Origin of the sequence: Leclercia sp. Marseille-Q4284, from assembly GCF_916618945.1 — a bacterium.
In the GTDB taxonomy this organism is placed as follows: Bacteria; Pseudomonadota; Gammaproteobacteria; order Enterobacterales; family Enterobacteriaceae; genus Enterobacter; species Enterobacter tamurae.
In genome coordinates this window covers 745976-802046 of sequence record NZ_CAKAKG010000002.1, presented here as the reverse complement: position 1 = coordinate 802046, position 56071 = coordinate 745976, and the positions used below count along the sequence as shown (strand labels likewise).

The 56071-nt window shown below is 57.1% G+C and carries 55 protein-coding genes and 1 tRNA gene (2 of these 56 cut by a window edge); 21 read left to right on the top strand and 35 right to left on the bottom strand.

All coding sequences use genetic code 11. From position 1 onward, the window contains the following. The 4 genes from LG383_RS18520 to LG383_RS18505 form a co-directional block, all read right to left on the bottom strand. Window positions 1-461: the 5' end (the start) of an AAA family ATPase gene (locus LG383_RS18520; protein WP_106995612.1), read on the bottom strand. The gene continues 628 nt to the left of window position 1, outside the view; only the first 461 of its 1089 coding nucleotides appear in the window; it begins with the start codon at window positions 459-461; its stop codon lies beyond the left edge, outside the window. 144 nt (window positions 462-605) lie between these two features. After that, on the bottom strand, window positions 606-1565 hold the full coding sequence (locus LG383_RS18515) for a DUF523 and DUF1722 domain-containing protein (protein ID WP_225759883.1): 960 nt from the start codon (window positions 1563-1565) through the stop codon (window positions 606-608). Window positions 1566-1667: 102 nt separating this feature from the next. After that, complete coding sequence (gene uraH, locus LG383_RS18510; protein WP_106995614.1) at window positions 1668-2081, bottom strand: hydroxyisourate hydrolase; 414 nt, start codon at window positions 2079-2081, stop codon at window positions 1668-1670. Window positions 2082-2180: 99 nt separating this feature from the next. Continuing rightward, entirely contained in the window at window positions 2181-2906 is a 726-nt protein-coding gene (locus LG383_RS18505; protein WP_225759882.1) for a MerR family transcriptional regulator, read from the bottom strand. 115 nt (window positions 2907-3021) lie between these two features. Between LG383_RS18505 and LG383_RS18500 the strand changes: the two genes are divergently transcribed. The 3 genes from LG383_RS18500 (at window position 3022) to LG383_RS18490 (ending at window position 5130) form a co-directional block, all read left to right on the top strand. Beyond that, entirely contained in the window at window positions 3022-3546 is a 525-nt protein-coding gene (locus tag LG383_RS18500; protein ID WP_225759881.1) for a lipocalin family protein, read from the top strand. A gap of 75 nt (window positions 3547-3621) precedes the next feature. Next, window positions 3622-4620, top strand: coding sequence for a class I SAM-dependent methyltransferase (locus LG383_RS18495; protein WP_225759880.1), 999 nt, complete (start codon window positions 3622-3624; stop codon window positions 4618-4620). Between the two features lie 72 nt (window positions 4621-4692). Continuing rightward, window positions 4693-5130 carry an acetyltransferase gene (locus LG383_RS18490; protein WP_225759879.1) on the top strand — a complete coding sequence of 146 codons (438 nt, stop codon included), beginning with the start codon at window positions 4693-4695 and terminating at the stop codon, window positions 5128-5130. A 119-nt stretch (window positions 5131-5249) separates the two neighbouring features. Here the strand turns inward: LG383_RS18490 and LG383_RS18485 are convergent, their stop codons facing one another. Then, window positions 5250-5537 carry a SymE family type I addiction module toxin gene (locus tag LG383_RS18485; RefSeq protein ID WP_225759878.1) on the bottom strand — a complete coding sequence of 96 codons (288 nt, stop codon included), beginning with the start codon at window positions 5535-5537 and terminating at the stop codon, window positions 5250-5252. Between the two features lie 125 nt (window positions 5538-5662). Between LG383_RS18485 and LG383_RS18480 the strand changes: the two genes are divergently transcribed. After that, entirely contained in the window at window positions 5663-5854 is a 192-nt protein-coding gene (locus LG383_RS18480) for a toxin-antitoxin system HicB family antitoxin (RefSeq protein ID WP_225759877.1), read from the top strand. A 4-nt stretch (window positions 5855-5858) separates the two neighbouring features. Here the strand turns inward: LG383_RS18480 and LG383_RS18475 are convergent, their stop codons facing one another. Beyond that, window positions 5859-6599 (bottom strand): hypothetical protein, encoded by a 741-nt coding sequence (locus LG383_RS18475; protein WP_225759876.1) that lies wholly within the window; start codon window positions 6597-6599, stop codon window positions 5859-5861. Window positions 6600-6762: 163 nt separating this feature from the next. After that, a tRNA-Sec gene (locus tag LG383_RS18470) sits at window positions 6763-6857 on the bottom strand. A gap of 283 nt (window positions 6858-7140) precedes the next feature. Here LG383_RS18470 and LG383_RS18465 point away from each other — a divergent pair. Both LG383_RS18465 and yicI read left to right on the top strand, forming a co-directional pair. Next, window positions 7141-8535 (top strand): glycoside-pentoside-hexuronide family transporter, encoded by a 1395-nt coding sequence (locus tag LG383_RS18465; protein ID WP_225759875.1) that lies wholly within the window; start codon window positions 7141-7143, stop codon window positions 8533-8535. A gap of 12 nt (window positions 8536-8547) precedes the next feature. Next, complete coding sequence (gene yicI / locus LG383_RS18460) at window positions 8548-10866, top strand: alpha-xylosidase (RefSeq protein WP_225759874.1); 2319 nt, start codon at window positions 8548-8550, stop codon at window positions 10864-10866. Window positions 10867-10958: 92 nt separating this feature from the next. On the opposite strand, the gene LG383_RS18455 is transcribed toward yicI, so the two are convergent. Then, window positions 10959-12671 carry an AsmA family protein gene (locus LG383_RS18455; protein WP_225759873.1) on the bottom strand — a complete coding sequence of 571 codons (1713 nt, stop codon included), beginning with the start codon at window positions 12669-12671 and terminating at the stop codon, window positions 10959-10961. A 118-nt stretch (window positions 12672-12789) separates the two neighbouring features. Then, the gene (locus LG383_RS18450) at window positions 12790-14181 is read right to left on the bottom strand and encodes an NCS2 family protein (RefSeq protein WP_106995426.1); all 1392 of its coding nucleotides are present in this window, start codon (window positions 14179-14181) and stop codon (window positions 12790-12792) included. A 222-nt stretch (window positions 14182-14403) separates the two neighbouring features. On the opposite strand from LG383_RS18450, the gene gltS reads away from it, so the two are divergent. Continuing rightward, window positions 14404-15606 carry a sodium/glutamate symporter gene (gltS, locus tag LG383_RS18445; RefSeq protein WP_106995427.1) on the top strand — a complete coding sequence of 401 codons (1203 nt, stop codon included), beginning with the start codon at window positions 14404-14406 and terminating at the stop codon, window positions 15604-15606. Here the strand turns inward: gltS and recG are convergent, their stop codons facing one another. Genes recG through gmk form a run of 5 tightly spaced genes read right to left on the bottom strand, consistent with a single transcriptional unit; the run spans window position 15607 to window position 21469 of the window. Further along, window positions 15607-17685 (bottom strand): ATP-dependent DNA helicase RecG, encoded by a 2079-nt coding sequence (gene recG, locus LG383_RS18440; protein WP_225759872.1) that lies wholly within the window; start codon window positions 17683-17685, stop codon window positions 15607-15609. A 2-nt stretch (window positions 17686-17687) separates the two neighbouring features. Next, window positions 17688-18377: a tRNA (guanosine(18)-2'-O)-methyltransferase TrmH gene (gene trmH, locus LG383_RS18435; RefSeq protein ID WP_225759871.1), complete on the bottom strand. Its 690-nt coding sequence runs from the start codon at window positions 18375-18377 to the stop codon at window positions 17688-17690. A 4-nt stretch (window positions 18378-18381) separates the two neighbouring features. Continuing rightward, window positions 18382-20496, bottom strand: coding sequence for a bifunctional GTP diphosphokinase/guanosine-3',5'-bis pyrophosphate 3'-pyrophosphohydrolase (spoT, locus tag LG383_RS18430; protein ID WP_106995430.1), 2115 nt, complete (start codon window positions 20494-20496; stop codon window positions 18382-18384). Window positions 20497-20515: 19 nt separating this feature from the next. Further along, entirely contained in the window at window positions 20516-20791 is a 276-nt protein-coding gene (gene rpoZ, locus LG383_RS18425) for a DNA-directed RNA polymerase subunit omega (protein ID WP_032615688.1), read from the bottom strand. A 54-nt stretch (window positions 20792-20845) separates the two neighbouring features. Next, window positions 20846-21469 carry a guanylate kinase gene (gmk, locus tag LG383_RS18420; protein WP_166181116.1) on the bottom strand — a complete coding sequence of 208 codons (624 nt, stop codon included), beginning with the start codon at window positions 21467-21469 and terminating at the stop codon, window positions 20846-20848. Between the two features lie 251 nt (window positions 21470-21720). On the opposite strand from gmk, the gene ligB reads away from it, so the two are divergent. Then, window positions 21721-23391, top strand: coding sequence for an NAD-dependent DNA ligase LigB (gene ligB / locus LG383_RS18415; RefSeq protein ID WP_225759870.1), 1671 nt, complete (start codon window positions 21721-21723; stop codon window positions 23389-23391). Here the strand turns inward: ligB and LG383_RS18410 are convergent. The 3 genes from LG383_RS18410 to LG383_RS18400 all read right to left on the bottom strand — a co-directional run bounded on the left by LG383_RS18410 (window position 23388) and on the right by LG383_RS18400 (window position 27146). Beyond that, entirely contained in the window at window positions 23388-24005 is a 618-nt protein-coding gene (locus LG383_RS18410) for a trimeric intracellular cation channel family protein (protein ID WP_106995520.1), read from the bottom strand. The genes ligB and LG383_RS18410 overlap by 4 nt on opposite strands. 165 nt (window positions 24006-24170) lie before the next feature. Beyond that, on the bottom strand, window positions 24171-26108 hold the full coding sequence (locus LG383_RS18405) for an acyltransferase family protein (protein ID WP_225759869.1): 1938 nt from the start codon (window positions 26106-26108) through the stop codon (window positions 24171-24173). Between the two features lie 174 nt (window positions 26109-26282). Continuing rightward, window positions 26283-27146 (bottom strand): YicC/YloC family endoribonuclease, encoded by an 864-nt coding sequence (locus tag LG383_RS18400; protein ID WP_106995434.1) that lies wholly within the window; start codon window positions 27144-27146, stop codon window positions 26283-26285. A gap of 124 nt (window positions 27147-27270) precedes the next feature. Here LG383_RS18400 and rph point away from each other — a divergent pair, with 124 nt between their 5' ends. Both rph and pyrE read left to right on the top strand, forming a co-directional pair. Continuing rightward, window positions 27271-27987: a ribonuclease PH gene (gene rph, locus LG383_RS18395; protein ID WP_106995435.1), complete on the top strand. Its 717-nt coding sequence runs from the start codon at window positions 27271-27273 to the stop codon at window positions 27985-27987. 70 nt (window positions 27988-28057) lie between these two features. Further along, window positions 28058-28699, top strand: a complete 642-nt coding sequence (gene pyrE / locus LG383_RS18390) for an orotate phosphoribosyltransferase (RefSeq protein ID WP_166181122.1) — start codon at window positions 28058-28060, stop codon at window positions 28697-28699. A 49-nt stretch (window positions 28700-28748) separates the two neighbouring features. On the opposite strand, the gene slmA is transcribed toward pyrE, so the two are convergent. The 3 genes from slmA to coaBC form a co-directional block, all read right to left on the bottom strand. After that, window positions 28749-29345, bottom strand: coding sequence for a nucleoid occlusion factor SlmA (gene slmA / locus LG383_RS18385; RefSeq protein WP_106995437.1), 597 nt, complete (start codon window positions 29343-29345; stop codon window positions 28749-28751). A 117-nt stretch (window positions 29346-29462) separates the two neighbouring features. Next, window positions 29463-29921, bottom strand: coding sequence for a dUTP diphosphatase (gene dut, locus LG383_RS18380; RefSeq protein ID WP_032615705.1), 459 nt, complete (start codon window positions 29919-29921; stop codon window positions 29463-29465). Then, window positions 29899-31110 carry a bifunctional phosphopantothenoylcysteine decarboxylase/phosphopantothenate--cysteine ligase CoaBC gene (coaBC, locus tag LG383_RS18375; protein WP_225760161.1) on the bottom strand — a complete coding sequence of 404 codons (1212 nt, stop codon included), beginning with the start codon at window positions 31108-31110 and terminating at the stop codon, window positions 29899-29901. The genes dut and coaBC overlap by 23 nt, the downstream gene beginning before the upstream one ends. Window positions 31111-31284: 174 nt before the next feature. On the opposite strand from coaBC, the gene radC reads away from it, so the two are divergent. The 4 genes from radC to mutM all read left to right on the top strand — a co-directional run bounded on the left by radC (window position 31285) and on the right by mutM (window position 33475). After that, on the top strand, window positions 31285-31950 hold the full coding sequence (radC, locus tag LG383_RS18370; RefSeq protein ID WP_166181125.1) for a DNA repair protein RadC: 666 nt from the start codon (window positions 31285-31287) through the stop codon (window positions 31948-31950). Window positions 31951-32166: 216 nt separating this feature from the next. Continuing rightward, complete coding sequence (gene rpmB, locus LG383_RS18365; RefSeq protein ID WP_002436699.1) at window positions 32167-32403, top strand: 50S ribosomal protein L28; 237 nt, start codon at window positions 32167-32169, stop codon at window positions 32401-32403. A 22-nt stretch (window positions 32404-32425) separates the two neighbouring features. After that, entirely contained in the window at window positions 32426-32593 is a 168-nt protein-coding gene (gene rpmG / locus LG383_RS18360) for a 50S ribosomal protein L33 (RefSeq protein ID WP_003024094.1), read from the top strand. Between the two features lie 72 nt (window positions 32594-32665). Then, window positions 32666-33475 (top strand): bifunctional DNA-formamidopyrimidine glycosylase/DNA-(apurinic or apyrimidinic site) lyase, encoded by an 810-nt coding sequence (gene mutM / locus LG383_RS18355; RefSeq protein WP_225759868.1) that lies wholly within the window; start codon window positions 32666-32668, stop codon window positions 33473-33475. A gap of 46 nt (window positions 33476-33521) precedes the next feature. Here the strand turns inward: mutM and coaD are convergent, their stop codons facing one another. From coaD to LG383_RS18320, 7 genes are all read right to left on the bottom strand, one after another. Next, window positions 33522-34001, bottom strand: coding sequence for a pantetheine-phosphate adenylyltransferase (coaD, locus tag LG383_RS18350; protein ID WP_106995440.1), 480 nt, complete (start codon window positions 33999-34001; stop codon window positions 33522-33524). A gap of 3 nt (window positions 34002-34004) precedes the next feature. Then, window positions 34005-34775 carry a glycosyltransferase family 2 protein gene (locus LG383_RS18345; protein WP_225759867.1) on the bottom strand — a complete coding sequence of 257 codons (771 nt, stop codon included), beginning with the start codon at window positions 34773-34775 and terminating at the stop codon, window positions 34005-34007. Further along, complete coding sequence (gene waaA, locus LG383_RS18340; protein WP_166181131.1) at window positions 34775-36049, bottom strand: lipid IV(A) 3-deoxy-D-manno-octulosonic acid transferase; 1275 nt, start codon at window positions 36047-36049, stop codon at window positions 34775-34777. The genes LG383_RS18345 and waaA overlap by 1 nt, the downstream gene beginning before the upstream one ends. Before the next feature lie 153 nt (window positions 36050-36202). Beyond that, window positions 36203-37837: a sulfatase-like hydrolase/transferase gene (locus LG383_RS18335; RefSeq protein ID WP_225759866.1), complete on the bottom strand. Its 1635-nt coding sequence runs from the start codon at window positions 37835-37837 to the stop codon at window positions 36203-36205. Window positions 37838-37855: 18 nt separating this feature from the next. Then, window positions 37856-38827: a glycosyltransferase gene (locus LG383_RS18330; RefSeq protein WP_225759865.1), complete on the bottom strand. Its 972-nt coding sequence runs from the start codon at window positions 38825-38827 to the stop codon at window positions 37856-37858. Window positions 38828-38835: 8 nt separating this feature from the next. After that, window positions 38836-39819, bottom strand: coding sequence for a glycosyltransferase (locus LG383_RS18325; protein WP_225759864.1), 984 nt, complete (start codon window positions 39817-39819; stop codon window positions 38836-38838). Window positions 39820-39943: 124 nt separating this feature from the next. Continuing rightward, complete coding sequence (locus LG383_RS18320) at window positions 39944-41314, bottom strand: O-antigen ligase (protein ID WP_225759863.1); 1371 nt, start codon at window positions 41312-41314, stop codon at window positions 39944-39946. A 257-nt stretch (window positions 41315-41571) separates the two neighbouring features. Between LG383_RS18320 and LG383_RS18315 the strand changes: the two genes are divergently transcribed. Beyond that, a complete protein-coding gene (locus LG383_RS18315) occupies window positions 41572-42675 on the top strand; it encodes a glycosyltransferase family 4 protein (RefSeq protein ID WP_225759862.1) in 1104 nt (367 codons plus the stop codon). Here the strand turns inward: LG383_RS18315 and LG383_RS18310 are convergent. From LG383_RS18310 to rfaD, 5 genes are read right to left on the bottom strand one after another with little or no spacing between them, the layout of a single operon-like run. Further along, window positions 42654-43763, bottom strand: coding sequence for a glycosyltransferase family 4 protein (locus LG383_RS18310; protein WP_225759861.1), 1110 nt, complete (start codon window positions 43761-43763; stop codon window positions 42654-42656). The genes LG383_RS18315 and LG383_RS18310 overlap by 22 nt on opposite strands. Beyond that, entirely contained in the window at window positions 43760-44863 is a 1104-nt protein-coding gene (gene rfaQ, locus LG383_RS18305) for a putative lipopolysaccharide heptosyltransferase III (protein WP_225759860.1), read from the bottom strand. The genes LG383_RS18310 and rfaQ overlap by 4 nt, the downstream gene beginning before the upstream one ends. Continuing rightward, window positions 44856-45842 (bottom strand): lipopolysaccharide heptosyltransferase RfaC, encoded by a 987-nt coding sequence (gene rfaC, locus LG383_RS18300; protein WP_225759859.1) that lies wholly within the window; start codon window positions 45840-45842, stop codon window positions 44856-44858. Before rfaC ends, rfaQ begins: the two co-directional genes overlap by 8 nt. Window positions 45843-45845: 3 nt before the next feature. Then, window positions 45846-46892 (bottom strand): ADP-heptose--LPS heptosyltransferase RfaF, encoded by a 1047-nt coding sequence (rfaF, locus tag LG383_RS18295; RefSeq protein WP_225759858.1) that lies wholly within the window; start codon window positions 46890-46892, stop codon window positions 45846-45848. Between the two features lie 2 nt (window positions 46893-46894). Then, complete coding sequence (gene rfaD / locus LG383_RS18290) at window positions 46895-47827, bottom strand: ADP-glyceromanno-heptose 6-epimerase (protein ID WP_225759857.1); 933 nt, start codon at window positions 47825-47827, stop codon at window positions 46895-46897. A gap of 215 nt (window positions 47828-48042) precedes the next feature. Between rfaD and kbl the strand changes: the two genes are divergently transcribed. The 3 genes from kbl (at window position 48043) to LG383_RS18275 (ending at window position 51215) form a co-directional block, all read left to right on the top strand. Next, on the top strand, window positions 48043-49239 hold the full coding sequence (gene kbl / locus LG383_RS18285) for a glycine C-acetyltransferase (protein ID WP_106995453.1): 1197 nt from the start codon (window positions 48043-48045) through the stop codon (window positions 49237-49239). A 9-nt stretch (window positions 49240-49248) separates the two neighbouring features. Then, window positions 49249-50274 (top strand): L-threonine 3-dehydrogenase, encoded by a 1026-nt coding sequence (gene tdh, locus LG383_RS18280; RefSeq protein WP_225759856.1) that lies wholly within the window; start codon window positions 49249-49251, stop codon window positions 50272-50274. 140 nt (window positions 50275-50414) lie between these two features. Beyond that, entirely contained in the window at window positions 50415-51215 is an 801-nt protein-coding gene (locus tag LG383_RS18275; RefSeq protein ID WP_166181154.1) for a glycosyltransferase family 2 protein, read from the top strand. A 9-nt stretch (window positions 51216-51224) separates the two neighbouring features. On the opposite strand, the gene LG383_RS18270 is transcribed toward LG383_RS18275, so the two are convergent. Genes LG383_RS18270 through gpmM form a run of 3 tightly spaced genes read right to left on the bottom strand, consistent with a single transcriptional unit; the run spans window position 51225 to window position 55013 of the window. Next, window positions 51225-52169, bottom strand: coding sequence for a divergent polysaccharide deacetylase family protein (locus LG383_RS18270; protein ID WP_106995456.1), 945 nt, complete (start codon window positions 52167-52169; stop codon window positions 51225-51227). Between the two features lie 3 nt (window positions 52170-52172). Then, a complete protein-coding gene (envC, locus tag LG383_RS18265; protein WP_255639587.1) occupies window positions 52173-53432 on the bottom strand; it encodes a murein hydrolase activator EnvC in 1260 nt (419 codons plus the stop codon). A 33-nt stretch (window positions 53433-53465) separates the two neighbouring features. Next, window positions 53466-55013 carry a 2,3-bisphosphoglycerate-independent phosphoglycerate mutase gene (gpmM, locus tag LG383_RS18260; RefSeq protein WP_225759854.1) on the bottom strand — a complete coding sequence of 516 codons (1548 nt, stop codon included), beginning with the start codon at window positions 55011-55013 and terminating at the stop codon, window positions 53466-53468. A 248-nt stretch (window positions 55014-55261) separates the two neighbouring features. Between gpmM and LG383_RS18255 the strand changes: the two genes are divergently transcribed. The 3 genes in view from LG383_RS18255 to secB are tightly spaced (at most 32 nt apart) and all read left to right on the top strand, a layout consistent with a single transcriptional unit that may run on beyond the window. After that, a complete protein-coding gene (locus LG383_RS18255) occupies window positions 55262-55693 on the top strand; it encodes a rhodanese-like domain-containing protein (protein ID WP_106995459.1) in 432 nt (143 codons plus the stop codon). Between the two features lie 14 nt (window positions 55694-55707). After that, window positions 55708-55959, top strand: a complete 252-nt coding sequence (gene grxC, locus LG383_RS18250) for a glutaredoxin 3 (RefSeq protein WP_032615744.1) — start codon at window positions 55708-55710, stop codon at window positions 55957-55959. 32 nt (window positions 55960-55991) lie between these two features. After that, a protein-coding gene (secB, locus tag LG383_RS18245) for a protein-export chaperone SecB (protein WP_106995460.1) crosses the window boundary here: on the top strand, window positions 55992-56071 show its 5' portion. Its footprint extends 388 nt past the window's final position; the window shows 80 of its 468 coding nt (coding positions 1-80); its start codon is at window positions 55992-55994; the stop codon falls past the right edge of the window.

Genomic DNA, 56071 nt, shown 5'->3' with positions numbered 1-56071 from the left:
AGCGTGCCGCTGTGGGTCACCTTTTCGTGATGCACGTTATTGAGAAACACGGCCTGATTCTTGCGCTTCATCAGCTGTGATGACGGGCGTCGGTGCTGGCCACTCAGCCAGATAGACTCCTCTTTGATCACCGGATCGAGCTGAAACTGCGAGGGATAAGGCAGCTTCTCGACAAAGCCCACCTGCAGTTCATATTCGTAGGTCTCTGTTTCCACCGCCAGGTTCATGCGCCTGAGCTGGTCGCTGCGGGTTTTACCTGCCCAGAAGACCTTTAAAATCCCGCCCTCATTGGCCAGCGCCTGGGAAAACTGCCCCTGTGCCGCGCTGTGCATCAGGTGGATCGCCTTGTAGATATTGGATTTTCCGGTGCCGTTCGGGCCGAAAACGATATTGAGCTGCTGCAGATCCAGCGACAGGTCGCGAATCGAGCGATAGTTTTGAATGTGTAGGGTGTTGATCATCGGCGTACCCACTTTTGCGGACTAAACCTGTACAGAGTTACAGTGTTTCAGGCAAAGTGCAAAAAAAAAGACGACAGTGAGGTGTCGTCTAAACGGGGTAGTGCTTCGGGCCTCTCAGGGTCAATGGGGCCTCGCGTTTGACATTCAGATTACGGCCAGTCGCAAACCCAGATCGTCAGGATAGGGATCAAAGTAGTTTTGCGTCATCAGATACCGGTCAGGGTATTCGGCCAGATAATGTTTCAGCAGCGTCAGCGGGGCGAGAATGGGCAGTAATCCGTCACGATAATGCAGGATCACGTCGCGCAGTTCACCGCGCTGGCGGCTGTTCAGTTGGTTACGGAAATAGCCCTGAATATGCATCAGGACGTTAGTGTGGTTTTTCCGCGAAGCCGGTTTACTGAGGATCATCATCAGTTTTTCGCGGTACGCCTCGAAGAAAGCGTCCAGGTCTTCCCACTCGTGCAGCGAGGCGACGAACGGCCCGATCTCGCGATAGCCCGCCTGATGGTGCGCCAGCAGCTGGAGTTTGTACCGGCTGTGGAAGTCCAGCAGCGCGCGGCGCGTCAGGCCCTGTGCCCGCAGCGTATTCAACTCATGGAGAGCGAAAACCCGCTCGACAAAATTCTCACGCAGCACCGCGTCGTGCAAGCGTCCATCTTCCTCTACCGGCAGCCACGGCCATTTCTCAAGCAGGGCGGCGGTGAACAGCCCGACACCCTCCTTGCGTCCCGCGTTACCCTTTTCATCGTACAGCCGCACGCGCTCCATGCCGCAGCTTGGCGATTTGGCGCAGACGATAAATCCGCAGAGATCGCCCATTTTCGGCACATAACCCGCCGCAAAATCGGCCATTTTTTGGGTAACGTCTTCATGAGGCGCTTTGCTGAAGCGCATCTGCGTCTCACCGCTGGCGGTCTTCGTCAGACGCAGAGCCGGACGAGGCGTCGGCAGGCCGATCGCCATTTCCGGACACACAGGCCGGAAGTTGACCCATTCGGCCAGCTCATCCATGACAAAGCCCATACGCTTATGCCCGCCGTCGAAGCGAACGGCGGAACCGGTCAAACATCCGCTAATACCCAGCACAGGTTTCGTTGTCATGATGCGCACCTCCAGAGTCATACTCTAAAAGTTACACAAAATGATTATTTTGTCCAAGTATTGACGAATATATTTTTTATTTTGTATAGATATCAGCAGCTTTTAGCTGCCCTTATAGGTCGAGTAACCGTACTGGCTCAGCAGCAACGGAATGTGCAGTTTTTCGTTGGTGCGGGTGACGGTAAACAGCACCGGGATCTCAGGGAAGAATGACTCCAGCTTGTTGCCGTGGAAATACTCTGCCGTTTTGAAGGTCACTTTATAGACGCCAGGCTGCATATCCTGATCCGCCGGGTAGAGCGACTTGATGCGGCCGTCCTGGTCAGTTTTGCCGCTGGCGAGCGGGGTCCATTTATCCTGCTGCTGCTTTTCCAGCGTAACGGTCACGCCAGGTGGTGGCGTGCCGGTTTGCTGGTCAAGGATATGCACGCTCAGGGTGCCGGCAGGGGCGGCGCCAAAGGCGACAGGGGCAAAGGCCATGGAGGCGAGGATCAGCAGAGGGGCAGTTTTTTTCATCGTGTTTTCCTGTGGAGTGATAAGTCACAGGAAAACGTTAGCATTTGCCGCGCAGGAAAATATTCAACTTTTCGTGAAGATTCCCGCAGGAGAAAATAATCAGAGGATAATCACCTCAAGGGCAACCTGCTGCTGCCACTGTTCCACCTGTTTTCGGCGCACGGCGGTGAGTTTACCGCTGGTGACCAGCAGCCACTGGCGGTCCGGGAAAATCTCCGGTGCCAGCGCGGCAGGGGGAATGGGCAGCAGGTTGATGCGGTGGCCCTGGCCGGTGCGGGCTAAGGCTTCGAGCCAGATTTCGCACGGGTCGTTCAGGTGCCAGCCGCTGAGCAGGAGGTTGTCGCCCGGCGCTTTTTTATCGGCTTCAAGGCAAAACGAGGTGTAGGCGATGATGATGCCATCGAGGATCTCGCGCAGGGTCATGGCGGCGGGAACGTTGGCCGAGACCAGGCTGCGCAGGGGACGTAACACGTTCACGACCAGCTCCGGGCGCGGATACTCGCGACCGGCATCGTAAATCATCTGGCGCAGGGATTCGATTTTGCCGGCCTGCAGACGTTCCAGCATGGTCTGCTGCAGCGTTTGCCAGTTGTTGGTCCGGCCCGGGGCAGGACGCTCCAGCAGCGGCTTTACCTGGCCTATCGGGACGCCTTTTTTCACCCAGTCGAGGATTTTTAACGCCTGCTGGACGTCCTCGTCGCTGTACTGGCGATGACCGCCCTCGGTGCGCAGCGGCTTGAGTAAACCGTAGCGACGCTGCCACGCCCGCAGCGTGGTAGGGGTGATCCCACTAAGTCTGGCGAATTCGCCAATGGAGTATGCCATGTCTGCGTCCGAAGAGGATTAATCTCAATATTCTACGAATATTTTCCGATGGGATGAAGCGCCAGAGCGCTGCACTACACTTTAATTCCAAACGTGCAAAATGACAGGAGTTCTCATGAAACTATGGCCCGTTGTGACCGGTGTTGCCATTGCGCTGACCCTGGTGGCCTGCAAATCCCCTACGCCGCCAAAAGGCGTGCAGCCGATTAAGAACTTTGACGCCAGCCGCTATCTGGGCAAGTGGTATGAAATCGCACGTCTGGAAAACCGCTTCGAACGCGGTATGCAGCAGGTGACTGCCACCTATGGCAAGCGCAGCGACGGCGGGATCAGCGTGCTTAACCGGGGCTATGATCCGGTGAAACGCAAGTGGAGTGAGAGCGAGGGTAAAGCCTATTACACCGGCGAGCCAACCACCGCAGCGTTGAAGGTGTCGTTCTTCGGCCCGTTCTACGGCGGTTATAACGTGATCAAGCTGGACGATGACTACCAGTACGCGCTGGTCAGTGGCCCGGATCGCGACTATCTGTGGATCCTGTCGCGTACGCCAACCATTCCGGATGCGGTGAAGCAGGATTACCTCAATACCGCGCGCAGCCTGGGCTTCCGGGTTGATGAGCTGGTATGGGTGAAACAGTAAAGATCGTGCTTTCGTCCTGGGGAAATGTGCGGGCAGGGGAATAGACTTGCGTCATGGGCACACGGGAGATGACATATGCACTGGCAACCCTTTCGCGGCACCGCGCCGACCACCATGACCCTCTACAGCGCGTCCTTTCCCGATGTCAGCGACAACTGGCCGATGAAAGACGAAGTGACGCGCGAGCTGAACGCCGTCGATCGCGCCTTAAAAGCGGACCCGCAGCTGATGCCGCCTGTTATCGAGAAGGATGCCAATGGCGAGAAGACGATAAAGTGCCAGCACCGCTGGTCTGAAGAGGCCTTTGCGACACGGCCCGCCGTCGTCGCCTGGCGTACCCGGCTGGTGCCGACGGCGCTGGCCCTGTACGCCATCCAGAATCCGCTGGATGAACATCTCCCCGACGGCACCCGGATGGACAGCCGCAGCCGCCAGTGGTTTATCCACGCCAACGATGCCATCGGCATCCGTTCCCGCGCGAAGGTGCTCTCCGTGCTGGCGGAACAGTACCTGCATAACGACATCGACAACGTCTGGGTCAGTCTCGCCAGCGGGGCGGCCGTCCCGGTGCTGGAGGCGCTGCGCGGCGCCCATCTGGACGGGCAAAAAGTGCATCTAACGCTGGTGGATTACGATCCCGTCTCCCTGCGCTGGGCAGAGAAAATGACCGCTGCCGAAGGGCTGAGAGTAGGGGAGCAGGTGACCATATTGCAGCGCGATCTGAAAGAGAGTCTGATCCACAGCGATAAACTGATACAGGAGCTGGGCGAAGGTAAGGTCGAGCTGGTGGACGCGCTGGGGATCTTCGAATACTTCAACGACACAGAAGCGGTGACTTTCCTGAAACATGTCCTGCGCCTGATTAAACCCGGCGGGGCGCTGATTATCTCGAACATGCTCACCAGCAGCCCGCAGATTGATTTCGCCCTGCGCTGTATCGGCTGGACGCCCATCTTCCCGCGCACCTTGCAGCAGCTGCAGAATATTCATCTCGCGGCAGGGATCCCGCCGGAAAACGTCACGGTGATCGTGCCGAAAGACGGGGTGTATGCGGTGATGGAGGTGCGGGTTTAGGTTTCCTCTCCCGTCGGGAAAAGGTAATCGTTAACGCTTGATTAAGATCTATTGCCCTATCATGATCGCATTATGAAAATCGAAACCGCAGTTCCCTCACAATTTGAACGTCTCGTCGCGATCTGGGAGTCCTCCGTTCGTGCCACTCACCACTTTCTGCAGGAGAGCGATATCGCGGCTTTACGCCCGTTATTACTCAACGCTTATCTGCCAAATTTAAACGTTGTTATTGCCCGGGATGAAACCGGCACCATTCACGGCTTTTTGGGCGTGGACGAAAACCGCATTGAAATGCTGTTTGTCGACGATGCGAGCCGGGGAAAAGGCGTTGGCTCGCTGTTGTTGAAGTACGCTATTGACCATCTCGGCGCTAACGAGGTGGACGTTAACGAGCAAAATCCGCAGGGCGTGGGGTTTTATCAGCATATGGGGTTTGTGCAGATCGGGCGGTCAGAGCTGGACGGGCAGGGAAATCCGTTCCCGTTGCTGCATATGCGGTACAAGAGTTAATCGTCGCACAATCTACTCCCTCGCCCCTTTGGGGAGAGGGTTGGGGTGAGGGGAACACATCGCAACGCCGGGTGGCGGCTTCGCCTTACCCGGCCTACAAAACCTGCATGGAGCGAACGTTACGCAGCGGCGAGCGCGCCTTCAATGCCTTTCAGCTTTTGCTGCGCCAGCTTTAACTCGTCTAACAGCTTCTTCTCATGTGGGCTGTGCGCCATCACCACGATGCAGCCGTCCATAACTTTTACCGTCACTTTATCTCCGGTATCAAACCCCGCCGCACGCAGCCATTTGCCAGAAAGGATCAGGTTTGGCGTACTGCGATCGAGACCTTGCGGGCGATATCCCACAATTAATGTACGCTCAGTTCCGGTTGCGGTGGTGTCTGGGGTAGAATGCGAATCAGCCATAATCAACTCCTTGATAGTTGGTGAGGTTAGACGCTCCGGTGTGTTCGAGCACACTGGGGCGTTAATAAAATCGGAGGTTTAGGTGGCCTCCTAATTTGAGTTAGAGTAGATGGATAGGTGGCCCCATGTCAATCATAGCGCGCGAAAAAAAACCAAAAGGCGGTGGGCAATCCCCGCAGTTTAAAATGCGTATTGATCCGGCATTGAAGGAGCAATTGGATGCTGTGGCTGCGGAGGAGGGGGTTAGTCTCGCCAGCTGGTTGAAGGAACTGGCGAGAGAGGCTTTGCGGACAAGGGATATCAAGCCTAAGGGATGATTTTTTACTCTGTTTTCAATATTTGCTTTCCTAAATAGAAAAGTAGATAACTAACTATCGAACCGATTAAAAAAATAAACATTAAAAGGATGGTTTTAATTATTCTTTCATGATCTTCGTAAAATGAAGCTAAATATGATGAAGTGCCAAAGTGAACATCTCCGTATTCAATTTTTGCAATTTGCAATTCATTTCCAATTCTAATTGCGTTTTTATCAAAATCATTACTTTTAGCCCAAGCCCATACTCTATAATTACCACCTTGTCTTATGGATGGTATATTTAAGCGAGTTAATGCATCAGGCTTCTCAATTTTTTCTCTTTTATCATCTATAATCATTACCAAAACTTTCTCAGGATAATCAATATATATATCTTTTGCTGAGGCGTCCCCTGAGTTATGTACACTTATAAAAATCAGCCTTTTATATTCGTCTAGACCATTCTGAAAGGGCGGATTAAAAGGAGTCAATATAGATTTGATAACTTCTTTAACAAATTTTGATTTTTCTATAAATTCAGCATCTTTCGAAATACTGTCAATGCGGTCGTAAATTTTCTCATAATCCGATTCTTTAAGGGTACGCCTCATAAGATCATCATACTGGGGTGGTGTATAAAAAATATTATCAGTCACATAAGCTGAAAGATATGGTACCGGTTTATCAATATTATATAGACCTAAGAAAGCGCTAATTAGCCCTGCCGCTATAGAAACAATATGGTTGAGACTGTTAAGCTTCATGTAACCTCTTCCGTAAGAACAAGTCAAAAATCAAATTATTTTTATATCAGATTTTTTAACGTAAGAATATCTTGGTAAGAAAATCTCGTTCTGAAAATTACTGGTAAGGATGAAGAGAAAATAAAAATCAGCAGCATTGATTAAGGATATGCATATGCAATTTTGGCGGAAGATCACAGGAGTCGAACCTGCCCAGGACCGCTGGCGGCCCCAACTGGATTTGAAGTCCAGCCACCTCACCGGAGATGACGATCTTCCGCGCCTCGATTGCTACATGGAGGCGGGGCGCATTATATCTACTTTCAATCATTTACCCCATCTTTTCCCGCACCTATTTCACCCCTTTCTTGACCTGTGTTAAGCCCTCCAGCCTAAACCTTAAGAAAATCCTCAGGTTACATTTTCCGCCGCCGCACTTTTACCGCGATCACAAAAAACAAGAAACGTAAAAACGTAACCAGAAAACGCAATACCTGCCCGTGGGTGAATGGTTTACAAAAACTGTAACCGGTCTCAGCGCCCTACGCGTGAAGGAAGCACAATGAAAAGCGAAGTCTTGTCCGTCAAAGAGAAAATTGGTTACGGCATGGGTGACGCCGCAAGTCACATCATCTTCGACAACGTCATGCTCTACATGATGTTCTTCTACACCGATATCTTCGGTATCCCCGCCGGGTTCGTCGGCACCATGTTCCTGCTGGCGCGTGCGCTTGATGCCATCTCCGACCCCTGCATGGGGCTGCTTGCCGACCGCACCCGCAGCCGCTGGGGGAAATTCCGCCCGTGGATCCTGTTCGGCGCCATCCCGTTTGGTCTGGTCTGCGTGCTGGCCTACACCACGCCGGACCTCAGCCTGAACGGCAAAATGATCTACGCCGCCGTCACCTACACCCTGCTGACCCTGCTCTATACCGTGGTCAACATCCCTTACTGTGCGTTGGGCGGTGTGATCACCAACGACCCGACGCAGCGCATCTCCCTCCAGTCCTGGCGCTTTGTGCTGGCGACGGCGGGCGGCATGCTCTCCACGGTGCTGATGATGCCGCTGGTGAATCTGATTGGCGGCGAGGATAAAGCGCTCGGCTTCCAGGGCGGCATCGCGGTGCTGTCGGTGGTGGCCTTCCTGATGCTGGCGTTCTGCTTCTTCACCACCAAAGAGCGCATCCAGGTGCCGCCGAGTACCACCTCCATGCGCGAAGATCTGCGCGACATCTGGCAGAACGACCAGTGGCGCATCGTTGGCCTGCTCACCATCCTCAACATCCTCGCCGTCTGCGTTCGCGGCGGCGCGATGATGTATTACGTCACCTGGATCCTCGGCTCGCCGGAGCTGTTCGTCGCTTTCCTCACTACCTACTGCGTCGGCAACCTGATCGGCTCCGCGCTGGCGAAACCGCTCACCGACTGGAAGTGCAAAGTCAGCGTCTTCTGGTGGACCAACGCCCTGCTGGCGGTGGCGAGCGTGGCGATGTTCTTCGTGCCGATGCAGGCCAGCATCACCATGTTTGGCTTTATCTTCGTGATTGGCGTGCTGCACCAGCTGGTAACGCCGATCCAGTGGGTAATGATGTCCGATACCGTCGATTACGGCGAGTGGACCAACGGCAAACGCCTCACCGGCATCAGCTTTGCGGGCACGCTGTTCGTGCTCAAGCTGGGCCTGGCCCTGGGCGGGGCGTTAATCGGCTGGATGCTGGCAGGCGGCGGCTACGATGCCGCAGCCAAAACCCAGAACAGCGCCACCATCAGCATCATCATCGCCCTGTTTACCCTGGTCCCGGCGGCGTGTTACCTGCTGAGCGCGGTGATCGCCAAACGCTACTACAGCCTGAAAACGCCATTCCTGATGAAAATCATGAACGACCTGGCGCAGGGCGCGCGTCGTAATCAGCAGGAGTTCAACACCCTGCCGGTCAGCAAAGAATTGCAGAACTAAGAGGACGAAAGCATGAAAATCAGTGACGGAAACTGGCTTATCCAACCGGGTCTGAACGTGACCTACCCGGTGCAGGTGTTTGATGTGGAGCAGCAGGGCAACGACCTGGTGGTCTATGTCGCCCCGCGCGACGTGCGCGAGCGCACCTGGCAGCTCGACACCCTGATGTTCACGGTGCGCCTGTTTGCGCCGCAGGAGGGGATTGTCGGGGTGCGCATCGAGCACTTCCAGGGCGCGCTGGATAACGGTCCACACTATCCGCTCAACGTCCTGAAAGAGGTCAACGTGCAGATTGAAAACAACGCGGAATTTGCCGAACTGAAAAGCGGCAACGTCAGCGTGCGCGTCACCAAAGGCGAGTTCTGGGCGCTGGATTTCCTCAGGGACGGCCAGCGCATTACCGGCAGCCAGCTGAAAAACAACGGCTACGTGCAGGACGGCAACAGCGATCGCAACTACCTGTTCGAGCGTCTGGATCTGGGCGTGGGCGAAACGGTCTACGGCCTCGGCGAGCGCTTTACCGCCCTGGTGCGCAACGGCCAGACGGTCGAAACCTGGAACCGCGACGGCGGCACCAGCACCGAGCAGTCGTACAAGAATATCCCGTTCTACCTCACCAACCGCGGCTACGGCGTGCTGGTGAATCACCCGGAAAACGTCTCCTTTGAAATCGGCTCCGAGAAGGTGTCGAAGGTGCAGTTCAGCGTCGAGGGCGAGTATCTGGAGTATTTCGTCATCGACGGCCCGACGCCGAAAGAGGTGCTCAACCGCTATACCCGGTTCACCGGGCGTCCGGCGCTGCCGCCGGCGTGGTCGTTCGGCCTGTGGCTCACCACCTCGTTTACCACCAACTACGACGAAGCGACGGTGAACAGCTTTATCGATGGCATGGCCGAGCGCGACCTGCCCCTGCACGTCTTCCACTTCGACTGCTTCTGGATGAAGGCCTTCCAGTGGTGCGATTTCGAGTGGGACCCGGTGACTTTCCCGGATCCGGAGGGGATGATCCGCCGCCTGAAGGACAAAGGGCTGAAGGTCTGCGTGTGGATCAACCCATACATCGGGCAGAAATCACCGATCTTTAAAGAGCTTAAAGAGAAGGGCTATCTGCTGAAACGCCCGGACGGCTCCCTGTGGCAGTGGGATAAATGGCAGCCGGGGCTGGCGATCTACGACTTCACCAACCCGAAAGCGTGCCAGTGGTATGCCGACAAGCTGAAAGGCCTGGTGGATATCGGCGTCGACTGCTTCAAAACCGACTTCGGCGAGCGCATCCCGACCGACGTGCAGTGGTTCGACGGCTCCGATCCGCAGAAGATGCACAACCACTACGCCTACATCTACAACGAGCTGGTGTGGAACGTGCTGAAAGAGACGGTGGGCGAGGAGGAGGCGGTGCTGTTTGCCCGTTCGGCCTCGGTGGGGGCGCAACAGTTCCCGGTGCACTGGGGCGGCGACTGCTACGCCAACTACGAGTCGATGGCCGAAAGCCTGCGCGGCGGGCTGTCGATCGGCCTCTCCGGGTTCGGATTCTGGAGTCACGATATCGGCGGGTTCGAAAACACCGCCCCGGCGCACGTCTATAAACGCTGGTGTGCGTTCGGGCTGCTCTCCAGCCACAGCCGCCTGCACGGAAGTAAATCCTACCGCGTGCCGTGGGCGTATGACGACGAGTCCTGCGACGTGGTGCGTCACTTCACGCAGCTCAAATGCCGGATGATGCCGTACCTCTATCGCCAGGCGGCGCTGGCCCGTGAGTTCGGTACGCCGATGCTGCGGGCGATGATGCTCGAGTTCCCGGACGATCCGGCGTGTGACTATCTCGACCGCCAGTACATGCTGGGTGATTCGGTGATGGTGGCCCCGGTATTCAGCGAAGCGGGCGACGTGCAGTTCTACCTGCCGGAAGGGCGCTGGACGCATCTGTGGCACAACGATGAAATTCAGGGCAGCCGCTGGCACAAACAGCAGCACGATTTCCGCAGCCTGCCGGTCTACGTGCGCGACAACACCCTGCTGGCACTGGGTAACAACGATCAGAAGCCGGACTACGCGTGGAATGAGGGCACCGCCTTCCAGCTATTTAACCTGGACGATGACGCCACGGCGGTGAGCGAAGTGCCCGCGGCCAACGGTGCTGTAGCCTTTACCCTGACCGCGACGCGCAACGGCGATACCCTGACGTTAAAAGGGAACGGCGAGGCGCGGAACTGGTCGGTCTGTTTGCGCAATGTGCAGCAGATTAGCGGCGTGAAAGGCGTGTCACATGGCGGAAGCGAGTGGGGCGTGGTGGTGAAAGCGGAGGGGGATGAGGTGGTGATTCATCTCTGAGTCCCCTCACCCTAACCCTCTCCCCATAGGGGAGAGGGAATAGTTAGTGCCCATCTTTAAGCAGGTGAGGACGGGTTTGCTCCCTCTCCCTTTTAGGGAGAGGGCAGGGGTGAGGGTTGTTGCTCAACCGTACTCACCACCCCACCGGCCATCGTCTGTGTGACCTGCTGTTTATCCATATTCACCGCGTTCACCCTGCCGTTAACCGTCGGCTTCAGCGGCGAATCTTTCTGCACGTTACCGCTGGCGGTGAGCTGAATATTGCCATCGCCCGTTACCGGCAGCGCCGGCCAGCCCCACTGCTGGATCACGTTCAACGGCACGCCGCGCCCGGTCAGGTTAATGGTGGTCTGCCGCACCGGCGTCTGCGAGACGCTGGCCTTCGCCTCCAGAATGCCTTTCTCGGTAAAGGCGCTCAGTTCATTGATGGCAATGGTCGAGGCGTTAGCCGTCAGGGAGAGCGACGGACGGCGGACGTCCACGCGGTTGAAGGTCGCAGCCGCGCCGTTCAGGGTAGCGGTACCCGCCCAGACGCCCCACTGGCGATCTTTCGCCAGCTGCAGGTTGGTGCCATAGCCGTCGAGGGCGGTGACCTGCCACGGGAAGGTGGGATCCACGTCGATCACCAGGTTACGGCTCAGGCCGAATTTGCGCAGCGTGACGCTGTGCAGCCATTCCGGCAGAGTCTCCATCCACTGCGTTTTCCAGTTTTCCGGCAGGGTATATTCCAGCCCGGCGACGGCGACATCATCCAGCACCAGCGCTTTACCGCTGCGCAACCAGTTGCCGGAGGTGCGCAGCATCCCGCCTTCCCAGCGCGAGGTGAACTGGCGCAGGGCGATCCCCTGCGGGGAGAATTCGGCATTCAGGATCGGGTCGAACAGGTGCAGCGAGCCGTAGATAAATTCACTGGCGTTCATCGACAGGCGACCATCCTCGCTCTGCCAGTCGCCCTGGCTCAGGGTCAGGTTGCGCAAGCTTAAATCGAGATCCGTCACCGCCCAGTCCGGCCCCTGCAGGCGGGCATCGGTCACGTCTAGGCGGCCAATCTGCAACGACGGCAGGGTGGTGATGGGGGCAAAAAAGTCGGCCAGCGATTTATCGCTCTGCAGGCGAATATCGTTCAGGCGCATGTTGTCCACTTTCCAGCCGCCGTTAGCATCGCGTCGCGCGGTACCGGTGAGCGAGCCCCGCGCCATGTCGGCGCCGATGGTGGTCAGCACCACCTCTTTATCTGTCAGCTCGCCCTCAATCAGCACGTTGCTGGCCGGTACGCCGTTCAGCGTCAGCGACCCGGCGCTAATCTGGATATTGGCTTTTTTACCCAGCACGTTGCCTGCTTCAGGATCCCACGGACGTACGCCGCCGGTGACCTTCTGCGCGCTCAGATCCCACGCGGTATTGGGGCTGTTAAACGCCATGTTGTTCAGCAGCAGACGATCGGCCTGGAAGGGAAGGGGGGCAGTCTGCGGCGAGAGGTTCAACGTGCCGTCAAACAGGGTGATGGTATCCATGTGCAGTGGATCGGTGAGCTGGCGGCTGCTCACGCCGATATCGACCATTTTCGCCACCAGAGTGGCGGGTTGACCGTCGCGCCCGAAGGTGACGTTTTTCAGCACCAGGTGTGTCGGTGAGGAGAAACGGTGATCCATCAGGTCGAAATTGAGTTCGTAGTCGGTGTTTACCGTGATCCAGCTGCTGACCTGCGCCGCGCCCCAGCGGGTCTGAACCAGGATATAGAGCGCGAGGATCGCAATAAGCAGAACGGCCAGAATACCGACGAGAAGCTTTCCAATAAATTTCATGGTCTTCCATCACGTAAAACGCACATAAAGGAGTTATGCACGATTTATACGCAATGCTCAAGGCTGGAAGGGCGGAATTCTGGGTTACGGCAGCAGTTGCCTGCTGCCGTAAAAGGGATCAGTTCTTTTCTGGCGGGAAAATCAGGTTCAGAACGATAGCGGTGATCCCGCCGGCAGCGATGCCGGAAGAGAGCAGGTTTTTCACCCAGTCCGGGGCAAATTGCAGGATCAGCGGCTGCTGAGATACGCCCAGACCGACTGCCAGCGACAGGGCGATAATCATGATCGCACGGCGGTTCAGCGGCTCACGGGAGACGATACGTACGCCCGATGCCGCGATAGTGCCGAACATCACCAGCGTTGCGCCACCGAGTACCGGCTCAGGAATGTGCTGCACAAAGCCACTCACCGCCGGGAACAGACCCAGCACGATCAGCATCAGCGCTACCACAAAGCCCACGTAGCGGCTGGCCACGCCGGTCAGCTGGATCACGCCGTTGTTCTGACCGAAGCAGGAGTTCGGGAAGGTGTTGAACACGCCGGAGACAAAGGAGTTCAGGCCGTTGGCCAGCACGCCGCCCTTCAGGCGCTTCATGTACAGCGGGCCAGAGACCGGCTGCTCAGAGACGTCGGAGGTGGCAGTGATATCCCCGATGGTCTCCAGGGAGGTGATCATAAAGACCAGCATCAGCGGCAGAAGCAGGTTCCAGTCGATGCCCAGCCCGTAGTAGAGCGGGGTCGGAACCATGATCAGTGGGCTGTCGGTCGTGGCGGCAGACTGCGGCAGCATGTCCATCCCCCAGGCGGCGAGGTAGCCTGCGGCCATGGCAATCACCAGCGAGGCGACGCGCAGGTACGGGTTACGCTGACGGTTAAGCAGAATAATGATCGCCAGCACGATGCCCGCCAGCAGCAGGTTTTTCGGGGCGCCAAAGGTATGGTCGGCCATCGCGGCGTAACCGCCACCGATGGAGGTCAGCCCCACCTGAATCAGCGACAGGCCGATAATCATCACCACTACGCCTGAGACCAGCGGGGTAATAATGCGGCGCGCCAGGTGCAGCACGCGGGAGATCACCATCTCGGTGCAGCTGGCCAGCATCAGGGTGCCGAACAGCGCGGCCATCATCGTCGGGACATCTGCGCCGCCGGTTTTCAGCGCCGTACCGCCCATGATCAGCGGAGCGACAAAGTTAAAGCTGGTGCCCTGAATCGACAGCAGGCCGGAACCCACCGGACCCCAGGCTTTAATCTGTATGATGGAGGCTACACCTGAAGCAAACAGCGACATGCTGATGATGTGCTGGGTGTCCTGCGCCGGTAAACCGAGCGCCTGGCAGATCAGCAGGGCAGGGGTGATGACGGCCACGAACATCGCCAGCAGATGCTGACAGGCGGCGAACAAGGTCTGCGCCAGCGGGGGGCGATCTTCAAGACGGTAAATCAGTTCACTGTTATGCGGCTGCGCAATCGGTTGCGCATCTTGCTGTTCTACGGCGTTTACGGACATCTGCTGCGATCCCCAGGAAGAAAAGCGGGCATTTTAGCCGAGTGGGTGAGAAAAGCAAACGATTGCTCGCAAAATAGCAGAGAAAACCCTCAGCTTAATACGGCTTTTCTGTCACGCTACGGTAAAGTTCATTACACTCCTGCTCCCGGTTGCGCTTAAGTCGCGCAAAGGGTTCAGCAAAACACGCATTTCATGGAGCACGTGTCATATAAGGAGCCCACTATGATTCATCTCGATACGTTGTCGACCCTCGTTGCGGCAACGCTGGTTTTACTGCTTGGTCGTAAACTGGTTCACAGTGTCCCCCTTCTCAGAAAATACACCATCCCGGAACCCGTCGCGGGCGGGCTGCTGGCCGCCGTTGCGCTGCTGGTGCTGAAAAAGAGCATGGGCTGGGAAATCGACTTTGATATGACGTTAAAAGACCCGCTGATGCTGGCCTTTTTCGCCACCATCGGCCTGAACGCCAACCTCGCCAGCCTGCGGGCAGGCGGCAAAGTGCTGGGCGTGTTTTTGATTGTGGTGGTCGGGCTGCTGGTGATGCAGAACGCCATCGGTATCGGCATGGCCTCCCTGCTGGGGCTGGATCCGCTGATGGGCCTGCTGGCCGGTTCCATTACCCTCTCCGGCGGACATGGCACCGGGGCGGCGTGGAGCAAGCTGTTTGTCGAGCGCTATGGTTTCCAGAATGCTACCGAAGTGGCGATGGCCTGCGCCACCTTCGGCCTGGTGCTGGGCGGCCTGATCGGTGGGCCGGTGGCGCGCTATCTGGTGAAGCACTCCACCACGCCGAACGGCTGTCCGGAAGATGAAGCGGTGCCGTCGGCGTTTGAGAAGCCGGACGTCGGACGGATGATCACCTCCCTGGTGCTGATCGAAACCATCGCCCTGATCGCCATCTGCCTGACGGTGGGTAAAATCATTGCGCAACTGCTGGTGGGGTCCGCATTTGAACTGCCGACCTTTGTCTGCGTGCTGTTCGTGGGGGTGATCCTCAGCAACGGCCTGGCGCTGATGGGCTTTTATCGCGTCTTTGAGCGGGCGGTATCGGTGCTGGGTAACGTCTGCCTGTCCCTGTTCCTGGCGATGGCCCTGATGAGCCTCAAGCTGTGGGAGCTGGCCTCGCTGGCGCTACCGATGCTGGCGATTCTGGCCGTGCAGACCCTGTTTATGGCGTTTTACGCAGTGTTCGTGACCTGGCGGATGATGGGCAAAAACTACGACGCGGCGGTGCTGGCGGCCGGACATTGCGGCTTTGGGCTGGGAGCGACGCCAACGGCGATCGCTAACATGCAGGCCATCACCGAGCGTTTCGGTCCATCGCACATGGCGTTTCTGGTGGTGCCGATGGTGGGGGCGTTCTTTATTGATATCGTCAACGCGCTGGTGATCAAGCTGTATCTGATGTTGCCGATGTTTGGCTGATCAGGCGTTGGAGTAGCGCTCGGTCTCGGGCATCCAGCGCTCGATTAACGCTGCCGCCTGGTCGGGGTAGCGTTCATGGATATGGCGTGCCAGACGCTGAACTTCGGGGATCATGCCCTGATCGCGCAACAAGTCGGCCACTTTAAACTCGGCGTTACCGGTCTGGCGGGTGCCGAGCAGTTCGCCCGGACCACGGATCTCCAGATCCTGTTGCGCAATTACAAACCCGTCATTGCTGTCGCGCAGCACCTGCAGACGTTTCTGGGCGGTTTTCGACAGTGGAGCTTTGTAGAGCAACACGCAGTGTGAGGCCACTGCGCCACGTCCGACGCGGCCGCGCAGCTGGTGGAGCTGCGCCAGGCCCAGACGCTCCGGGTTTTCGATGATCATCAGGCTGGCGTTAGGCACATCCACCCCGACTTCAATCACCGTGGTGGCGATCAGCAGATGCAGATCGCCCTGCTTGAAGGATTGCATCACCGCCTGCTTCTCGGCAGGTTTCATCCGGCCATGCACCAGCCCGACGTTCAGCTCCGGCAGGGCCAGCTTTAACTCTTCCCATGTAGCTTCCGCCGCCTGGGCTTCCAGCAGATCCGACTCTTCAATCAGGGTACAGACCCAGTAGGCCTGACGGCCTTCCTGACAGGCGTTGCGCACGCGATCGATGATGTCGCTGCGGCGCGTATCGGGTATGGCGACGGTAGTGACCGGCGTACGGCCCGGAGGAAGTTCGTCGATGGTGGAGGTGTCGAGATCGGCATAGGCGGTCATCGCCAGGGTGCGCGGGATCGGCGTGGCGGTCATGATCAACTGGTGCGGATGGTACCCCTGCTGGAGCCCTTTTTCCCACAGCGCCAGACGCTGATGCACGCCGAAACGGTGCTGCTCATCGATGATCACCAGCGCCAGGCCGTGGAACTGCACCTGCTCCTGGAAGATGGCGTGGGTGCCGACAATCATCTGCACCTGACCGCTGGCGATGGCCTCCTGCTGCGCCTGTCGCGCCTTGCCTTTTTGCTTCCCGGCCAGCCAGCCCACTTCAACCCCCAACGGGGCAAACCAGCTGCGGAAGTTATTCGCGTGCTGCTCGGCCAGCAGTTCAGTCGGGGCCATCAGCGCAACCTGTCTGCCGTGGGCAATGGCGCGCAGCGCGGCCAGGGCCGCCACCAGCGTTTTACCGGAGCCAACATCGCCCTGCACCAGGCGCATCATCGGCACGTCCAGCGCCAGGTCGCGTTCGATCTCGGCGGTCACGCGGGCCTGCGCCCCGGTAGGCTTAAACGGCAGCGAGGCCAGAAGTTTATCTTTTAATTCGTCCTGGGGCGGGAGCGGCAGGGCATGAAAACGCTGGGCACCGGCGCGCAGCGCCAGCATGCTCAGGTTATGCGCCAGCAGCTCTTCCAGAATCAGTCGACGCTGGGCCGGATGTTGCCCGCTCTCCAGATCGCTTAACTGTAATGTTGGCGGCGGGCGGTGCAGGGTGCGCAACGCCTCTGGCAAACTCATCATCCCCTGCGCCAGCTCGGGTGGCAGCAGTTCGGTAATGGCGCAGGTGTCGAGCAGCTCCAGCGCCTGATCGGTCAGCTTGCGCAGCGTCGCCTGCTTGATGCCTTCGGTGGTCGGATAGACCGGAGTCAGTGTCTCCTGCATCTCCGGGGTGCTGAGATCGCCCTGCACGCGGTACTCCGGGTGGATCATCTCCGCGCCGTATTTCCCGCGTTTGGCTTCACCATAGGCCAGCACCCGTCGCCCGGGGGCGAGGCTGTTTTTCATCGCCGCGCTGAAGTTAAAGAAACGCATCGTCAGGATGCCGGAGCCGTCGCTGATCTGGCAGGTCATCATCCGGCGACCGCCGAAGGTGATGTTGCTGTTCAGGACTTCGCCTTCAACCGTGGCGTAAATGCCGGGCAGTAGCTCGCCAATCTGATAGAGCTGGGTGCGGTCTTCGTAACGCAGGGGGAGGTGCAGGAGGAGATCCTGCACGGTATGCAGGCCGATTTTTGCCAGTTTGCTGCTCTGGGCCGCGCCAACGCCCGTCAGGGAATTGAGCGGCACGGCATCCAGCAGGCGGCCTTGCATGATTATTTCGTCGCTTGCATGGTGGCCCACCACGTCGCATCGGCTTCAATTTCGCCCTGCATATTCACGTGGGGGTAGGGTAATCTTTTCTGCTTCGCCACATTGGCCAGCACCGGATAGCCGCCTTCAAACAGCAGACGCTGCTGCTCGTCTTCCGGCAGCATGCTGTTCTCGCGCTTGTACATCCCGGCATTTTGTCGCTGGCGCTGGGCTTCATACAGAATGAGCGCGGAAGCCACGGAGACGTTCAGGGACTGCACCATACCGGTCATCGGAATGATGATGTCCTGATCCGCCAGATCTAACGCTTCCTGGGTGATCCCCGTTTTCTCCTGACCCATCAGAATGCAGGTCGGGCGGGTGTAATCGATCTCGCGGAAGTCGACGGCTTTGTCGGAAAGATGGGTCGCCAGAATCTGCATGCCGCGCCCTTTCAGGTGCGAAATGGCGTCGCCAATATTGTCGTGGGCTTTGACCTGCACCCAGCTGTTGCTGCCTGCGGCAGCCGAGGCCATGGGACGCATTCGCGTCCCTTTCCAGACGGCGTGCACTTCATGCACACCGACGGCATCAGCGGTACGGACGATAGCAGCCACGTTATGCGGTTTATGAACCTGCTCCATGCAGACCGTCAGATCGGGCTGACGCCTGGCGAGCATTTCGCAGATCCGGGCATAACGTGTTGAATTCATAACGCTAGTTTCGGTTACGGGTGACTTTGATTACGTCGGCCATCACGCGGATTTTGCGCATGATGTTCGCCAGATGCACACGGTCGCGCGCGGTCAGACGAATAAAGGCGCTGTAAACGCGGCCATCTTTCTCTTCCGTATTCAGGCTATGAATGTTGGAAGAGGCGGTATTGATTGCCGCCGTCAGGTTCGCCAGCGCACCCTGGTGGTTGAACATATCCACCTTGATTTCGGTGATGAATTCCTGCTCGGTCTCTTTATCCCACTCCACCGCCATAAACTTCTCAGGCTCTTTCTGGTAGCCACGGATGTTACGACAGGATTCGTGGTGGATAACCAGACCCTTACCAGGGCTGACGTGAGCAATAATCGGATCGCCCGGGATCGGTCGGCAGCACTTGGCAAAGGTGATCAACACGCCGTCGGCGCCTTTGATCGGCAGATGGCCGTGGCTGGTTGATGACGGCTGCGGCACAGAGGTTTCGCCCTGCTGCAGGTTCTTCGCCACCACCACGCTCATCGCGTTACCCAGACCGATTTCCGCCAGCAGATCGTCAAGCGTAGCGAGCTTCATGCGCTCGATTTCACGCTGGACGTTCTCTTTCGGGATCTCAGCCAGCTTGCGGCTGCCGCCCAACGCGTGGTTGAGCAGACGACGGCCCAGGCTGACGGAGTCGTCGCGTTTGAGGTTTTTCAGCAACTGGCGGATCTTGGCGCGGGCTTTCGAGCTCACGACAAAGTTGAGCCACGCCGCGTTCGGACGGGCGCCAGGTGCGGTAATGATTTCCACCGTCTGGCCGCTGGTCAACGGCTGTGACAGCGGGTACGGCTGCCTGTCGACACGTGCGCCGACACAGGCATGACCGATATCGGTATGCACGGCGTAAGCGAAGTCGACCGGGGTTGCGCCAGCAGGCAGCTCGACAATGCGCCCCTCTGGCGTGAAAACGTAAATCTCATCCGGGAAGAGATCGGATTTAACGCTCTCGATAAATTCAAACGAGCTACCGGCGCTCTGTTGCAGCTCCAGCAGGCTCTGCATCCAGCGCTGGGCACGGATCTGTGCGGTGGTGCTGCTTTCGCCGCCACGCTCTTTATAAGCCCAGTGCGCGGCAACACCCATCTCCGCCATCTGATCCATGTCTTCGGTGCGGATCTGCACCTCAACCGGCACGCCGTGCGGGCCAATCATCGAGGTGTGCAGAGACTGATATCCGTTCGCCTTGGGAATAGCGATATAGTCTTTCATCCGACCCGGACGCGGTTTATACAGGCTGTGCATCTGACCCAGCACGCGATAGCAGGTGTCGGAGTCATGGACGATCACGCGGAACGCGTAGATATCCATGATCGAGTGAAAACGCTGCTCTTTGAGCACCATTTTGCAGTAGATGGAGTACAAATGCTTTTCGCGACCGCTGACGCGGCAGGGGATACCGGCTTCCTGCAAACGTCCTTCGATTTCCGAGAGGATCTTCTGAATCATCTCTTTACGGTTACCACGTGCGGCTTTCACCACCTCTTTAATCACGCGGAAGCGGTTCGGGTACAACGCTTCAAAACCCAGCTCTTCCAGCTCGGTTTTAATGTGATGAATACCTAAACGGTGCGCCAGCGGGCTGTAGATTTCGAGGGTTTCACGGGCAATGCGACGACGTTTGTCCGGGCGCAGAGAGCCCAGGGTGCGCATATTGTGGGTACGGTCAGCGAGTTTGATCAGAATGACGCGGATATCCTGCACCATCGCCATGATCATTTTGCGGAAGTTTTCGGCCTGCGCCTCTTTCTTGTCGCGGAAATTCAGCTTATCAAGCTTAGAGACCCCTTCCACCAGCTCGGCAACGCTTTTGCCAAACAGCTGTTCCATGTCCTGGTAGGTGGCGGGGGTATCTTCGATCACGTCATGCAGCAGGGCAGCCATCAGCGTTTCATAGTCGAGTTTCATCTCGGCCAGAATACAGGCCACCGCTACCGGGTGCGTGATATAGGGTTCACCGCTTGAACGTGTCTGGCCCTCGTGAGCGTCACGTGCAACGAGATACGCCTGCTGGAGACGCTTAATCTGGTCTACCGGCAGGTAGGTTTGAATCAGTTGATTCAGGCTTTCAAACAGATACAAGGGCGACCCGCAGGTTTAATTAACGACGACCTTCAGCAATGGCGGTAACGGCCTGCAGTTCTGCGGCTTCCTGCTCTTGCTGCTCCTGGCGTTCACGAACATCAAGGATCTGGTTGTTGATCAGACCTTCTTCGATTTCACGCAATGCGATAACGGTAGTTTTATCGTTTTCTTCCGGTACCAGTGGATCTTTACCGCCTGACTGCATCTGACGAGCGCGACGCGCGGCGACCAGCACCAGGTCAAAACGGTTACCAATTTTCTCTACAGCGTCCTGAACAGTTACGCGTGCCATACTTAAAATGCTCCACAGATGAAGAAATGACTGGGCATGATACTGAATGTGGGTTCAGTCTGCCAACAGTTTGGTGATTAATGCGTCATGTCGCTGCTTCTGGCGGCTCATGCGCAGACGTTCGGCGCGAAGGATGATTTTGAGATCGCTCAGGGCGGCGTCAAAGTCATCATTCACAATCAGGTAATCATATTCGGCGTAATGGCTCATTTCCGCAACTGCCTGGGCCATACGTTTTGCGATAACCTCTTCGCTGTCCTGGCCGCGGCCGCGGAGACGGCGATCCAGCTCATCTTTCGACGGCGGTAAAATAAAGATACTGCGCGAATCAGGCATCTTCTTGCGAATCTGCTCCGCGCCCTGCCAGTCGATATCCAGGAACACGTTTACGCCGGTCGACAGCACCTGCTCAATAGTTTCACGTGAGGTGCCGTAGTAATTACCGAAGACTTCCGCGTGTTCAAGAAACGCATCCCTGCCAATCATCGCTCTGAATTCGTCGTGATCAACAAAGAAATAGTGTTCACCGTGTACCTCACCCGGACGCGGCGCGCGCGTGGTGTGAGAAACCGATACCTGGGTATCATACAACGGTTGGGTTTTTAACAGCGCCTGAATCAGGCTGGATTTACCCGCGCCACTAGGGGCAGAAACAATATAAAGCGTGCCTTGAGCCATGAGAGTCTTTTGTATGTGTTAGCGAAGAAAGTCCTACATACGGGCTTATTATACACGTCGCCGCTTCGTGACGTAGCCTTTGTCACACTTTTTCCGCTTCTTAGTTGATTTTTGCTCTCCCTTTTCCACTTTTCTCCGCCGTTTGCTGCAACAGAAACAAAGTCCTGATGACGGCTCGTAAAGTCTGTTTTTGCCTGTCGCCTGCGATGTCATACCGCGTTATACCCTCCATAAAACAGGGAGGGATAACGATGTGGCGATGTTTTGGTGTACTCATGCTGCTCTGGAGCAGTTGCGGCCTGGCGGTATGCCCGGTCTGGTCACCCGCGCAGGCAGAGCAGGAGATCGCCCGGCTCAGCGTGCAAATAGCCCGCTGGGATAAAGCCTACTGGCAGCAGGGCGTCAGCGACGTCAACGACGAAATATATGACCAGCTGGCTGCGCGGCTGAAACAGTGGCGGCACTGCTTTGGCGATGAGCCGGCGACAGACGCGCTGTTGCCTGCGGGCGGTTCGATCAGGCATCCGGTCAGCCATACCGGGGTGACGAAGGTAGCCGACAAAGCGGCACTTCGGCAGTGGATGCATTCGCATCGCGATCTGTGGATCCAGCCCAAGGTGGATGGCGTGGCGGTGACGCTGGTCTACCGCCAGGGGCACCTGGTGCAGGCCACCAGCCGGGGCGACGGGCTGAAAGGCGAAGACTGGACGGCAAAAGTGAAGCGTATGGCCTCGGTGCCCGCCCGGGTAACGGGCCCGCTCGCCAACAGCGTGTTACAGGGGGAGCTCTTCTTGCTCCGTGATAATCATATCCAGCAGCAGATGGGCGGCATGAATGCACGGGCAAAAGTCGCCGGGGCGATGATGCGTCAGGATGAGAGCGCCGCCCTGGATCACATCGGCATCTTTATCTGGGCCTGGCCGGACGGTCCTGCCCCGATGGGCGAGCGCTTGCAGGCGTTAACCCGGGCGGGCTTCACCCTGAGCGAATCCTGGACGCAGCCGATCGGTTCAGTGGAGGAGGCTGAAACCATACGCGATCGCTGGCTGAAGTCGCCGCTGCCCTTTGTCACCGATGGCATCGTGATCCGCTCGGCGCAGGAGCCTGCGGGCAAGCACTGGTTGCCCGGAGACGGTAGCTGGGTGGTGGCGTGGAAGTATGCCCCGGCCGCCCGTGTCGCCGAGGTTCGGGCTATCACCTTCGCCGTGGGGCGTACCGGCAGGATCGCGGTGGTCGCGATACTTGAGCCGGTACAGCTTGATGATAAACGGGTGCAGCGCGTCAATCTGGGGTCGGTGAGGCGCTGGCAGGAACTGGATATTGCGCCGGGCGATCAGGTTCAGGTCAGCCTGGCCGGGCAGGGGATCCCGCGGGTGGATAAAGTCGTCTGGCGGGGGAGCGAACGGAAAAAACCTGCGCCGCCAGCGTCGCGCTTTACGCCGCTGACCTGTTTTTATGCCTCACCGGAATGCCACGAACAGTTTATGGCCCGGCTGGCCTGGCTGAGTTCGTCGGCGGTGTTAAACATCGAAGGGCTGGGTGACGCTGGCTGGCAGATGCTTCATCAGGCACATCATTTTGAGCACCTGTTTTCGTGGCTGGCGCTCACCCAGGAGCAACTCCAGCATACGCCCGGTCTTTCAGCCCAGCGCGGCCTGCGGCTCTGGCATCAGTTCAACCTGGCGCGCCGTCAGCCCTTTACCTGCTGGCTGGATGCGCTAGGCGTGCCTCTGCCCCGGGTGGCCATGCGTGCGCTGGGGGATGGTCACTGGCAGCAGTTGCAGAGCAGAGATCCGCTGGGCTGGCAGCAGGTTCCGGGCATTGGCGTGGAAAAAGCGCGCAGGCTGGTGGAGTTTGTTCATCACCCCACCGTTAACGCCCTGACCGCCTGGCTGAATGAGCAGGGCGTGCAGGGGTTTTAGTGGCTGTCGTGGCGGTAATAAAAGACCGGCAGGCCCAGCTTTAAACGCAGCGCCAGCATACGGGCGGTAAAACCAAACAACAGCGTGGAGATAATCACCACATCCTGATTGCTCACGTAGTGCTGCAGGGCGACGTACAGCACCGCTGAAGCGAAGGAGACCCCAGCATAGATCTCTTTTTGAAAGACCAGCGGAATGCGTTTGCAGAACATATCCCGCAGGACGCCGCCAAACACGCCGGTGATCACCGCTGCGATAGTGGCGATAACCGGGCCTTCGCCCATATCCAGCGCGACCTGGGCGCCAATAATGGAGAAGACGATCAGGCCGAGCGCATCCAGCACCAGAAACAGACGTCGCAGATGGGGCATCACCGGGGCGACGATGGTGGTCAGCACGGCCGCAATGGCCACAATAATCACATATTCAGGATGCTGCACCCAGCCGAGCGGATAGTGGCCCAGCAGGATATCCCGGACCGAACCCCCGCCCAGCGCCGTCGCCGTAGCAATAATAATGACCCCGAAAGTGTCCATACGACGACGCCCGGCGGCCAGGGCTCCGGTCATAGCCTCAGCGGTGATACCGATCAGATACAGGATGTGCAGCAGCATGTTACCCCCCAAATTAAGGCCGTCAGGGTAACGTTTTGTGGGCTGTCTCACGATTTAGATTTTTTTGTGTGAGTAGCCATTCCTTAGAATAACTAATGGATGATTGGCGTGATAAGTGCGATATCAGGTTTTTTAACCCGATATCGCATTAGATTTATTTGGTCTTTACTGCTGCGGTCGGCTAAAAACCTGGCTGAACATCGGTACCAGTATTTTATTACCGGTTTCACTGAGGTGATTATCGTCGAAGTACCAGGGTTGAAGATTTTTACTGCCCATACAGCGACTCGCGGTACAGAGCCAGGCGCTGGGATCCAGTACCTGAACGCCGCACTCTTTTGCCGCCCGCGCCTGGGCCTGCAAAATGGCCGCGTTCTTTTTCTCGTAGTCCGCCAGAGGAACTGATAAATCGCGGGTAGCTTTGCCGGTCATCAGACGATGGGATAACGTGCGGGGAACGTTACGCGCCATCTCGGGGATCGGATTCACCAGCCAGACCGGATGCGAGCGATTCAGGGTGCACGCCATCCCGACAATCGCCTCGGCATACTGTTGCAGGTACGCCTGCTTGTCTGGCGAATGGGTATCAAATTTCACCAGCTGCTGTTCAGCATAATGCGTCAGGCGGTTCACGATCACCACCGGCACATCTGACGGATAATCCTGCAGCCGTGAAGGGAGGGAGCGATTGAATGCGCCGCATCGGTTGTTCTCGCTCAGTTCACCCGTCGCCAGCGTCGGGCAGCCAGAATAGGTTATACCGATAACCGAGCCTTTGCCCTGCGCGGCTTCTGCCAGGGCGGTTGCTGTGGCTTCCGCATGGCTATCGCCAATAATGATGGCGGCAGGCTTACCCGTACCGTAAGTGCTTAAGTGCGTTTTCGGGTTAGCAGCATAGTTTTTGTTGGTGGCTTCCAGCGCGATTTTGTTCACCAACGGATCGGGCTGGCTGACAACAATATTCTTTTTCACCAGATAGCTGAACAGCCAGGCGACCACCACGCAGGCAAACAGGATTAACCAGAAAGCGCGGGTCGAGCGCTGGTTCAGGTAGTTTTTTCCGGGCTGCTCAATCAATACCCAAGAGAGCCATCCGGCGGCAAAAGAGAGCGCAATCGCGCTCATCACCCACAGCCCATTATGCTGTTGCCCGGAATAGATCAGGAATACCGCAATGGGCCAGTGCCATAAGTAGACGGAGTATGAGCTCAGCCCGGCCCAGCGAAAATTGCGGTCAAACAAGCTCACCAGCGGCTGGTAGTCGCTGTAAATCACCAGCATGGCACCCGCGACGGGGAGTAAGGTCAGCGGGCCAGGCCAGGCTTGTTCTGCCGTGATGAACACGAGGGATAGCAGGATCAGAGCGTAACCCGCGATCGCCGTAAATGGCCGCAGCTTTAACGGCAGGATAAAACGCTGTGCGGCGTACCAGACCAGCCCGCCACACAGCATCTCCCAGGCACGATACGGCATCAGATAAAAGCTGGTGGCCGGGTTTGTGGAGGTTTGTGTCATGCTCACCATAAAGGACGCGACGGTGAGGACCAGCAGACAGAGGCCGGTGTTGAGCTTTTTCCTGAGGGGATATAAGCCCATCATAATAAACGGCAATACCAGGTAGAATTGCCATTCAACGGACAAAGACCAGGTATGTAAAAACCAGTTCTCATGCGAGTCGAGGGCAAAATAATCCCCGGTCTCTTTGTTGAGTTTCAGGTTGGAAATAAACAGAGCGGCATAGCCAATATAGTTTCCGAGCTTTTTATACTCATTTGTCGGTAGCCAGAAAAAGGTCGCTACGGCGATAACCAGACACATCGCCAGCAGGGCGGGAATTATTCTTTTGCAGCGCGCGGCATAAAACTGAATAAGGTTAAAGCGGTTGCGTTCCAGGCCGGTGGCGATGATTTTGGTCATCAGAAAACCGGAGATCACGAAAAACACATCCACGCCCGCGAAACCGCCGGGCAGCAGGGTGGCGGTAAAGTGATAAAAAACAACAGAAAGAATGGCTATTCCGCGCAGCAGGTTGATGTCCTGCCTGAAATCGCGGTCAACTGAGAGGCTGGAGACGCCCTCTAATGATAAGTTGATGTTTGCCATTAGGTTTCCTGAAAAGGACGATCTGAATAAGGAATGCGGCCTGCATTCTATCAAAATCAGGAAAAGAGTGCTTATGTTCTGATGCGCCTGAAGCAGACAGTAAATTCTTATGGCTATTAAATAAAAATGGTCCCTGAGTGGGACCATTAATAACAAATCGGTGTCTGTTACTGCTTATTCGATGTTCTGGATCTGCTCACGCATTTGTTCAATCAGCACCTTCAGTTCAATCGCAGAATTAGTAACATCGGCGTTGATCGATTTCGATGCCAGGGTGTTCGATTCACGGTTGAACTCCTGCATCATAAAGTCGAGACGGCGACCGACGGCCTCTTTCTTCTTCAGAATGTTGTAGGTCTCTTTGACGTGCGCTTCCAGACGATCCAGCTCTTCGGAAACATCGATACGCTGGGCCATCAGCACCAGTTCCTGCTCGAGACGGTTATTCTCCAGTTGAACTTCGGCGTCTTCCAGCTTGGCAACCAGACGCTCGCGCTGCCACTGCAGGATCTCTGGCATATGGGAACGGACTTTCACCACTTCGCCGCTCACGCCTTCCAGGCGTTGCTCGATCAGCGCTTTCAGCGCCTGGCCTTCGGTTTCCCGGGCCTCGATGAAGTCGTCCAGCGTGCCGTCCAGCGCAGAAAGGATCTCAGCGGTAATCGCATCCAGATCCTGGTCGCCAGCTGCCATCACCCCAGGCCAGCGCAGAATATCAACCGGGTTGATTTCGCCTTCGTCGCTCTGCATTTTGACCCAGTTAGCGGCGTTCACCAGCTGTTTAGCCAGTTTCTCGTTGAGGATCAGCTCCCCTTGCGCGCTCGCATCGGGTTCAAAACGCAGGTTGCATTCAACCTTACCGCGCGTCAGACGAGACCGGATACGCTCACGAACCACGGGCTCAAGGCTGCGGAACTGCTCAGGCATACGGAAATAGGTTTCAAGATAGCGTTGGTTTACCGAGCGCATTTCCCAGGTAGCGCTGCCCCAGCTACCCTTGATTTCACGGCGGGCGTAGGCGGTCATACTGCGGATCATAGACATTTCCGTTTTTGAGGAGAGATGGGGGGATTATAGCTTTCGGGGCTTTCTCAGGATAGGAATAAGCGCGTTTAATCCGTATAATGCGCAGCCACATTCGTTTCAAGCCGGAGATATCATCATGCGTCCATCAGGTCGTAGCGCCAACCAGGTGCGCCCCGTCACCCTGACCCGTAACTATACAAAACACGCTGAAGGCTCTGTGCTTGTTGAATTTGGTGACACCAAAGTGCTGTGCACCGCCTCCATCGAAGAGGGCGTGCCGCGCTTCCTGAAAGGCCAGGGTCAGGGCTGGATCACTGCCGAGTACGGCATGCTGCCACGCTCCACCCATACCCGTAACGCCCGCGAAGCGGCGAAGGGTAAACAGGGTGGTCGCACCATGGAAATCCAGCGTCTGATCGCTCGTGCGCTGCGCGCTGCGGTTGATCTGAAAACCCTGGGCGAGTTCACTATCACCCTCGACTGCGACGTGATCCAGGCGGATGGCGGCACACGCACCGCCTCCATTACCGGTGCCTGTGTGGCGCTGGCCGATGCCCTGAACAAACTGGTTGCGGCCGGTAAGCTGAAAACTAACCCGATGAAAGGTATGGTGGCAGCGGTGTCTGTGGGTATCGTCAAGGGCGAAGCGCTGTGCGATCTGGAGTACGTTGAAGATTCTGCAGCAGAGACCGATATGAACGTGGTGATGACCGAAGACGGTCGTATCATCGAAGTTCAGGGCACCGCAGAAGGTGAGCCATTTACCCATGAAGAGCTTCTGGCGCTACTGGCGTTAGCCCGAGAGGGAATCGAATCCATCGTAACGACGCAGAAGGCGGCGTTAGAAAATTGATTTTAAAGGCGACTGATGAGTCGCCTTTTTTTTGTCCGTAGAAAAGCAAAGTCAGATGAGGAGTAAACCCATGAAACCCTATCAGCGCCAGTTTATTGAGTTTGCGCTTAGCAAGCAGGTCCTTAAGTTTGGCGAATTTACGCTGAAATCCGGGCGCAAGAGCCCCTATTTCTTTAACGCCGGGCTGTTTAATACCGGACGCGATCTGGCCCTGTTAGGCCGCTTCTATGCCGAAGCGCTGGTAGATTCCGGGATCGAATTCGACCTGCTGTTTGGCCCGGCCTATAAAGGCATTCCGATTGCCACCACCACCGCCGTGGCACTGGCGGAGCATCACGATCGCGACGTGCCTTACTGCTTTAACCGCAAAGAGGCCAAAACCCACGGCGAAGGTGGGAATCTGGTCGGCAGCGCGCTGCAGGGCCGGGTTATGCTGGTGGATGATGTGATCACTGCGGGCACCGCCATTCGTGAATCGATGGAGATTATCCAGGCCAACAACGCGACGCTGGCGGGCGTGCTGATCTCACTGGACCGTCAGGAGCGCGGACGTGGTGAAATTTCTGCTATTCAGGAAGTGGAGCGTGACTACAGCTGCAAGGTGACCTCAATCATTACCCTGAAAGACCTGATTGCCTATCTGGAAGAGAAGCCGGAGATGGCAGAGAGCCTGGCAGCAGTGCGTGCCTATCGCGAAGAGTACGGCGTCTGAGTTTATTGCCCGGTGGCGCTGTGCTTACCGGGCCTGAATGCTGTTTCCGCTACTGCAATTGCGCGGCGACTAACGGCCAGCGGGCATCAAAATCGTCCGTTGGACGATATTTGAATTCACTGCGCACAAAGCGGGAGAGCATCCCTTCACAGAAGGCCAGCACCTGCCCGGCAAGCAGCGATTCATCAATGCTGTAACCCTCGCCTTCACGCATCTTCTTTTCACGTAATACCTGGCGCAGCTGCGCTTCGATACGTTCGAAAAGCTGGTTAATGCGCCCCTGCAGCCTGTCCTGCTCAAACATCAGCGCGTGGCCGGTCAGGATACGGGTTAACCCCGGATTGCGCTCTCCGAAACCGAGGATCAGCTGGACAATCAGACGCAGCCGCGCGGTGGTGTCTTTTTCATCCTTCAGAATCAGGTTGATACGCGTGATCAGGCTGTCTTCGATAAACTCGATCAGGCTGTCGAACATTCGCGTTTTGCTGGGGAAATGACGGTACAGCGCCGCTTCCGACACGCCCACAGAGGCGGCCAGTTTCGCGGTGGTGATGCGTTGACTGCCATCGCTGGATTCAAGCATCAGAGCCAGAGATTGAAGTATTTCTTCGCGACGATTCCTTTTCGCAGTTTGTTTTTCTGCCATGTTACAAAATACCCCTGAAAATAAGCACTTGTCAGGCTGACATCCACACAACAACCGCAAACGTCTGTTTGCGGTTTGTTAATACGTTATTAGATTGTGGAATGCGTTTAGCCGGGTTTATTTACGCCCGGAATGGCCGAAGCCGCCTTCGCCACGATCGGTGGCGTCAAAGTCTTCTACCAGATTAAATTCAGCCTGTACCACCGGGACGAATACCATCTGGGCGACACGCTCGCCAGGTTGAATGGTGAAGCTGTCCTGGCCACGGTTCCAGACGGAGACCATCAGCTGACCCTGATAGTCAGAATCGATCAGTCCCACCAGATTGCCCAGCACGATACCATGCTTATGGCCCAGGCCGGAACGCGGCAGGATCACCGCCGCCAGAGAGGCATCGGCAATGTGGATTGCAAGACCGGTCGGCAGCAGCGTGGTGGCGCCCGGTGCCAGCTCTACGGCGGCGTCGAGGCAGGCGCGCAGATCAAGACCGGCAGAGCCGGAAGTGGCATAGGTCGGCAGCGGAAATTCCTGACCAACACGCGGGTCCAGAATCTTAACGTCGATTTTTTTCATCATAACGGGTAACGATCTCGTCCAGTAATAGTTGGCCCAGGAGTTCCTTGCGCTCAAGCGGTAAGACTTTATCTCCATCCTGCCAGAATAGGTGCAGTGCGTTGCTGTCGCTGTTAAATCCTTGGGTGGCCAGCGATACGTCGTTCGCGCAAATCAAATCGAGGTTTTTGCGGGTACGTTTTTGCCGGGCATATTCTTCCACATTATTCGTTTCAGCGGCAAACCCAACAACGTAAGGCCGACGATCTTTTAGCGCGGCGACCCCGGCAACAATATCCGGGTTTTTCACCATTTTTATTGTGATTTCATCGCCTTGCTTTTTAATTTTCTCATCCGCGATGGCCGCTGCGCGGTAGTCCGCCACGGCGGCACAGCCAATAAAAATCTGCTGCTGTTGCGCGTGCGCCTGGACGGCCGCTTCCATCTCCAGTGCGGTGGTCACGTCGATGCGCTGCACCCGCGGCGGCGTTGGCAGCGACACCGGGCCGCTGACCAGCGTGACTCTGGCACCGCGCTGCGCGGCGGCGGCGGCAATGGCAAAGCCCATCTTGCCGGAGCTTTGGTTAGTGATATAGCGCACCGGATCCAACGGCTCACGCGTTGGACCCGCGGTAATCATGATGCTGAGATGTTGCAGATCGTTGACAGGTGAAAAATGGCTGGCGGCCAGATCCACAATCGCCAGCGGATCCAGCATGCGGCCCGGGCCGACATCGCCACAGGCCTGGCTGCCGCTGTCCGGCCCCCAGATCTGCAGACCGCGGGAAGCCAGGGTTGCCAGGTTATGCTGGGTGGCCGCGTTGCGGTACATCTGCTGGTTCATGGCCGGGACCACGGCGACCGGCGCCGGGGTGGCCAGACAGATGGTGGTCACCAGGTCGTTGGCCATACCGGCGGCCACGCGAGCAATAAGATCGGCGGTGGCCGGGGCAAGGATAACTAAATCTGCCCACTTACCCAGCTCGATATGGCCCATCGCGGCTTCCGCCGCCGGATCGAGCAGGCTGTCAGACACCGGGTAGCCTGAAACGGCCTGCAGGCTCAGGGGGGTAATGAACGCTTTGCCCCCTTCGGTTATTGCCACCCGCACGTCCGCGCCGCGCTCGCGCAAACGGCGCACCAGTTCCGGCGTTTTATAGGCTGCAATGCCGCCGCTGACGCCGAGAACGATTTTTTTACCGGCCAGGCTCATCATGATTCTTTCCTGTTGGGTTCACCAGAGAGGCGGGCATTTTATCACAATCCGAAATGCATCGGGATGTTGTCCACCGGCCACTTTGCGAGGCGTTACGCAAGACGAGAAATCCGCCATCGTGGGGGGCCACTGTCTGTGGCAGCATAGCCTGACTATGGAGGAGGTGAGTGTATGGAGACATCATCCCCGCAGTTACCGCGGGAAAAAATGCTCGCTGATGGCGCCACGACGCTGACGGACGATGAGCTTCTGGCGCTGTTTCTGCGAACCGGAACGCGAAGTAAAAGTGTGTTCACGCTTTCTAAAGACCTGTTGCAGCATTTCGGCTCGTTGCACGGCTTGCTGACTGCCGAGCTGGCCGCGTTCAGGCGGGTCGACGGGATCGGTATTGCGACCTTCGCCCAGCTCAGAGGCATTGCGGAGCTTGCCCGTCGTTACTACTGCTCGGGGATCAGACGGGAAACCCCGCTGGAGAACCCGGAGATGACCCGGGAATTTGTGCGCAGCCAGCTGGCGGAAGAGGAGCGAGAGATTTTTATGGTGATTTTCCTCGATAATCAAAACCGGGTCCTGCAACATTCCCGGTTATTTTCGGGGACCCTGAGCCATGTGGAGGTGCATCCACGAGAAATTGTGCGTGAAGCGATAAAAGTGAATGCCGCTGGCGTGATCCTCGCGCATAATCACCCCTCAGGGCGCGCCGAACCGAGCAAAGCCGACAGAGACGTGACCGCACGCATCATGAAATGCTGTCAATTCATGGATATTCGTGTTCTTGACCATCTGGTGATAGGCCGCGGAGAGTACGTTTCGTTTGCCGAACGTGGGTGGATTTAAGCCATTTCTCGCGATCCATCGGGATCTTTGTCTGTTCGGGACTTGAGCACATCCGCGAGTCAGCGTATACTACGCCACCTTTGAGAATCTCGGGTTTGGCAATTGGGCCTGGCAATCGATGGTTCACTTAGAATCGCGATGACTGGGCTGTAAAGCCTGACGAGGCGCCGATACCCCATACGAAGCTCGAGCTAATTTGATTTTTGGAGAATAGACATGTCCCGAGTCTGCCAAGTTACTGGCAAGCGTCCGGTGACCGGTAACAACCGTTCCCACGCACTGAACGCGACTAAACGCCGTTTCCTGCCGAACCTGCACTCTCACCGTTTCTGGGTTGAGAGCGAGAAGCGTTTTGTCACCCTGCGTGTATCTGCTAAAGGTATGCGTGTTATTGATAAGAAAGGCATCGATACAGTTCTGTCCGAACTGCGTGCCCGTGGCGAAAAGTACTAAGTACTTAACGAGGAAATAAATCATGGCTAAAGGTATTCGTGAGAAAATCAAGCTGGTTTCTTCTGCTGGTACAGGTCACTTCTACACCACCACGAAGAACAAACGTACTAAGCCGGAAAAACTGGAACTGAAAAAGTTCGATCCAGTTGTACGCCAGCACGTACTGTACAAAGAAGCTAAAATTAAATAATTTTAGAATCCTTGTACTGAAAAACCCCGCAACTGCGGGGTTTTTTGCATTCTGAATCTCAACGGAGGAACCATGCCTGAATTACCTGAGGTAGAGACCAGCCGCCGTGGCATTGAGCCTCACCTGGTCGGTGCGACCATTCTTCACGCTGTTGTCCGCAACGGTCGTCTCCGCTGGCCAGTTTCTGATGAGATCCACGCCCTGAGCGACAAACCCGTTCTCAGCGTCCAGCGCCGCGCGAAGTACCTGCTGCTCGAGCTGCCGGATGGCTGGATCATTATCCATCTGGGGATGTCCGGGAGCCTGCGTATCCTCACTGAAGAGCTGCCCGCGGAAAAGCACGATCATGTTGACCTGGTGATGAGCAACGGCAAAGTGCTGCGCTATACCGATCCCCGCCGCTTTGGCGCCTGGCTGTGGACCAAAGAGCTGGAAGGGCACAACGTGCTGGCGCATCTGGGGCCGGAGCCGCTCTCGGATGAGTTTGACGCGGAATACCTGAAAGCGAAGTGCGCGAAGAAGAAAACCCCGATTAAACCCTGGTTGATGGATAACAAGCTGGTGGTCGGCGTGGGTAACATCTACGCCAGTGAATCGCTCTTTGCTGCCGGGATCCATCCCGATCGCCTCGCTTCGTCGCTTTCCCCGCAAGAATGCGAGCTGTTAGTCAGGGTGATTAAAGCGGTGCTGCTGCGTTCGATTGAGCAGGGCGGAACCACCCTGAAGGATTTCCTGCAGAGCGACGGTAAGCCGGGCTACTTTGCTCAGGAGCTGCAGGTCTATGGCCGTAAAGATGCGCCATGCCGGGTCTGCGGTGCGCCGATTGTGGCGACCAAGCACGCTCAGCGCGCCACCTTCTACTGCCGTCAGTGCCAGAAGTGATATGCAGGCCGGGCAAGCGCAGCGCCGCCCGGCAAGAAGGCAGGAACTACTTCAGCTTGTCCATCAACGCCTGATGAACCACCGCGGGTAAGAAATGGGTGACATCCCCCGCGTGGCGCGCCACCTCTTTCACCAGCGAAGAGGAGATAAACGACCACTCTTTGGAGGGCATCAGAAAGACGCTCTCCAGCTCGGGCATCAGATGGCGGTTCATGTGCGCCAGCTGCATCTCATATTCAAAGTCGGCCACCGCACGCAGGCCGCGGATCAGGATATTCGCCTGCTGAGCGCGGGCAAAGTTCGCCATCAGGTCGCTAAAGCCCACCACGTCCACATTAGGCAGGTGCGCGGTAGCGGCTTTTGCCAGGCCCACCCGCTCCTCAAGGTCAAACAGCGGCTTTTTGCTGGGGCTGGCGGCAATCGCCAGAATCACCGTATCAAACATGCTTGCGGCACGGGTGACGATGTCAATGTGACCGTTGGTGATGGGATCGAAGGTACCCGGATAGATCGCTTTTGTGCTCATGGCTCACGCTTTCTCTGAGTAGCCGCGGTTCAGCGCCCACAGCTCGGTGTATTTATTAAAAGTATACTGGGCGTTAACCACCGCCAGTAACCAGCCCTGTTTACCGTCCAGCACGCCACCACGCAGCACCAGCGTCTTCAGGAACGCCCCTGCGGTGTGGCTGAAAATACCCGCCAGCGAGGTTGTCTTACCGCGCTGATGACGCTCCTGAGCCCAGGCCGTGGCGTAATTAAGCTGTTTGCGCTGGAAGCTGGCGAAATCACGGCAGGTGAGATGCAGCAGATCGCCGTCGAGGGCAATGACTGGCGCCTTGCCGCAGTCCAGTGACTCATGCACCAGATTATCGTTGTACTGATAGCGCGTGCGCGGGTAGAGACGCATCACCCGATCGGGATACCAGCCGCTGTGACGCATAAAGCGACCCAGGAAGTAGTTACGTCGGGCGATGCTGTAGACGGCCTCGGGTTGAGGTGCAGCCAGCACGCGCTGGATGGCCTGGTGCAGTTCCGGGGTAACGCGCTCGTCGGTGTCGATCATCAACACATAATCGCCGGTGGCGAACTGTTGTGCACGCTGGCGCTGAATGCCATAACCCTGCCAGTCGGGGTTGCTATAGACCTGCACTCCGGCCGCGCGGGCGACCTCCACCGTGGCATCAGTACTGCCGGAATCGAGCAGGACGATCTCATCGGCCCAGGCTACAGAGGCGAGGCAATCCGGCAGCAGGTCAGCGGCGTTTTTGGCGATCATCACGACCGACAGACGCGCAGACATTAATGGCTCCGTACGGGCAGGTAAGGTTGCAGAAGTTGCAGCAGGCGGGTCAACGCCCCCTGGTTCTGGTGCAGCACTTCGACAGCGTGACGGCCATACCACAGACGATAGTCTTCGTCAGTCAGCAGGGTGGAAACTTCCTTCACGATCGAGTTGGCATCGTTAACGGTAATCAGACCGTCGGCCTGCTGCAGCTTGGCGCAGATATCTTTGAAGTTGAAGGTGTGCGGCCCCATCAGCACAGGAATAGCGTGCGCTGCCGGCTCCAGCGGATTATGCCCGCCGCGCTCCACGAGACTGCCACCGACAAAGGCCAGATCGGCAATGCCGTACAGCATCATCAGCTCGCCCATAGTATCGCCAATCACCACCTGGGTGCTGGTCGACGGGATTTCACCGCTGCTGCGCATAATGAAGCTGAATCCGCCTTTCTGCACCATGTCGCGGGCATCTTTAAAACGCTCAGGGTGACGTGGCACCAGAATTAACAGCAGATCCGGGAAGCTTTCCAGAAGCTGGCGATGCGCCTGGAGGATAATCTGTTCTTCGCCGTCGTGGGTGCTGGTGGCGATCCACACTTTACGGCGCGGCGCCCACTGGCGACGCAGGGTGATCGCCCGGGCAGCCAGCTCCGGAGTGACAGAGATATCAAATTTCAGGCTACCGGTGACCGCCAGCTGATTACGCTTCAGGCCCAGCGACAGGAATCGCGCGCCGTCCTCTTCATTCTGGGCCGCGATCAAGGTGATTTTACTCAGCAGGCGGCGCATAAATTTGCCCAGCTTGCCGTATCCCTTCGCAGAACGTTCCGACAGACGGGCATTGGCCACCACCAGCGGAATTTTACGGCTGTGCAGGGCGGAAATCATGTTCGGCCACAGTTCGGTTTCCATCACGATCACCAGCTTAGGGCGCACGGTATTGAGGAAACGGTTCATGGCGCAGGGTAAATCGTAAGGCAAATAGACGTGATGAACGTCTTTGCCAAAGGCGGACATGGCGCGTTCGGAGCCGGTTGGCGTCATAGTGGTGACGGTGATCGGCAACGACGGATAACGGTGGCGCAGGGCGCGGACCAGCGGAATGGCCGCCAGCGTTTCACCCACGGACACGGAGTGGAGCAGGATACCGTCCGGCGCAACTTTGTTGCGGCAGAAACCATAGCGTTCAGCCCAGCGTTTACGGTAGGCAGGCGCTTTACGGCTACGTAGCAGCAGTCGTAGCCACACCAGTGGCTGAATAATATAGAGCAGAGCGGTATACAACAATTCCAAGCGATTATCCGTTTTTCAGTTTCGGCGGGCAAATTCTAAGCATTTAGGCCGTTTAAAGCTATCCCTTTGGCGCTTTTGCTCAGCCATTTGCCTGCGTTACGTGCGTTCGCAGATAAAAAAACGGGCATCTGATGCCCGTTTAATGATTTCTGCTTAACGTTCCGCTTCCGGCAGTTCGTTCAGATGGTAGGTGACGCGCTCCGACAGGCCGCGAATATCACCCCCGGTGATGTAGTAGCTGTCGTCCTTCTGGTTCGGGTTACTGACCGCGTACCCCAGCATCTTGTTGATCAGCGTCGCCATCTGGTAATGGTTGAGCGGGACCTGCTGGCTGATAGCGTTCATCGCATACGCCGGATCGTTACTGAAGTAGAGGAACGGCACCTGAGCAATCGGCATCTCAACAATCGAGTGGCCGAACAGCCCGCCATCACCGACGCGTTCGCCGTGATCCGAGGTAACAAACACCAGCACCGGCAGTTTTGATTTCGCCATCGCGGTACGGATCGCCGAGGCCAGCTCTTTGTCGTACAGGCGCACGGCATCATCGTACTCATTCTTCTTCTGCGCCACGTCGTCACTCAGGCGTGGGGTAGAGAATTTCGCGAAGCCCTGCGGGATGTTGCGCTCATAAGGAATATGCGGCGCGCGACTGTTCAGCACCATCAGGAAAGGTTTGTTCCAGTCCAGCTTCGCCTGTTCAACGGAAGGGGTAAGCACCACATCGGCACCCACGTCCGGCGCAGGGCGGATCTGCGTATCTTCCCACAGGTCGATATCGTGGATACCAATCCAGTTGCTCAGCCCTTCCAGACCCTGGGCAGAGATAAACGCCGTCTGGTAGCCCTGCTTTTTGGCATTGGTAAAGATGTTGGTCGATTTTGACTTATAGGCGGCGTAGTTGTCCGGCTCGCGCAGGTTATTGACCAGCATCGGGATCGCCACGCGGGTTGAGACCGCGTTCGAGACGATCAGTCGGCCCGTCCCCTGATACTGCTCCATCAGGGCTTTCAGTTCTGGCGTGGTGTCGCGCTCGTACCCCAGGGCGCTGACATGATGCGGGTTGAGGCTTTCGCCAATCGCCAGGATGATAGAGTATTTCCCGGCGTGGCTGCCCTCTACCGGTGTGACCTTATACGGTTCATAGTGCGTGACGCTCTGGTTTTCACCGGAAAGGGCTTCCGGGATCAGGCGAATAGCGCTGTAACTCATGGCCGACAGACCATTACGCAGTAAAGAGTGGCGCAGATCCGGGTTGAATTTATACATCTGTCCGTCGATGGCTTTATAGAACTGACCCGCAAACATCACCACGATAGCCAGCAGGCACGGCATCGCCACCCACTTATGCCACTGCGGCGCCAGACGACGGGTAAAGACCAGCGCAAAGATCACCGCGACGGCCATAATGGCAAAGTAGATCCCAAGCGATCCCAGGCTGTCCGTGATGCCGCTGGCGATATCTTTGGTTTCGACAAAGGCCAGCCACACTTCACTCGGGCCATAAAACTGGCCGTAGAACTGGTAATACACCGCTTCCGATATCTGCACGATAAAGGTGACCGCCAGCAGCAGACGGGTCAGGAAATAGCGGGCGCTGGCGGCCGCCAGCAGGGAAATAATCAAATACAGCGACATGTCGCTGGATTTCGGCTGATATACATGGTCTTTCAGCAGGATGATGATTTCACACAGTGAAAACAGCACCAGGAAAGCCAGCGTGAGTATCACGGTGCGCAGAATATTGCGGCGCGGCGTGAGTGACGATTGTGAGGATGTTTTAAACATGAACGGACTCAAGGTTACTTAAAACTTTTTAGTCAGCGGGCGAATGGCTTTACCGAAACCAAAGCGCAATGCACGAACCAGGGTTGGGCGTTTATGCAGTCCTTTACGCCAGATATCCTCAAACAGGCTCAACCAGCGCGCGGCAACCGCTTCGCGGGAATAAACCTGCAGACGTTTGTCACCCTGCTCGCGCATCTGACGATAGAGTTCAGGGGAGTTTTTCAGCCGCATGATGGCGTCGAAAGCTTCATCCGGTGTTTTGGCGATCAGGTAGTCGAACTCGCTTTCGCGGATCGCGCGGTAAGAAGGCTCGTCGTCGCAGATCATCACCGTTTTACCCAGCCAGTTGTTAATCAGCTTGCTGGCAGGTTTGCGCGCCAGTTTGTGGTCGTGTGATTTGCGGAAACTGATACAGACGTCCACGTCCTGGTAGTTAGTCCAGTTATCGAAGGAGATACGCAGATCGATGCCCTGCTCAGCAAGGCGCTGCTTAAAGGCCTCGCTGCGAAACGCTTCCGGGAAGCTGTCCACACGGCCAAAAAAGGCCACGGTTTTGACGATTTCATCGGTACGCTCACGCGGTTTTACCCCCGGCTGCGGCCAGTAGGGAACAAAAACGCCGTTGCTACGGTTATCCGCTTCCGGGTTCTGATCCACCACCACGTCCGCGCCAATCACCGGTGGGCGGTCGGCACGGGCAACGACAGTCACGCCACGCCAGGGTTTGACGCGCGATCCAAAATCATCGTTATGCATCAGGTTGATGGCATCCGGGCGACATTCCGATCCAAATGAACACTCGATGTCATCTCCGTAATAGTGTTTCAGCGCCAGGGTGGTCTGGAACGTCCAGCCGCCGCGACCGCCGCAGTAAAAACGCTCCGGGATGGTATCCGGATTGACGCGGTTATCCAGCAGCGTCTGGAAGTCTGCATAGTTTTTGGCGATGAAATCAGCGCGGGAGACCGCGTGTAATTTAAGTTTGCTCATAATATTCGTTAGCCGATGATTTTTTTAAGGCGGAAGTAACGACGTCCCAGACGCCAGCGCTGACGCAAACCCCGCGCGTTTTGCCAGATCATCGACCAGATGCCGCGATCGAACAGTTCCTGGGTGATTTCGCGTTTTTTCGCGCTGTCTTCGATATTGTTAATGCTGTGCAGAATACCCAACCCCTCTTTGGCAATCTGCCATCGGCAGGCCGGAACACGCTTCACCTGGTCCGGATAGCGTTTATTGATGGCATCCAGCATTTCGAGGATTTTCATATAGTGGCGTGACGAGCGCATTCGCGTGTCGTCGGTCCCTGGCGTGTGCGATACCGAGGCAGAGTGGATCAGATAGTCGTAATAGACTTCATCCACATACTGTACGCGTTTGGCCGTCAGCAGCACTTCCGTGGTCCAGGGAATATCCTGATGACGCAGGCCGTGTTCGAAGGTAAAACCCTGCGCTTTGATAAAGGCGTGGCGATAGATATTCAGCCAGGTGACATGCAGGAATTTGCGCGAGGCCAGCGCCTTCTGCAGCCACTCCGGGCCGTCCAGCACGCCGGTCGAGGCCAGTTTGTCTGAAGGGAAAATCTTTTTCGACGGGCGTCCATCGTCATAAATATAATTACCGTTGCAGGTCGCCACATCGAGCTGGCCTGCGAAAGCAATATCCAACAGGCGCTGATACATGCCGGGGTAAATAACGTCATCAATATCGGGGAACGCGACGTATTGACCCGTCGCCAGGGCAAGACCGGTATTGCGTGCGGCCGATACGCCACCATTAGGCTGATCGATTATGCAGAAATGGCTAAATTTGTCGGCATAGCCGGCAATGATTTCCGCTGAGCGATCCGTTGAGCCGTCATTAACAATGATGAGTTCCAGGCTCGATAAATTCTGCTGTTTAATGCTGTCAAAAAAAGCGCTCAGGAATTTTTCGCCATTAAAAACGGCAACGATGAGGCTTAATTGAGGCGTTTCAGACATGCTTTCTCCGTAAAAATACGCAGCAATAAAAAGGGTATAACGAGGCCATTTGCTGGCAATTCGACAGCCGACAGGCTAAAGCGTTCCGCGCCAGGGTGATTATTCCCCTGGCGCGTCAGATTGGTCAGGACATTTGCTTTTCGGTGTTTGCAGGGCGTAGGGCGCACATGCCAACCAGCAAGCCGGTCAGTAACATATACTGCTCCAGATAGTGATCCTTGAGGTTGTGATCGACCATGGTTCGGCAGAAGAAGCCGACGGTAAAGAGCAGCAGGAACATCCCCACCATCATGTTGCCACGGCGGAACTCCCGCCAGCCGATATACCAGCAGCCCACCAGCAGGATCAGCCAGCCCGCGATGCCAATAACACCGTTCTGAATACCAAATTCAATCAGGCCGTAGTGGCTATGGGGAATGTTAATTCGGTTATCCTGGGTATCCCGGCGTAATACATAGCGGAAGGCCTCTTTTTTAGCCCCTACGCCTGCCGGATGTTCGGCAATCAGGTTCCAGCCCTGATGGAAGAAGCTCGCCCGGCAGCCGTTGGAGTGGTTCATAGGCACACCCAGGCTGTTAACCGGTACCGCTCCGTCTGTTTTATTGTAACAAAAGCTGGTGAAGGGGGCGTTCCATCCAGCAATGGCATCACTTTCAAGGGTTTGCCAGCGCGGATCGGTTTTCCATGAGGCGTAACCGAGCAGCGCAGAGGCAATAATAAGACCAACCAGAATGCCACCGGTGACGACGACCCGACTGCGGCGCATGCTATGAAGGCTTAACAGGATAAAGGTTGAGAACAGGCTACCGACCAGACCGATAGTGCCCCAGCGGGTATCCACCAGCGCGGTACACAGCAGGTTACTTAACAGTATTAATGCCAGCATCGGTGTGTTCAGGCGCAGGAAGCGTTGATGTAACAGACCGCGCGCCAGCAGCTCGGCCATGATAAAGCCGGTAATCATATTGACCTGGAAGCTCATGCGGGTGCGGTTATAAACGATCCGCGTTTCGCCCCAGTGGATATACCCATCGCGCCAGTAGAGCCAGAGTGAATCCAGTAAATGGACGCATACCACGCCCCAGAAGAAGAGGATCACCAGCGTAAAGAAGCGGGCAGCGCTCATGGTAGGGAAGGATCTCTGGATCGCCGGCAATAAAACCAGGCCAGCGCAGAACAGTAATACCGGGCGTAACCACTGGCCGCTCCAGGCAGAAACCATTTCTTTTATGTCCGGGGCGACAAAAAAGCCATTAATCAAAATAAAGAAAGTTAACGTCCATATCACAATAAGAACGAACTTAATTTTGCTTAAATCCAGCCGTTGTCTGGTTGTCATCTCGCTAAAAAACAGGCCAAGCGCCACGGCGACAATGGGATAAATCAATCCATTGCGATGAAACGGCAGCTGATCGTTGGGAATAGGCCAGATAAAACATAAAGCCAGTACAGCAAGGACTAACAGGCCTGTCAGAATGTTACGAGTATTTGTCATATATTTTGGGCTGGTTAAGGATTTTTTCGGTTCTTGACCGGCTGGTTAACAACGCTGTGAGCCATCTCCACGGTTTTTCCGTGGGAAATAAAAAGCCAGAGAAAACTATCACAAATGCCTGACCTACAGAAGGACAATGTTTGTAAGCAAGAATAATCCGTTACGCGCTTTCCGGCACCAGGCTTTATGTATTACCAAGGCCGTAACGGTTATAATTTGCTGCTACGGCAAGTTCTTGCACAATAAACAGGAAAAGTATGCATATCGTTCACACTGAAGCAGACGGTGGTAAGGGCGGTCAGCCATTACGCATCATTAATGAGTCCCTAGGGATGATTCAGCGCGGCCATCAGGTGACCATACTTTGTCCGGAGAGTGCACCGCTACACGGTCTGGCACGCGATGCCGGGTTAACGGTCGTGACGATGCCGCTACGACGTAAGAACCTGCAAAACCTGCAGCAGCTGCGCCGCTGGCTGAAAGAGAACCGCCAGTCCGTTGATGTCATCAACAGTCACAATTCTGCCGATACCTGGCTGGTGGCGCTGGCCAATCTCACCCTGTCGGACCCGGTTCCGCTGGTGCGTACCCGTCATGCCTCCGGCGTGCCGCGCAATAACTGGACCACCCGCTGGCTGTTTCGCAAAGCCTGCGCCCATATCGTGACTACCGGGGAAGCGCTGCGCCAGCAGATGGCGGATATCGGCGTGCCGATGGCCCAGAGCACGTCCGTACCGAGCGGCGTGGATACCCAACGTTTTCACCCGGCGGATAAACAGCAGGCCCGAGAGCACTGTGGCCTGTCGCAGGCCGATTTCTGGCTGGGCGTGGTGTCGCACCTGCGGCCTAACAAGGGCCATAGCGTGCTGGTGCGTGCTCTGGCCAGCATTGATAATCCGCACATCAGACTGGCGATCGTCGGCGAAGGGCCGCATAAAGCGACGCTGGAGCAGGAGATTATCGACCTGGGATTGCAGGAGCGGGTAGTGATGGCGGGGCATCGCAGCGATCCAGAGCGCTGGTTCCCGGCCTTTGATGTCGCTCTCAGCCCTTCGCACGATATGGAAGGCGTCCCGCAGGGGGTACTGCAGTCGCTGGCCTCGCGTATTGCGACTATTGCCACCGACGCGGGCGGCACGGCTGATGCGGTGATTAACGGCCAGACCGGGATTTTGATTGCGCAGCGCGACGAAACGGCGCTGCGCGAGGCGATTGTGCAGTTATACGACGACGGCGCGCTGCGCGAAAAGCTGGCGCAGCAGGGATACGATTACCTGTGCAGCCATTTCACCCGCGAGTGCATGCTGGAGGCGATGGAAAAGGTCTTTTCCACCGCGGCTCAGCGCAGCAGGTCGCGGTAAAGCGCCTGCAGCTCTTTCGCCATCCGCTCCAGGGTATAAGGCTCAGCAGTGGCGCGTGCCGCTGCTGAATAATCAATACCCTGTTCACGGCCCTGAAGCCAGAGGCTTATCACCTGCTGATACCCGTCGCTGTCGAGCGCGTCGCGCACCCAGCCGTTAACACCCTCTTCAATCCACTCCGCCGCGCCGCAGCCATGGCTGGTGAGTAGCGGCAGACCACAGGCCAGCGCTTCAACGCAGACGTTCGGGAAGGGATCGTAAAGCGTCGGCAGGATCAGCGCGTCGGCGGTGCCGTATACCTGGCGGACATCGGCAACCGGCCCCAGAAAACGCACCCGGGACGCCACGCCGAGGGTCTGGGCCAGCTTTTCGAATTTGCGCGCATGCTTGTCGCGCCCGGCGATCAGCAGCCAGACATCAGGGTGAGGAACAATGGCGCGCAGCGCCGTCGCCACCCCTTTACGACTGAACCCGGAGCCGACATAGGCCAGCACCGGTGCTGCCTGGGGGATCCCCAGCGCATCACGCTGGGAGAGCGAGCGCACCTCAGGAGTGAAGTGGGCAGTATCCACACCGTTGTAGATCACCGTCAGCTTGTGGTCCGGCAGGCCAAAACGGCGGGCGATATCATCCCGCACCATTTTCGAATTGCAGATCACGTTGCGCAGCGCAGGATGGGTAAACATCTGCGCTTCCGCCTGTAAAATATAGCGATGGTAGCGGCTCAGGGACTGCGCCCAGCGCGCCAGCGGCGACTGGATGCGGTTGTACTGCGCAAGCCAGGTGGCGTGTACGCCATCCCCGGCACGGAAAATGGTCGCCCCCGGAATACGCTCATGGCTCTGCACAATATCAAACTGGGCAAACTGCGCCGCCGCAGCGTCGGCAAAACCCGACTCGCGATCGAGTCGGTTGCGGAAGGCCGGGTTAACCGTCAGGGTTTTCCAGCCTGCGGCATCTTCCCACTGACGGGCGATCAGCGTCACGTCCAGGGCCGTATCCTGCGCCAGCACGTTCAGCGCGCGGGAGACAAAACGCTCCGCGCCGCCGTTGGGGTTATAGGTCTGTCGGACGATAGCCAGCTTCATGCCGGATTTTCCAGCAGCAGGGTATCGATGGCGCTCAGCACCATCTGCGGGGTGATCGCCGTAATGCAGTCGGAGACGCCGCTGTCGCCGCAGCCCGCTTTACCGCAGGGCTGACAGGTAAAGCCAGCCACGATCACCCTGTAGTTCACCCCCCACGGGGCCCACTTGATCGCCCCGGTCGGGCCGAAGATGGCGACGGTCGGGGTTCCCACCGCGCTGGCGAGGTGCATCGGCATCGAATCGACGCCAAAGTAGACCCGCGCGTGCTTCATCAGCGCGCCCAGCTCTTTCAGGTTTAACTGGCCGCTTAAATCAAACACCGGCTGGGTGAGCGCGGCACGCAACTCATCCATGTAGGCGGTCTCTTCTTTTGATGGTGCTGCAGAGAGGATAATCGGCAGGCCGCGGGCCGCCAGGTTATCGATGGTCGCCGCCAGCTTGTTGATATCCCAGGCCTTGAACATCCAGCGCGACGTTGGGTGCACCAGAATGTAGGACTGGCTCGTCAGCCCGAAACCGGCCAGTTTCTCCGCAATCGACGCTTCCGCCGCATCGCCCGGCACAAACAGGGTATGTTTATCGGCATCGGTCTGCGGATGAATACCGATCCGCCGCAGCGCATCCAGATTCACCTCCACCATATGGCGGCTGTTATCCTGGATCGCCGGATAGAGGGTAGTAAAGGATTTGACCCAGCGGCGACGTGCCAGCCCGCCGCGTTTATCGGGCTTAAAGCCGACGGACACGCGCGGTTTCAGACGACGCGCCAGCCGCGCGCCGTGCCAGTGTTCGGTCAGGTTGATCAGCACGTCATACTGCCGCGCCTTCAGGGTATTCAGCAGGGCGCGGTACAGGCGGAACTGCGCGAACCAGCCTTTTTTACGCCAGTTGCGGCCAATGGTATGCACCTGGTCGATATAAGGATGGCTGGTGAGCATCGCCTGGGTGTCGTCATACACCAGGGCATCCACTTCGACATCGGGGTAGTTCTTTTTCAACACCGTAAAGACCGGCGAGGTCAGCAGGACGTCACCGTGGTGACGCAGCTTAACGATCAGCACGCGCTTCGGTGGGCGCTCCGCTGAGAAAAAATCAGACATAGGCTCTCTCTGCTGCCAGCAACGGCTCTAATTGCGCAAATACCGCAGCGGCGGACAGGTCGCTCAGCTGCGATGAATGTTCCGGGCGGCAGATATATTGATTTTTGCCATAGCCGCCAATCAGACCCGGATCCGTCGGGCCGTAAAGCGTAATATTAGGACGATCCAGCGCCGCCGTCAGGTGGCTGAGGCCGGTATCCACCGACACTACCGCCGTGGCGCCTGCCAGCTGTTGCGCCACGCCGTCCAGCTTCATCCGCGGCAGGACGTCCACGTAATCAAAGCCTTCTGCCAGACGCTTCGCCCGCGCCTCTTCGTGCGGGGCACCCCACGGGAGCTTAATGCGCAGGCCTGCATTGCTCAGCAGGCCGATAAGATCGCGCCAGTGGGCTTCCGGCCAGTGTTTATCATCCCGGGTGGTGGCGTGCAGGAAAATCAGATAAGGCGCGCTTTTGGGTTCTGAATCGTGCAGGAAGTGCCGGGAAATCGCGTAATCCCCCTGCATGGCGGGTTTCGCATAGCCCAGGCTTTTGGCAAACAGCTCCCGGGTGCGTTCCACCGCGTGCTGCTGCTTCGCGATTGCATGGCGGCAGGTATAGAACAGGCTCGCCAGCGGCTCGCGGGCACTGTGCCAGTCCATACCGTGCTTTACGCCGTGCGCCAGTCGGGTGACCAGCGCCGCGCTTTTGACCAGCCCTTGAGCGTCAATGATGGCATCATAATGCTGCGCCTGAACCGCCTCGCGAAAGGCCTGACGTTCGGCCTTAATAGGGGCGGAGAACCAGGCTTTGCGCCAGCGACGGATCGCCACTGGGATCACCCGGTCTACGGCTTGATGCCAGCCCGGGATCTGCGCAAAGCCTTCTTCCACCACCCAGTCAAAACGGATACCCGGAATGGCCTGCATGGCATCGGTGAGCGCGGGCAACGTATGGAGCACGTCGCCCATCGAGGAGGTTTTAACGATCAATACCCGCATCCGTTACCCTTCTTCGCTCAACAGCAGCTCGTTAAGCTCGTCGAGGACACGCTGCGGAGTAATGTCGATCAGGCTCTGGTGATAGCCTTCGGCGGCGTCACCCTTACGCACTTTGTGGTAGCCAGTGATCAGACGGATCACCCGCGCCTTATGCGACAGTGGCGGGGTAAAGTCCGGGCTGCTCGGGCCGTACAGCGCCACCAGCGGGCGGTTCAGCGCCGCGGCAACGTGCATCAGGCCGGAGTCGTTAGTGACCACGGCCTTACAGGCGGCGAGCAGAATAACGGCCTGCTCCAGCTGGGTTTCCCCGGCCAGATTACGGCACCAGGCCTGCTGCTCAATGCTCAGCGCGGCGAGGATTTCATTCCCTGCCTCATGATCTTTCGCCGAGCCGAACAGCACAATCTGATAGCCTTCGTCGATCAGCTGCTTCGCCAGCTCAGCATAGTGATAGTGCGGCCAGCGTTTTGCCGGGCCAAATTCCGCGCCAGGACAGAAGCCAATCAGCGGCCGATCGGGTAACAGGCCAAAAGCGTTACAGGTCTGGGATTTTTCACCCTCGTGGACCTGGAGCTGCGGCCACAGCAGCGGCTGGGGCAGATCTTTCGCGCTGCGCATTACGCCTTTGTCGTAGGCCAGCGCTACGTAGCGCTCCACCATCAGGGGCCAGGCCTCTTTATCCAGGATCCGAGCGTCATTCAGCAGGCCGTAGCGCATCTCGCCCCGCCAGCCGGTGCGGTGCGGCACGCTGGCGAAGAAGGGCACTAATGCCGATTTAAAGGAGTTCGGCAGGACGTAGGCGCGGTCGTAGCGCTTGTCGCGCAGGTTATGGCCGAGCTTGCGGCGCTCTGCGAGTTCCAGCGCCCCGTGACCAAGCGGCATCGGGATCGCCTCGTTAACTTCCGGCATCCGCGATAACAGCGGACGGCACCACGCGGGTGCCATCACGTCAATTATCGCCTGGGGATAGCGCGCCTTGAGCGTGCGATAGAGACTTTGCGACATCATCATGTCGCCCACCCATGACGGGCCAATCACCAGAATTTTCATACTTATGCGTCGCGGTTCAGCCAGGCCATATACTCCGTCACGCCTTCGGCAACGGTCTTGAACGGCTTGTCATAGCCGGCGGCGCGCAGGTTGGTCAGATCCGCCTGGGTAAATGCCTGGTAGCGGCCTTTCAGCTTGTCCGGGAACGGGATGTACTCAAGGCTGCCTTTCTGATGATACGCCAGCGCAGCATCGGCTACCGCCTGGAAGGACTCTGCGCGGCCGGTACCCAGGTTGAAGATGCCGGAGACGCCGTTTTCCCAGAACCACAGGTTCACTGCTGCCACGTCACCCACGTAGACGAAGTCACGCTTGAAGCCATCGCTGCCTTCGAACAGTTTCGGGGTTTCGCCGTTGTTCAGCTGGGTATTGAGGTGGAAGGCCACGCTCGCCATGCTGCCTTTGTGACCTTCGCGCGGTCCGTAGACGTTGAAGTAGCGGAAGCCAACGATCTGCGAGTTGGCTTCTGGCAGCACCTGGCGCACGTATTCGTCGAACAGGAACTTGGAGTAGCCGTAAACGTTCAGCGGCTGCTCAAATTCACGGGATTCAATAAAGTCTGAAGTGCGCCCGCCGTAGGTCGCTGCGGAAGAGGCGTACAGGAACGGAATTTCACGCTCAAGGCAGTAGTGCAACACCTCTTTGGAGTACTGATAGTTGTTATCCATCATGTACTTGCCGTCCCACTCGGTGGTGGAGGAGCATGCACCTTCATGGAAGATGGCCTCGATCTCACCGAACTCTTCACCCGCCATAATCTGGATAAGGAAATCTTCTTTATCCATGTAGTCGGCAATGTTCAGATCCACCAGGTTAACGAACTTGGTGCCGTCTTTCAGGTTGTCCACCACCAGGATGTCGGTGATGCCTTTGTCATTGAGGGTCTTAATAATATTGCTGCCGATAAAGCCCGCGCCGCCGGTAACGATGATCATAGCTGTAACCTTTGAAGTGTGGAGTCCGGGGACAATCCCGGACACTAATAGTCATATCATATCATTAGTATGACTCCCCATCAGCCATTCACCGACATCCCGCAGGGGTACACGTGATTTATGCTGCAAAAACGAGAACTGTTAATGCGTCATCTCGTATCGGGGTATAGCTTTGGGTAATATGTGCCGAAATTTGCCGAGTCTGGAGAATTGCAATGCGTGGTGATTTTTACAAACAGTTAAACAGTGACCTGGAAACCGCGCGTGCGGAAGGGTTGTTCAAAGAAGAGCGGATCATTACTTCTGCTCAGCAGGCAGATATCACCGTTGCCGACGGCAGCCATGTGATTAACTTCTGTGCCAACAACTATTTAGGTCTGGCGAATCACCCTGAGCTGATCGCTGCCGCGAAGGCAGGCATGGACACCCACGGTTTTGGTATGGCCTCCGTGCGCTTCATCTGCGGCACCCAGGACAGCCATAAAGCGCTGGAGAGCAAGCTGGCTGCGTTCCTCGGCATGGAAGATGCGATTCTGTACTCCTCCTGCTTCGACGCTAACGGCGGTCTGTTTGAGACCCTGCTCGGTGCAGAAGATGCCATCATTTCCGATGCCCTGAACCATGCTTCAATCATTGACGGCGTGCGTCTGTGTAAAGCGAAGCGTTTCCGCTACGCCAACAACGACATGGTTGAGCTGGAGGCCCGCCTGAAAGAGGCTCGCGAGGCCGGGGCGCGTCACGTGCTGATCGCCACCGACGGCGTGTTCTCGATGGACGGCGTGATCGCCAACCTGAAAGGCGTCTGCGATCTGGCGGACAAATACGATGCGCTGGTGATGGTCGATGACTCGCACGCGGTCGGCTTTGTCGGCGAGAACGGTCGTGGCTCCCACGAATACTGTGAGGTGATGGGCCGGGTGGACATCATCACCGGCACGCTGGGCAAAGCGCTCGGCGGCGCATCCGGCGGCTACACCGCGGCGCGCAAAGAGGTGGTGGAGTGGCTGCGTCAGCGTTCCCGTCCGTATCTGTTCTCCAACTCCCTGGCCCCGGCCATTGTTTCCGCCTCCATCAAAGTGCTGGAGATGGTGGAGTCCGGTGCCGATCTGCGCGACCGTCTGTGGTCAAACGCCCGTCTGTTCCGCGAAAAAATGACCGCGGCGGGCTTTACCCTGGCCGGTGCCGATCACGCCATTATCCCGGTGATGCTGGGCGATGCCGTGGTGGCGCAGAACTTTGCCCGCGAGCTGCAGAAAGAGGGGATTTACGTCACCGGATTCTTCTTCCCGGTGGTGCCAAAAGGTCAGGCGCGTATTCGCACCCAGATGTCGGCGGCGCATTCCCCTGAACAAATTGAGCGTGCGGTTGAAGCCTTCACCCGCATCGGCAAACAGCTGGGCGTAATTGCCTGAGGACGCGTAATGAAAGCATTATCCAAACTGAAAGCGGAAGAAGGCATCTGGATGACCGACGTTCCGGAGCCGGAAGTCGGTCATAACGATCTGCTGATCAAAATTCGTAAAACCGCCATCTGCGGCACGGACGTTCACATCTACAACTGGGACCAGTGGTCGCAGAAGACCATTCCGGTGCCGATGGTCGTCGGTCACGAATATGTGGGCGAAGTGGTTGGCATTGGTCAGGAAGTGAAAGGCTTTAAAATTGGCGATCGCGTCTCCGGCGAAGGCCATATCACCTGCGGCCACTGCCGTAACTGCCGCGGCGGACGCACTCACCTGTGCCGTAACACCGTCGGCGTGGGCGTTAACCGTCCGGGCAGCTTTGCAGAATATCTGGTGATCCCGGCGTTTAACGCCTTCAAAATCCCGGACAATATCTCCGACGATCTGGCGTCGATCTTCGACCCGTTCGGCAACGCAGTGCACACAGCGCTGTCATTCGACCTGGTAGGCGAAGATGTGCTGGTCTCCGGCGCAGGCCCGATCGGCATCATGGCCGCTGCGGTGGCGAAGCACGTGGGTGCCCGCAACGTGGTGATCACCGACGTGAACGAATATCGTCTGTCACTGGCGCGCAAAATGGGCGTCACCCGTGCGGTGGATGTCTCGAAAGAGAACCTGGCTGACGTGATGGAAGAGCTGGGGATGACCGAAGGCTTTGACGTCGGTCTGGAGATGTCCGGCGCGCCGCCGGCATTCCGTACTATGCTCGACACCATGAACCACGGTGGCCGTATCGCGATGCTGGGTATTCCGCCGTCTGATATGTCCATCGACTGGAACAAAGTGATCTTCAAGGGCCTGTTCATCAAGGGCATTTATGGCCGTGAGATGTTCGAAACCTGGTACAAGATGGCAGCCCTGATCCAGTCCGGTCTGGATCTGTCGCCACTCATTACTCATCGCTTCGCCATCGATGAGTTCCAGCAAGGCTTTGACGCGATGCGTTCAGGCCAGTCCGGGAAAGTGATCCTGAGCTGGGATTAAAACGAAAAGCGCCTGCGGGCGCTTTTTTTTCGCAGGCCTCACGTTTTTCGGTCCACAACCGGATAGTTATCCGCTTTTCTTCGCTTTTTTCAGCCTTCGCTTATAGAGTCTGTTCAGGTTTACTCAACTTTACAGCGCCTATGTTCAAGCTCACCGTTTGTTTATTGACCTGTAACTCAGCACGACTGCTGCGTGAAGTCCTGCCTCCGTTGATCGTTGTTGCCGATGAGATCATTGTCCTCGACTCGGGTAGTCACGACGCTACGTTAGCGATTTGCCAGGAATACGGCATCACCCCCCATCATCAGCCCTATACCATGCATGGCGTACAGATGAACCACGCCATCGAACTGGCGAGCAATGACTGGGTGCTCTGCATGGACAGCGATGAGATCCTCGATGCTGAAACCGTTGATTTTATCCTGCGCCTGAAAGCGGGTGACGAACCTCATCCGCAGCAGGCATGGCGCATTGCCCGCTACTGGCATGTGTTAGGGGAAGAGGTGCGGACGATCTATCCCGTCTCCTCGCCCGATTTTCCGGTACGGCTCTTTAACCGTACCCAGGCGCGGTTTAATCAGCGTCCGGTGGATGACAAAGTGGAAGGGGCGATCCAGTCGGTTAAAATTCCGGGCCGGGTGCGCCATGACACCTTCTATTCGCTGCATGAGGTCTTCAACAAGCTAAACAGTTACACCAGCCGTCTGGTGAAGTACCAGACCGTACGCCCTTCGATTGCACGCGGGGTGATTAGCGCCATCGGCGCGTTCTTCAAGTGGTATCTGTTCAGCGGCGCGTGGCGCCAGGGGAGAGTGGGGGTGGTGACCGGTCTCTACGCCACTTTTTACAGCTTCCTGAAATACTTCAAAGCCTGGTATCAGCGCCAGGAACAGAAGGAGTCTGCGGGCAAAAAGCGCGCAGACTCTCACGTCATTGAGTAAGGGCCGGTATCAGCTTTTTTTACCCCAGCCCTGCCACTGCAGCTGGACATACTTCACCAGCGAACTCTGGCTGATGCTCTCACCAATCACCGAGAAATAGCGGGTCACGTAGACCGGCTCTGGCGGCTGCTTCGGCGCACAAAGCGTTACGCCGCGGAACGGGTTACGCGGTTTAGTGCCAGGCGCGGTGCCAGTTGGTGGCGGGCTCACCGGGTGAGAGGTATCCACCTGTGGCTCGTTGAGCAGGCTGCTCGCTGGCACCAGGGTGATATCCCCAGGCAGTGTGGGCAGCATCTGCTGTAACACGCGAACGGTGGATGGATGAGGATGACCAATGGCGATCGCCGAGCCTGAGCGGCGGGCCACCTGCACGGCGCGGTTAAACTGGACGCGGATATCGGCCTCGTTTTGTGTGTCATCGAGGAACACTTTACGCTTAATCACCTTCACGCTGGTGCCTTGCGCGGCGCGCATCGCCTGGCTGTTGCCGATGGTCATGCTGTCGAGGAAGTAGAGGTTGTAGCGCGCCAGGGACTGCATCACCTTCTGCATGCCAAACAGGCTGGAGGTCATGGCGCTGCCCATATGGTTATTCAGCCCCACGGCGTAAGGCACTTTGCCATACGCCTCGCGGATGATGCGCTCGATCTCGTCACTGCTCATCTCCGGACGGAGGGTATCTTTTTCCAGCGGCTGTTTGCTGAGCGGGGCCATCGGCAGATGGATCAACACTTCATGCCCGCTGTTATGGGCTTTAGTGGCCATTTCGTGCGCGTGTGGCGCGTTCGGCAGCACGGCGACGGAGATGGCGGATGGCATCGCCAGGACCTGATTTTCTGTGTGTGGACGATAACCGAAGTCATCAATGACGATAGCGAGTTTACCTGCGTAAACCGGCATCGCCAGCGCCAGTGCGCTGACGAGGGGGAGAACCATACGACGAAATTGAAGCAAAACTTATCTTCCCAACCACGGCTGTGGATTGACCGCCTGACCCTGGCGACGAATTTCGAAATAGAGTGACGGGCGGCCCTGACCGCCACTGCTGCCCACGAGGGCGATAGCCTGACCGGCGCGTACCTGAGTGCCGACGCTGACGAGGGCGCTCTGGTTGTAGCCGTAAAGACTCATGTCGCCTTTACCGTGCTCAACCACCACCACCAGGCCGTAACCCTGCAGCCAGTCAGCAAGGATCACCCGGCCATCGGCAATAGCTTTGACTTCGCTACCTTCCGATGCACCGATAACAATCCCCTTCCAACGTAGCTCACCCTGCAGCTGTTCGCCATAGCGATGCAGAATTGAGCCCCGTACCGGCCAGTAAGCCTGGCCGCGCGGCGAGCCCAGACCGCCGGTGCGCGACATCAGCGAGCGTTCGTTTTCTGTTGGCTTGTAGGTAGTGCCTTTGCGGGAGGCTTCCTGCTGGCGATTGCGTACGGCCTGTGCTTCACGGGCTTCACGTTCGGCGCGGGCCTTCGCCGCTGCTTCTGCGCGGGCAAGGCTGTTACGTAAGCGGGATTCGTTGGCGCGCATTTCGCTCAGCTGGCTCTGGCCTTGCTGAATGGAGGATTCGAGGCCAGCAAGGGTCTTCTTACGCTCGTTGCGCGCCTGCTCCAGTTTGGCCTGCTGCGCCTGCTGATCGTAAAGCAGGGTCTGCTGTTGGCTCTGCTTCTCTTCCAGCTCCGCTTTTTGCGTGGTGACCTCTTCCCGCGTCTGCTTCAGCTGGGCGATGGTCTCCTGGCGGGACTGGTTAAGGTAGCCAAAATAGGCCTGCAGACGCTGACCGCGCTGGCTCTCTTCGCCGCTGAGGATCAGCTGGACGCCGGTGTGTTCACCCTGGCGGAAGGCAGCATCTAACTGTGCGGCAAGATTGCGCTCCTGAGCCGCACGCTGGCGTTCAAGTTTGGCGATAGACGCATTCATCTCGTCTATCTGCTTATTCAACTGGGTGAGGGTGTTCTGGGTTTCGCGCAGCTGGCGTGCCGCCGCGGAGATCGCCTCTTCCTGCTTTTTGAGTTGCGCGAGCAGAGAGGAGCGTTGCTGCTGTTGCTGGCGTACCGCCCGCTCTTTAGCGGCGATATCTGCCTGAATGGTTTTGAGCTGATCGCGCTCGTCCGCCTGGGCGGATGCCGCGCACAACAATACGCCAGCGCTGAGCACGCTGGCGTAAAGTAAAGGCCTGACTGATAACCGTAACGGCTTCACGACCCATGTGATTGAAACAATCGCCTTTCCCCTCATGGGGAAGGATTATTCCACGATGAACAGCGGCTTGCCAGTCATCTCTTTCGGGATTTCCATACCCATCAGGGTCAGCATGGTCGGGGCAACGTCTGAAAGCTTACCGCCATCCACTGCTTTAACTGATTTATCACCGACATAAATCATCGGGACCGGCAGGTTGGTATGCGCGGTGTGCGCCTGACCGGTGGTCGGATCGCGCATCTGTTCGGCATTGCCGTGGTCAGCGGTGATCAGCATCTGGCCGCCAACGGCTTCCACTGCTTTGGTGACCTGCGCAATACATTCATCCAGCGCTTCAATGGCTTTGATCGCCGCTTCCATCACCCCGGTATGGCCAACCATGTCGCCGTTCGGGTAGTTACAGATGATGGTGTCGTATTTGCCGCTTTCGATGGCGGCGATCAGCTTTTCGGTCAGCTCGGCAGAGCTCATCTCTGGCTGCAGATCGTAGGTCGCCACTTTCGGGGAGTTGATCAGAATGCGGTCTTCGCCTTTAAACGACTCTTCCACACCGCCGTTAAAGAAGAAGGTGACGTGTGCGTATTTCTCGGTTTCGGAGATGCGCAGCTGGGTTTTGTCGTGCTTCGCCATCCACTCGCCGAAGGTATTGGCCAGCGATGACGGCGGATAGGCGCACGGCGCTTTAATGTCGGCGGCATATTCGGTCAGCATCACGAAATCGCCCAGCTTGACCTCTTTTTTACGGGCGAAGCCGTCGAAGTCTGCATTGACGAAGGCGCGGGTGATTTCGCGGGCGCGGTCAGCGCGGAAGTTCATGAAGATCAGCGCGTCGCCGTCTTCCATCGCGGCATCGGCCTGGCCTTCGGCACGGATCACGGTCGCTTTCACGAATTCGTCGTTTTCATCGCGAGCGTAAGCGGCTTCCAGCGCGGCAACGGCGGTATTTGCCTGGAACTCGCCTTTGGCGTCAACCAGCAGATTGTAGGCCTGCTCGACGCGATCCCAGCGGTTATCGCGGTCCATGGCGTAGTAGCGGCCAATGATGGACGCCACACGGCCTTTGCCGAGAGCGGCAAACTTGTCTTCAAAGGCTTTCAGGGAGGATTCAGCGCTGCGCGGTGGGGTATCGCGGCCATCAAGGAAGGCGTGCAGATAGATTTTGTCTGCGCCTTTTTCCGCGGCCAGCTCTACCATCGCCATGATGTGATCTTCGTGGCTATGGACGCCACCGGCGGAGAGCAGCCCCATAATGTGTACCGCTTTGCCTGCGGCGGCAGCTTTCTCAACCGCGCCGGTCAGCACCGGGTTTGCAAAGAAGGTGCGTTCTTTTATTTCAACATCCAGACGGGTCAGGTCCTGATAAACAATGCGCCCGGCACCCAGGTTGACATGTCCAACTTCGGAGTTGCCCATCTGGCGATCGGGCAGACCCACTTCCAGACCGGACGCATCAATCAGCGTGTGAGGACGTTGGGCCCACAGTGCATCCATGACCGGGGTTTTAGCATTGAAAATGGCGTTATCCTGCTGATCTTCGCGATAACCGTAGCCATCCAGAATCATCAGTACCATAGGTTTTTTAGAAACCGACATTGCGACAACCTCTTTGCTCAAAAGACAAAAAATTTGCGTAATTTTACTACAGCTGAATCGATCAAATAGCCGCAGAAGATCAAAGAAACCACGGAGGTAAGGGTAAGGATAGGGGAATTTCGGTCTTTTTTTTCGTGGCAGCACGCAGAAAATGGATTAGCTTATTGTCGCTGGCTGTATTTGCCACAACGCACAGGTATACTCCTGTCCTGGTTTTTTATTCACTCAGTCGGGAGTCGTTACCCCCCATGCAAGAAATTATGCAATTTGTCAGCCGCCACCCCATACTTTGTATCGCGTGGATTGGTCTACTGGCAGCAGTACTTTTCACCACGTTCAAAGGCCTCACCTCTAAAGTGAAGGTGATCACCCGCGGCGAAGCCACGCGTCTTATCAATAAAGAAGAGGCAGTGGTTGTCGATCTGCGTCAGCGTGACGATTTCCGCAAAGGCCACATTGCAGGCGCGATTAACCTGCTGCCAGCCGAAATCAAAGCCAATAACCTTGGCGAACTGGAAAAGCATAAAGACAAACCCATTATTGTCGTCGACGGCACCGGGATGCAGGCTCAGGAGCCAGCAAATACCCTCGTCAAAGCAGGCTTTGCAAACGTCACTGTCCTGAAAGACGGCATCTCTGGCTGGAGCGGTGAGAATCTGCCTCTGGTTCGCGGTAAGTAAACAGGAGACTGAACATGGCCAATATCGAAATCTATACCAAAGCGACCTGCCCGTTCTGCCATCGTGCGAAAGCGCTGCTGGACAGCAAAGGCGTAGCCTTCCAGGAACTGCCTATTGATGGCGATGCTGCGAAGCGCGAAGAGATGATTAAACGTAGTGGCCGTACGACGGTTCCGCAGATTTTTATCGATGCGCAGCACATTGGCGGCTGTGATGACTTGTATGCGCTTGACGCGCGCGGTGGACTCGATCCCCTGCTGCGCTAAGGCGTTTTAGGACAATTAAAAAGGGTATTTCCATGTCAGAACAAAACAACACCGAGATGACTTTCCAGATCCAGCGCATTTACACCAAAGACGTCTCCTACGAAGCACCAAA

Excerpts from the sequence above, each read along its gene's own strand:
- LG383_RS18515 (WP_225759883.1), bottom strand. The coding sequence starts at position 1,565 with ATGACAACGAAACCTGTGCTGGGTATTAGCGGATGTTTGACCGGTTCC.
- uraH (WP_106995614.1), bottom strand. The coding sequence starts at position 2,081 with ATGAAAAAAACTGCCCCTCTGCTGATCCTCGCCTCCATGGCCTTTGCC.
- LG383_RS18505 (WP_225759882.1), bottom strand. The coding sequence starts at position 2,906 with ATGGCATACTCCATTGGCGAATTCGCCAGACTTAGTGGGATCACCCCT.
- LG383_RS18500 (WP_225759881.1), top strand. The coding sequence starts at position 3,022 with ATGAAACTATGGCCCGTTGTGACCGGTGTTGCCATTGCGCTGACCCTG.
- LG383_RS18495 (WP_225759880.1), top strand. The coding sequence starts at position 3,622 with ATGCACTGGCAACCCTTTCGCGGCACCGCGCCGACCACCATGACCCTC.
- LG383_RS18490 (WP_225759879.1), top strand. The coding sequence starts at position 4,693 with ATGAAAATCGAAACCGCAGTTCCCTCACAATTTGAACGTCTCGTCGCG.
- LG383_RS18485 (WP_225759878.1), bottom strand. The coding sequence starts at position 5,537 with ATGGCTGATTCGCATTCTACCCCAGACACCACCGCAACCGGAACTGAG.
- LG383_RS18480 (WP_225759877.1), top strand. The coding sequence starts at position 5,663 with ATGTCAATCATAGCGCGCGAAAAAAAACCAAAAGGCGGTGGGCAATCC.
- LG383_RS18475 (WP_225759876.1), bottom strand. The coding sequence starts at position 6,599 with ATGAAGCTTAACAGTCTCAACCATATTGTTTCTATAGCGGCAGGGCTA.
- LG383_RS18465 (WP_225759875.1), top strand. The coding sequence starts at position 7,141 with ATGAAAAGCGAAGTCTTGTCCGTCAAAGAGAAAATTGGTTACGGCATG.
- yicI (WP_225759874.1), top strand. The coding sequence starts at position 8,548 with ATGAAAATCAGTGACGGAAACTGGCTTATCCAACCGGGTCTGAACGTG.
- LG383_RS18455 (WP_225759873.1), bottom strand. The coding sequence starts at position 12,671 with ATGAAATTTATTGGAAAGCTTCTCGTCGGTATTCTGGCCGTTCTGCTT.
- LG383_RS18450 (WP_106995426.1), bottom strand. The coding sequence starts at position 14,181 with ATGTCCGTAAACGCCGTAGAACAGCAAGATGCGCAACCGATTGCGCAG.
- gltS (WP_106995427.1), top strand. The coding sequence starts at position 14,404 with ATGATTCATCTCGATACGTTGTCGACCCTCGTTGCGGCAACGCTGGTT.
- recG (WP_225759872.1), bottom strand. The coding sequence starts at position 17,685 with ATGCAAGGCCGCCTGCTGGATGCCGTGCCGCTCAATTCCCTGACGGGC.
- trmH (WP_225759871.1), bottom strand. The coding sequence starts at position 18,377 with ATGAATTCAACACGTTATGCCCGGATCTGCGAAATGCTCGCCAGGCGT.
- rpoZ (WP_032615688.1), bottom strand. The coding sequence starts at position 20,791 with ATGGCACGCGTAACTGTTCAGGACGCTGTAGAGAAAATTGGTAACCGT.
- gmk (WP_166181116.1), bottom strand. The coding sequence starts at position 21,469 with ATGGCTCAAGGCACGCTTTATATTGTTTCTGCCCCTAGTGGCGCGGGT.
- ligB (WP_225759870.1), top strand. The coding sequence starts at position 21,721 with ATGTGGCGATGTTTTGGTGTACTCATGCTGCTCTGGAGCAGTTGCGGC.
- LG383_RS18410 (WP_106995520.1), bottom strand. The coding sequence starts at position 24,005 with ATGCTGCTGCACATCCTGTATCTGATCGGTATCACCGCTGAGGCTATG.
- LG383_RS18405 (WP_225759869.1), bottom strand. The coding sequence starts at position 26,108 with ATGGCAAACATCAACTTATCATTAGAGGGCGTCTCCAGCCTCTCAGTT.
- LG383_RS18400 (WP_106995434.1), bottom strand. The coding sequence starts at position 27,146 with ATGATCCGCAGTATGACCGCCTACGCCCGCCGTGAAATCAAGGGTAGC.
- rph (WP_106995435.1), top strand. The coding sequence starts at position 27,271 with ATGCGTCCATCAGGTCGTAGCGCCAACCAGGTGCGCCCCGTCACCCTG.
- pyrE (WP_166181122.1), top strand. The coding sequence starts at position 28,058 with ATGAAACCCTATCAGCGCCAGTTTATTGAGTTTGCGCTTAGCAAGCAG.
- slmA (WP_106995437.1), bottom strand. The coding sequence starts at position 29,345 with ATGGCAGAAAAACAAACTGCGAAAAGGAATCGTCGCGAAGAAATACTT.
- dut (WP_032615705.1), bottom strand. The coding sequence starts at position 29,921 with ATGATGAAAAAAATCGACGTTAAGATTCTGGACCCGCGTGTTGGTCAG.
- coaBC (WP_225760161.1), bottom strand. The coding sequence starts at position 31,110 with ATGAGCCTGGCCGGTAAAAAAATCGTTCTCGGCGTCAGCGGCGGCATT.
- radC (WP_166181125.1), top strand. The coding sequence starts at position 31,285 with ATGGAGACATCATCCCCGCAGTTACCGCGGGAAAAAATGCTCGCTGAT.
- rpmB (WP_002436699.1), top strand. The coding sequence starts at position 32,167 with ATGTCCCGAGTCTGCCAAGTTACTGGCAAGCGTCCGGTGACCGGTAAC.
- rpmG (WP_003024094.1), top strand. The coding sequence starts at position 32,426 with ATGGCTAAAGGTATTCGTGAGAAAATCAAGCTGGTTTCTTCTGCTGGT.
- mutM (WP_225759868.1), top strand. The coding sequence starts at position 32,666 with ATGCCTGAATTACCTGAGGTAGAGACCAGCCGCCGTGGCATTGAGCCT.
- coaD (WP_106995440.1), bottom strand. The coding sequence starts at position 34,001 with ATGAGCACAAAAGCGATCTATCCGGGTACCTTCGATCCCATCACCAAC.
- LG383_RS18345 (WP_225759867.1), bottom strand. The coding sequence starts at position 34,775 with ATGTCTGCGCGTCTGTCGGTCGTGATGATCGCCAAAAACGCCGCTGAC.
- LG383_RS18335 (WP_225759866.1), bottom strand. The coding sequence starts at position 37,837 with ATGTTTAAAACATCCTCACAATCGTCACTCACGCCGCGCCGCAATATT.
- LG383_RS18330 (WP_225759865.1), bottom strand. The coding sequence starts at position 38,827 with ATGAGCAAACTTAAATTACACGCGGTCTCCCGCGCTGATTTCATCGCC.
- LG383_RS18325 (WP_225759864.1), bottom strand. The coding sequence starts at position 39,819 with ATGTCTGAAACGCCTCAATTAAGCCTCATCGTTGCCGTTTTTAATGGC.
- LG383_RS18320 (WP_225759863.1), bottom strand. The coding sequence starts at position 41,314 with ATGACAAATACTCGTAACATTCTGACAGGCCTGTTAGTCCTTGCTGTA.
- LG383_RS18315 (WP_225759862.1), top strand. The coding sequence starts at position 41,572 with ATGCATATCGTTCACACTGAAGCAGACGGTGGTAAGGGCGGTCAGCCA.
- LG383_RS18310 (WP_225759861.1), bottom strand. The coding sequence starts at position 43,763 with ATGAAGCTGGCTATCGTCCGACAGACCTATAACCCCAACGGCGGCGCG.
- rfaQ (WP_225759860.1), bottom strand. The coding sequence starts at position 44,863 with ATGTCTGATTTTTTCTCAGCGGAGCGCCCACCGAAGCGCGTGCTGATC.
- rfaC (WP_225759859.1), bottom strand. The coding sequence starts at position 45,842 with ATGCGGGTATTGATCGTTAAAACCTCCTCGATGGGCGACGTGCTCCAT.
- rfaF (WP_225759858.1), bottom strand. The coding sequence starts at position 46,892 with ATGAAAATTCTGGTGATTGGCCCGTCATGGGTGGGCGACATGATGATG.
- rfaD (WP_225759857.1), bottom strand. The coding sequence starts at position 47,827 with ATGATCATCGTTACCGGCGGCGCGGGCTTTATCGGCAGCAATATTATT.
- kbl (WP_106995453.1), top strand. The coding sequence starts at position 48,043 with ATGCGTGGTGATTTTTACAAACAGTTAAACAGTGACCTGGAAACCGCG.
- tdh (WP_225759856.1), top strand. The coding sequence starts at position 49,249 with ATGAAAGCATTATCCAAACTGAAAGCGGAAGAAGGCATCTGGATGACC.
- LG383_RS18275 (WP_166181154.1), top strand. The coding sequence starts at position 50,415 with ATGTTCAAGCTCACCGTTTGTTTATTGACCTGTAACTCAGCACGACTG.
- gpmM (WP_225759854.1), bottom strand. The coding sequence starts at position 55,013 with ATGTCGGTTTCTAAAAAACCTATGGTACTGATGATTCTGGATGGCTAC.
- LG383_RS18255 (WP_106995459.1), top strand. The coding sequence starts at position 55,262 with ATGCAAGAAATTATGCAATTTGTCAGCCGCCACCCCATACTTTGTATC.
- grxC (WP_032615744.1), top strand. The coding sequence starts at position 55,708 with ATGGCCAATATCGAAATCTATACCAAAGCGACCTGCCCGTTCTGCCAT.